Here is a 49,602-nt window from a genome sequence, read left to right as displayed (position 1 = left end):
TTCGAGGTCGTTCCAGGTGCGCAGGCCCAGGTCGACTGGGGCGACGAGGGAAGGATCCTCGCCCACCTGGGTGTCCCGAAGGTCTACTCGTTCCACATGACGCTGTCGTACTCGCGCGACCCGTTTTGCTGCTTTACCACCGGTCAGGATCTGGCGACCTTCTTCGACTGCCACCGGCAGGCTTTCGCGCACTTCGGCGGGGTGCCGATGAGCATCGTCTACGACCGCACCAAGACGGTCGTGCGCCGGCACGTCGCCCCGGGCGAGGCAGTCCCGCTGCACCCGGAAGCTGTCGCCTTCGCCGGGCACTACGACTTCGACATCGACGTGCTGGCCGCCTACCGGCCCCAGGGCAAGGGCCGGGTCGAACGCCAGGTCGGCATCGTCCGCGACCACGTCCTCGCCGGGCGGGCCTTCTCCTCGATCGAGGACATGAACGCCGCTTTCACCGCCTGGGTTCCGTTGCGGAGGGCAAAGGTCCATGGCACCCACGGTGAGGTCATCGGACACCGGGCCGTGCGCGACCACACCGCTCTCCGTCCACTGCCGGCGACCCCTTACGTGGTCACGCAGCGGCACCTGCGGCATGTCGGAAAGGACTGCCTGGTCGCCTTCGACGCCAACCTCTACTCGGTTCCCGCCCGCAAGGTCCGCCCTCGCCAGCTGGTGGAGGTCAGGGCCACGAAGTCCCAGATCACACTGCATTCCACCGTCCCCGACGCGACCGGCCAGACGTTGCTTGCCGTCCATCCCAGGGCAGTCGGCCGAGGCGCCCGCATCGTGGACGAGAGCCACTGGAACGGTCTGCCCACGGGCGCCGGCCGCCGCGTCACCACCGGGAACGACCTGCCCGCCCCCCGCTGCGGCCGACCTGCCGGGGAGCCGAACGGGCCACTGCAGGCTCTGCTGAACCGGGCCGCCGCCGCGAACGTCGAGGTCGGCCGCCGTCCGCTGTCGGTCTATGACGAGCTGACCGGCACTCGCCCCTTCACCACCAACGCACCAACGAAGGAAGCCCGTTGAGCGAGCTGACCAGCAACCGCATCCGCGCCACCGCCGCCAAGCTCGGCCTGCCGCACCTGGCCGAAGCCCTCAACCAGTACATCCAGCGGGCTGACGAGGCCAAGATGGGCTATATCGATCTGATCGACCTGGTGCTGGCCGAGGAACTCGCAGTCCGTGACGACCGCCGATTCCGCAACGGGCTGCGTCTGTCGAAGCTGCCGCACCACAAGACGCTCGAGGAATACGACTTCTCTTTCCAGCCCGAACTCGACCCGCGCAAGGTCAAGGATCTGGCCACCCTCTCCTTCGTCGAGGACAAGGCCAATGTCGCCCTGCTCGGGCCGCCCGGAGTGGGCAAGACACACATCGCTGTCGCTCTCGCGGTCGCGGCCTGCCGGGCGGGCTACTCGATCTACTTCACCAGCCTCGATGACATGGTCCGCCACCTCAAGGCCGCCGAGGACCAGGGCCGGCTGATGAGCAAGCTCACCGGCTACCTCCGTCCCGCCGTTCTCGTGGTCGACGAGGTGGGCTACCAGCCGCTGGAACGAGCCGAAGCGAACCTGGTCTTCCAGGTCGTCTCCAAGCGCTACGAAAAGGGCTCCATCATCCTGACCTCGAACAAGACCTTCGGAGAGTGGGGCCAGGTCTTCGGCGACGAGGTCCTGGCCACCGCGATCCTCGACCGCCTCCTGCACCACTGCGAGGTCGTCCCGATCAACGGCAACAGCTACCGACTCAAGAACCGCCTCCAAGCCATCCAGCGAGACACCGACGTGGCCTGAGCCATGGTGCACACAACTTCGTACTCGATGGTGCACTCAGACGAGTACGCGGACAGCACGGTTCCCCGACGCGAGGGCGCTGAAGTCGTACGCCGGATCCGCGCCCATCACCCGGGCCTCCGGCAAGAAGCGTTTCGTTCGGCCGCCGGTTCGTCAAGAACAATCGCCTCATCAACGCCGGCTTCCTCTGGGCCTTCGCCGCCCTCACCGCCTCACCAGGAGCGAACGCGCACTACCGGCGCCGACGCGAGCATGGTGATTGGCATGCCGCCGCACAAAGGCACTTGCTGAACCGCTTCCTCGGCCAGCTCCATCACTGCCTCAAGACCCGACAGCAATTTGACGAACAGCACGCCTTCGCACCACTCCTGTCACCCCCAAACCGAGCAGGCGGCTTGACTTCATAGCCCCCTGAGATGTGTTTCAGGCAGACTCGAGCACCCGCTTGCTCAGCTGCTGCAACAGCCCGCCCTCCCCGGTCAGCTGCAGCTCCTCGCTACGGGTACGGTCCACCAGCTCGCGATCAGCTGCTCGTCCGTCGTCGCGCTGGACACCACCGCGGCCGGCTCCTGGACGGGCGTCGACTCCACGGGTCCGCCGTTGATCGGAGACTGCCAGGAACGGTCCGCCAGACCCGTGTCCGGTGTGGGACACGACCTGTTCCGGCCCCGGGGGAAGCGAAATGCGTTCGATTGACGCGTACATGTACCGCTGGGATCGTCGTCAGCCTGATGTGAGGCATCTGTGACGGGGGCGGCACATGCACAGAGGACGGTTGACAGTTACGGGAGTGGTCACGGCGGCCCTGGTGTTCTCGGGGTTACAGCCGCTGGTCCACGCCGCGACGGCGGCCACGACGGACATCGTGAGCGCCGAGGCGTCCGCGGTGAGCATCGCGCGGACCGAGGTGAAGGCCCGGCCTGAGGCCTCCCACACGACGCCGGCACAGGCCGCACCCGCGCGCGTGCGATGGCCGAAGGGCGGATCGGCCAGAGTCACCGTCCCTTCCCGCGGCAAGGCCGTCGAGGTGGGCGATACGGCGGTGGCCGTGACCGCGCCCCGGGTGAAGGGCAAGGCCAAGGCCGCCGACCAGGTCGCCGTCACAACCTACGGCAACGACAAGACCCGCCAACTCGGCGGTCATGGCACAGCGTTCCGTATCACGGAGGTCGACGGCGGCACGAAGGTCGGGGTCATGGTCGACGTCTCCGGTTTTGCCGACGCCTACGGTGGGGACTTCGAGTCTCGGTTACGCCTGACCGCCAAGCCCGCCTGCGTGCTGACCACACCGGACGACCCGAACTGCGCCACGGGCACGCAGATCCCCAGCCATGTGGATCTGACCGCCCACACCCTGATCGCCGACGTTCCGGCCTCGGACCCCGACACGGTCTACGTCGTCATCGCCGCTGTGTCGGGCGAGACCGGTTCCGCAACCGCGACGAAACTGTCGTCGTCCAGCAAGTGGTCGGTGGGTCTGCAGTCCGGAGACTTCTCGTGGTCCCTGCCGCTGCCGCAGGTGGCTGCGTTGTCAGGGGACGCCCCTGACATCGACCTCGGCTACTCCTCCCAGGCCGTCGACGGCCAAGTCGCCGCCGAGAACAACCAGCCCTCCTGGGTCGGCCAGGGCTGGGATCTCGCCCTGCCCTTCCTGGAGCGCCGCTACAACGGCTGCTCCGACGACGGCGGTGACACCGGCGACCTCTGCTGGGCCGGTGACGAACTCCGGCTCTCGCTCGAAGGCACCTCGTCCGCGCTGGTACGGGACAAGGACGCGGGCGACGACATCTGGCGCGCCAAGGAGGACCCGGGCTGGCGCGTGCAGCGCTTCAGGGGTGCAGACAACGGCGACAACGACGGCGAGTACTGGGTGGTGACCACCCCGCAGGGCACGAAGTACACCTTCGGGCGCGGCAAGCAGGCCACCACCGGCAACGCCACCGACTCGGTCTTCACCGTCCCGGTCTTCGGTGACGACTCCGGCGAGCCCTGCCACTCGTCCGACTTGGAGGATTCCTGGTGCTCGCAGGCCTGGCGCTGGAACCTCGACGGGGTCGTGGACGCCCACGGCAACTCCAGCACCTTCTTCTACACGCAGGAGACAAACCGTTACGCCCGTAACGGCGTCGCCGACCGCTCCACCGAGTACGTACGCGGCGGCAACCTCCGCGACATCGTCTACTCCCAGCGCTCCGGCGCCGAGGACACCCAGGCCCCGGCCCGGCTGCACTTCACCACTGGCCTGCGCTGCACCGAGGCGGCCGGCGGAAGCGGCGACTGCCCGGCGTTCGACGCCGACCACGCCTCCTCCTACCCGGACGTGCCGCTGGATACGCTCTGCGCGAGCGGCGACTGCACGGGAGACGACCAGAAGGCACCGACCTTCTTCACCGGGAAGTTGCTGCGATCGGTGACCGCCCAGCGCTCCGACACCAGCGGTGGCGGCTGGACGGATGTCGACCGGCTGGACTTCACCTACTCCTTCCCCGAGCCGTCCGACGGCACCAGCGCCGCCCTCTGGCTGGAGAAGGTCCAGCAGACAGGCCTCGGCGGTGATGGTGAACAGGCCCTCCCCGCAGTCCAGTTCACCGGCAAGGAGTACGCCAACCGGGCGGACGCCGACCCCGCGGCGGGCGCCCCCGCGATGCGCAAGCTGCGTATCTCCTCCGTCACCGACGAGCTGAGCCGCAGGGTCGAGGTCGGCTACAGCCAACCGGACGCCTGCCCCATCGACAATCTCCCCCAGGGCCACTACGACACCAACACCCAGGACTGCTTCCCCGGCTGGCGCTCCAACGGCGACAGCTCCGGCTTCGGTGTCTGGCACAAGTACCTGACAACCCGGGTCACCGTCGTGGACACCGCAGGCGGCGCCCCCAACCAGACCACCGAATACCGCTATCGCGGCACCCCCGCCTGGCATTACGACGACGATCCGCTCACCCCTTCCGAGCGCAAGTCCTGGAGTGACTGGCGCGGCTACGGCAGCGTCGACGTGGCCAAGCTCTCCGACCCCAGCTACCGCGACGAGCCCGCCGCCCGCACCCTCTCCCTCTCCCGCGCGCTCTACTTCCGCGGTATGGACGGCGACCGCACCGCCGACGGCGGCAGCAAGTCTGTCCAGGTCACCGACTCCGAGGGCACCGCCCTCAATGACCTGCCCTATCTGCGGGGCAAAGAGCGCGAGAGCCGCCAGTTCCATGCCACTGGCGACGGCGAGGCCGACTACGAGCTCGGCGGCACGATCCACGGCTACACCTCAGCCCACACCACGGACGCCGGCACCGACGACGGGGCGGAGGACGACGCCCATCTCGTCGTCGAGAACGACGCCGCCACCCGTGAGACCGTCATCGACGAGGCGGACGGCTCCCGCTCCTCCCGTACGACCCGGCTCCGGAGCACGTACGACAGCCACGGCCAGACCACTGCCGTCACCGACACCGCCGACGGCGCCGACACCCGCTGCACCAAGACCAGCTACGCCCGCGACGCCGCCACCACAGACGCCTGGATGGTGGCCTTCCCCTACCGCATACGCACCTACGCGGGCTCCTGCGACGACCCCGACGCCCTGGTCAACGGCAAGGACCAGTACTACGACGGCTCTGGCACCCTCGGGGCCACGATCACCAATGGAGATGTGACCCGCACCGTATCCGCAGTCCAGGCCACCGGCCCCGACACGGTCAGCCAGACCGTCAGTACCGAGGCCACCTTCGACGCGTACGGCCGTACTCTCACCGAAACCGACGGCAACGGTGACACCTCCCGCACCGTCTACACCCCGGACACAGGCCGCCTCGTCACTGTGACCGACACCAATCCGCTCGGCCAGGCCGAGACCACCACGCTCGATCCCGACCGCCAGCAGCCCGTCAGCGTCAAGGATGCCAACGGGCAGGCGACCACCAACACCTACGACCCCCTCGGCCGGCTGACCTCCGTACGTGAGGCAGACCAGGCCGCAGGTGACCCGCCCGCGCAGACCTTCGCGTATGTCCTGGACCCGGACCACACAAGGCCGCCACGGGTGACGACCCGTCAACTCCAGTCCGGTGACACCTACGTCACCACCTGGGCCTTCCTGGACTCGATGGGCCGTGACCGGCAGACCCAGACCGTCTCCCCGGCCTCGACCCCGTCCGCCCCGAAGACCGTCGTCACCGACACCCGCTACGACGACTACGGCAATGTCGCGGCCGAGTCGCTGCCGGTCGTCGCCTCCGGCCAAGCGGGATCCGCGCTGCTCGCCGTCCCAGCCGACCAGGTGGACGAGACCCGCTATGCCTACGACTCCCTCGGCCGGGTCGTCAGGTCCGCCCAGAGCGGTCAGGGCAGTGAGCTGTGGGCCACCACCACCGCGTACTACGGCGACCACGTACGCACCACCCCACCGGCCGGCGGGGTCACCACCACCACCTGGACCGACGCCCGCGACCGCGAGCTGCGCAAGCAGGAGGGCGTGGCGCCGCTCCAGGCGACGACCCGGTACACGTACACCTCCGCCGACCAGATCGCCACCGTCACCGATCCGGCGGAGCACAGCTCGACCTATGCGTACGACCTGCTCAAGCGCCGCACGAGTGCCGACGACCCGGACGCCGGGCCGTCCCGCACCAGCTACGACGCCAACGGCAATACCGTCTCCACCTGGGACGCCGCCGCGCTCGCCGGCGGCGACGAGGACCCCGAGCCCACCCAGACCACCGACTACGACGCTCTCGATCGGCCGGTCGCCCGCTGGGACGGCGCCTCCGGCACCGGCACCAAGACGGCCACCTGGACCTACGACTCCACCGACATCACCAACGGCCTCGGCCAGGTCGCCTCACAGACCACCCACCAGGACGGCAAGGACTACACCGTCGCCGTCACGGGCTACGACGACCGGGGCCGGGCCACCGGCAAACGCTGGACCTTCCCGGCCGGAACCGGCGGCTCGCTCCACAAGCTGACCTACACCGTCAACTACGCCTACGACGCGGCCGACCACGTCGTGACGACCGAATACCAGGATTCCGTCATCGGGCTTCCCGCCGAGACGATCACCACCACCTTCGATGCCCTCGGCAACCCCAGCACCCTCAGCGGCGCCCGCTCCTACATCTCCGCCACCGGCTATGCCGCCGACGGCAAGCTGGCCACCCGCGACTACGACAACCCGCACCACGGACTGCGCCGGGCCTACGCGTACGAGGACGGCACCCAGCGGCTGTCCCGGATCCAGACTCTCGTCGACTCCCCGCTGACCGGTTCCACGGCTCCGCAGGACGACAGCTATGCCTGGGACCCGTCGGGCAACCTCACCTCGATCACCGACACGACGTCGGCCAAGCCGGTTGCCACCTGCCATGCCTACGACGGCCTGGACCGGCTCACGCACTCTTGGACCACCAAGCAGACCAGCTGCACCGATGGCGATTCCGAACTCACCCATGACGGGCCCGCCGGTTACAACGAGTCCTGGACCTACACGACCGACGGCAACATCGCCACGGCTCGCTCGCTCCTGGACACCCGCGAGTTCGAGTACGGGGACGCCGACCACCCGCACGCCGTCACCAAGGCCGGCCACGACAGCTACGCGTACGACGCCGACGGCTCGATGAGCAAGCAGGTGGAGGCCCTGGTCCCCACCACCTACGACTACGACGCCAATCAGCAGATGACCTCGGCGACGACCGCGCTGCTGAAGAAGACGAAGTTCGTCTACACCCCCGGCGGCTCCCGGATGGCCCGGATCGACCCGCTCGGTGTCGCCACGCTCTACATCGACGGCCAGGAGATCACCGTCGCCCTGGGTGTCGAGAAGGGCACCCGCTACTACAACATCGCCGGGACCACAGTCGCCGAGAGGTTGTTTACGGGCCTGTTGAAGTGGCAGCTCAGCGACACCCAGGGCTCGGCACAGATCGCCGTCCTCGAAGGCACCAGCCTGCTGGAGCGGACCTACTACGACCCGTACGGGCAGATCCGCACCGGCTCCGCCCCGCCTGTCACCGACCGGGGCTGGCTGGGCAAGACCAAGGACCCCACCACCGGCCTCAACGCACTCGGCGCCCGCTACTACAAGGCCGGCATCGGCCGCTTCCTGACCACCGACCCGGCGTTCGACCCGTCCTCGGCGCAGACCGCCAATCCATACGCGTACGGATCGAACAACCCCGTCCTGTACGTCGACCCGACAGGGCTCTGGTCGTTGTCGGGTGCCTGGAACTCCGTCAAGGAAGGCACGTCGGCGGCCTGGGATTGGGCCAATGAGAACAAGGGGCTGATCGCCGATGTGGCGGTCGGCATCGGGGTCGGCATCGCCATCGGGGCGGTCTGCGCCACCGGTGTCGGCTGCCTCGTGCTGGCCGGGGTGGCGGCGGGCGCGGCGGGCGCGGCCGCCGGATACGGCGTGGACGTGGCCGAGGGCAAGACCGACTTTTCCGCCGGCGGTCTCGCCGCACGGGTCGGTATCGGCGCCGCCTCCGGCCTGCTGGGCGTCGGCATCGGCAAGGCCGTCGGCGCTGGGCTCCGGGCGGCGGCCGGCACCGCGGCCGGACAGGCCGTACGGGCTGGGGCGGGCCGGGCGACGGCCGCCGTCACCGGGGCCGCCGCCAGGTCCGGGCGGGCAGCGGTCAACGCTGTACGCGCCGGAGGCAGCAGACTCGGCACGGCCGCCAGGAGCGCGGGCAAGGCGGCCGCCAACATCACCCGCAAGGCCAAACCCACCCCCATCACCTCCACCAACCCCTCCACTCCGGACCTGCTCCAGGCCATCGCCACCAGCGCACAGCGAAAGGTCGGCGGCAGCGGAGCCGTGGCCGGTACCCGAAAACACTCCTACGCCGAGAACCTCCTCAACCGCTACCAGGGCGTCTTCGGCAACCGGGGACTGGAGACGGAGGTAAGCTTCCTGAACGGCGTACGGGTGCCGCACGGAACCGCCGGCAGCGTTCGGGTGGATGTCCTGGACGCGGCCAACGGCACGGTTTACGACTACAAGTTCGTGCTGCGGCCTCCCGGCCTGCGGACGGGCCAGATCAACCGGATCCTGGCCCACGTCCCCGGTATCCGGAATGTGCTGGAGGTGAATCCGTGAGCGGCATCGAGGCCGCGACGGCCCGCGCGATCACCCGCGACTGGGCGCGCATGTTCCCCGCGTTCCAGCCGTGGCGGCCGCTGCGCCTGCTGCGCAGGCTCGGCCCACTTGTCCAGGGCATCACGCTGGAGCGTTCACCGGCCGGTGACGACTATCTGCCGACCGCTCATGTGCACGCTCTGACCCGCGACTTCCCGGTGGTCTCGCTGACGCTCGCCCAGCGTCTGCTCACGCCTTCCGGCGTCCCGGAGCGGATCAAGGTGGCGCGGCACGATAAGGACGGCGAGGAGGCAGGGCAGCGACTCGCCGGGCAGTCGGCCCTGCCGCTGCACATGGTGCCGACGCTGGATCAGGTGGTCGAGCGCTACCGGTCGTTCGTGGCCGGACAGCAGCGCGGTCTGCGCCTCCCGACCGGTGTGGCAGAGCTGGAGGACTGCGTACTCCTGCCCGCCGTCGCCGGACGGCCGGACCTGTCCGCCGATGCCCTCACCTTCGCCCGGAAAACCGCCGAAGGGTGGAACGAGCCACCACATGGCTACCCCGGGACGGGGGAGTGGCTGGACCAGTTGGGCCTGCTCGCCGGTGACTCCGGAAGGCTGGAGGGGACAGTCGCCGCGCAGACCGTCAAACACAAGCTGACCCGCCTTCCGGACCTCTGGGCGGCCTGATGGGCGTCCCGTTCGCCTTACCGTCCAGCACGGACCTGTGGGCAGTGCGTGGCCCACACCCGCACGCGGCGCCGCTGCCCTCTGCCAATCCAGGACCCAGGTGCCCTGCCTGGTATGTGGCGCCTGGAGCCAGCGGATCCACTGCTTGGCCCCGGCGGCGGACGCCTGCCGATCACACAGGAGCTGATGGCGGTCTACGACCTGACCGGACTGCCGTATGCCGAGCAACTGTGTTGGTACAAGCAGCGCTGCTCCACGCACGCCGGCAATGATGCGGCCGCGGACCACACGCGCACCGAATGGGAGCCCTTCGACCCGGTGCGCCACCGCCCATACGTCCGCGACCGGCTCCCCGATCCCTAACCCGACAGCCGCTGATCCCGACCAGGCGAACCACCCATCAGGCAGTACAACCGGGTGATCTGCTCGTCCCGCCGAGTCAGACGGTCAGAACGATCTTGCCGAAGGTGGCGCGGGACTCCAGCAGAGTGTGCGCGGCCGCGGCTTCGTCCAGCGGGAAGGTGCCGTGCACCACCGGCTTCAGGCGGTCTTCCCGCAACTCGGCGAAGACGAGTGCGAAGGTCTCGGCGGCGTTCTTCGACGGTGCGCTGCTGAGACTGAGGGTGGAGATGGTCCAGGACTGCTGGAAGTTCGCGAACAGTGCCATGCCGAAGTCGGGGGTAGGGGCACCTGCGGCGATACCGCTGATCACGTACCTGCCGTTCGGGCGGAGCAGGGGGATGAAGTCGGCCACATCGGAACCGGCGACGATGTCGATGACGGCGTGATAGCGGCCGTCCGGGCCCGGGTCGACCGCGTCCAGGCCTTCGACTTCCGTAGCACCCAGGTCGTACAGCCGTTGCGCGACGGACCGGTCGGGAACGGAGGCGATCACCGTCGCACCCCGAGCGGCCGCGAGCTGGGTGGTGAGCACGCCGATCCCGCCACCGGCGCCTCGAACGAGCACCCGCTCGCCTGCCTTGAGGTCGGCCCTTTCCAGGCTTGCCGCGGCGACCAGGGAATTCACCCCGAGCGCTACCGCGTCATGGAACGAGACGTCCTCCGGTAGTTCTACGAGAGATTCGACGGGCACCACGGCGCGGTCGCTGTAGCCGCCGCCGTCTCCGGTTAGCGCGAAGACCCGGCGTCCCACCCACCCGGCGTCGTCCTCCGAACCGACCTCGACCACCGTGCCCGCGACCTCCAGACCGGGTACGAAGCCGGTGCCGACGTCGGGCTTGGCACCCTGCCGTAGCAGAACGTCGAAAAGGCCGACCCCGGCCGCTGCCACCGCCAATACGGCATGGCCCGGCTCGGCGGTCGGGTCCGGCCGGTCGACCAGCTTGAGGTTCTCCGGACCACCGAAGTCGGTGATCTCTACTGCACGCATGATGTCTCCTTGTAGCGTTTTTGCCGCGCCTGAAAGGGGAAATGGCTGGTGAACAACGAGGCTCAGACGTCCTCGGTGACCTCGATGCTGCGGCACTAGAGCAGGCTAACCACACTAAACGGATGACATCTTCCATTTGTGGTTAAGTGAGAGACATGCCTACTCAGCCGTCTCGGAACCCGTCCTCGTCCGTCTCCGCGACCCCCGTCCGGGGGCAGCGAGCCGACGCCCGGCACAACCGCGCCCGGCTCCTCCAGGCCGCCCGCGAGGCGTACGCCCTAAATGGCACCGACGTACCCTCCAGTACCATCGCCCGCCGGGCCGGCGTTGGCGCCGCCACCCTCTACCGGCACTTCCCGACCCGGGGCTCACTGATCTCCGCGGCGTTCTCCGAGCAGCTCGCCGAGTGCGTCGCAGCCTTGGACGAGGCCCTACGGGACGACGATCCCGGGCGCGGTCTCTGCTCCGTCCTCACCAAGGTGTGCAGGATGCAGGCCGAAGACCGCGGGTTCAGCGCCGCGTTCCTCGAGGAGTCTCCCGACGATCCCGACCTCCATCGCGAGCGCGCCCGCGCCGAGGCAGGACTCGCCCAGCTGGTACAACGAGCGAAGAACACAGGGCAGTTGCGCAAGGACTTCGATCCGAGCGACGTTACCCTCCTGCTCCTGGCGAACAGCGGCGTCGTGCGGCAGTCCCCGAAGGCGTCCCTGGCCGCCTCTCGCCGCCTGCTCGCCTACTTCCTCCAGTCCTGCCTGACCACGGGCGGCGCGCCGTCCCTGCCCCAGCCCGCACCGCTGCGCCTCGACGACCTTTACGGGCCGCCACACCGAAACGACTGACCGGCGACTTGCGCCCGGGGCGCGCCGCGTACCCCGCCGGGGTTAGACCTGGCTGGCGCCGCCGTCGACATAGACTTCCGCGCCGGTCATGAAGCTGCTGCGGTCGGAGGCGAGGAACGCCACGACGATGGCGGTCTCCGCAAGGTCGTGGAGGCGGTTCATCGGCGAGCGGTCGTGATCACGCCCGCGCGCAGCTGCTGTTCGTCACCTCCGCGAAGGGGTGGTTCGGCGTCGCCCCGACCGGCGAAACGATCGAGTACGCCGAGCACTCCTTCCACAAGGTCCGTGACGGACACTTCTACAAGATGAACCACCTCGACGCCCAAGCCGTGCAGCGACAACTCGGAATGTGAGGCCCGGAACCGACCCTCGCCCCACCCGAAGTCACCGCACCTCCGAGAGCCCGGCCGCCGGCCGGGCTCTCGTCGAGTGTCGACTGTGTCGCGACTCGGAACTCGCCCGTGTCTCCGGAGGGGTACCGCCTACAGGCGCTCGCCGCCGGTGGCGTCGATGATCTGGCCCGTGATCCACCGGGCGTCGTGGGAGGCGAGAAGGGCGACGACGTCGGCGACGTCGGCCGGTTCGCCGACGCGGCGGAGGGCGCGCTGCGCGACGACGCCGGCCATGGCCTCGGAGTTGCCGCGCAACCAGCCGGCGTTCATGTCGGTGTCGGTGGTGCCGGGGCGAACGGCGTTGACGGTGATGCCGCGTGGGCCGAGGTGCTGGGCGAGCGGCAGCGTGAGAGCTTCGAGGGCTCCCTTGGTCATGGTGTATCCGATGATGCCGGGGAAGGGGACGCGGGTGGCGCCTGAGGAGATGTTCACCACGCGTCCGCCGTCGGCCAGGCGCGGCAGGGCGGCCTTGATGATCAGGAACGGCGCGGTGGTGTTGATCTGCTGCTGGCGGATGAAGTCCTCGGCGGCGGTCTCCTCGATGACGCCGTTCACGATGATCGCAGCGTTGTTCACCAGCACCCGCACAGGCACGTCGCGCAGCGCGCCCGCGGCCGCGTCGTAGGAAGCCCAGAAGGCTGTGCCGGTGTCGGGTTCGGCGAGGTCGGCGGCGAAGGAGAACGCCGTGCCGCCGGCTGCGGTGATCTTCTCGACAACGTCGGCCGCAGCAGCCGAGTCATGGTTGTAGTGAACTGCGACGGTGTAACCGTCGGCGCCGAGACGGCTGGCGATGGCAGCCCCGATGCCGCGGCTGGCGCCGGTGACAACAGCGATGCCGTCGGACGTACGGGCGTTGAGCGCTTCGATGTCGCGCAGGTCGGTGTCAGACATGGTGCCTTTCTGTTGCCCTGGATCGGGCGTACTGGGGGCTGATGACGTGCGCGTTCCCGCGCTCTGGTCGCGGCAGTTGCCACAGAGGGGGAACCTCGGCTCCCCGACTTATATTCCGGATGGAATAGAAGTTGCCAAATCGGCGATGCAGGTCGTGCTGCACGCGAGCGTGGGTGACCACCGGCAGCAGGTGCCGGGGTGGGACGGGCCGAACCCTGAGTCCGGCACCGCGTCGTCGTGCCCCTTCGGCTCCGCGATGACATCGCCCCTGCGTGACCGACTGGCCGCTCTCGGTGAGATCATCGTGAATGAACTCGGTCATTCGATCGAACTCATGGGCGTTGAGCGCCTGGATGCAATGCTCGAAGGCTTCGCGTACTTCCTTCTTGGACATGCCGGCCTCTGTGTCGCCCCGAACCTCGGAGCGCGTGCACTCGGACGGATTGACCTGCTACCCGCTTTCCGCGAACCTCCGTGGTGACTGCCGTCGCGGGTAGGAACCGAGGGCACAAGATTTCTATCCCGATCGGCATAGAATTCACTGCCGATCGCTGCTCGGGTGGCGTACGCTGCACACATGGCTGGTTCGCGGAGCGTCGTCATGGGTCGGCCTCGGGAATTCGATGTCGACGAGGCGCTTGACCGCGCCATGCGGGTGTTCTGGGAACGCGGATACGAGGGGGTCAGCCTCACCGATCTGACCAAAGCCATGGGCATCTCGAAGCCGAGCCTGTATGCAGCCTTCGGCGACAAGAGGGAGCTATTCCGCAAGGCTCTGGAGCGCTACACCGAGGGCCCGGCCGACTACGGGACGCGCGCCCTGGAGGAGCCGACCGCACGAGGCGTGGCCGAGGGGCTTCTCCACGGAGCGGTTCGGACCACGACGCGCCCCGGCGGCCCTGCGGGATGCCTGACCGTGCAGGGCGCGCTGGCGTCGAGCGAAGCGGGGCGGCCCGCGCACGACATGCTGGTCGAGTGGCGCAACGATTCGGCCGTACGCGTTGAAGAGCGCTTCCAGCGGGCCATCGACGAGGGCGATCTGCCGCGCGACGCCGACCCCCGATGGATCGCCCGATACGTCATGACGGTAGCGTTCGGCATCGCCGTCCAGGCCGCCAGCGGCCTCGGCCGCGACGAACTCCAGGACATCGCCGACATGGCACTGGAGTGCTGGCCGCCAAAAACCGAGCGTACGACGGACGCACACGGAGCGTCCCGGCCAGTGCTACACAGCTAGATCTGACTGATCTGGAGGCGCAGGCGCCGCCGTGAGACACGGTGAGACGGCCGGCTCGGGGACGACGCTCGCCGCGCTCTCTCGGGGTCTGCCGCTCGTGTACGAACCGGGCGGGCTTGTGCATCTTCTCGCCAGCGACCCTCGCCAGCCCGTCTACTCGGGAGTAGCGGACCCGGACCCCGGGCGAGGCTGGCTTGGCTTTCGGGCGGCCGACATGTCAGTGGCCACGTGGGTGACGCCCTTGCGCCAGGTCAGCTCGGTGGTGGACAGCCAGGCCAGGACGTCGGCGGCGGTGCGGCCCTCGACCTGGCCGAGCAGCCCGCCGGGGCCCAGCGCATCGACGAAACCGGTGTGCCAACGCTGACCAGGTCGAGGAGGTGCTCACGGCGACGTTGGAGTCCACTCCTGGCAAGGACACCCACTGGTCGCGGGCCTCGATGGCGAAGCACTCCGGGCTGTCTACGTCCACCATCGGGCGGATCTGGAAGAAGTTCGACCTCAAGCCCCATCTTCAGGATGCGTTCAAGCTCTCCACCGACCCGCAGTTCGTCGCGAAAGTCGTCGAGGTCGTCGGCCTGGACCACAACCCACCCGAGAAAGCGGTGGTGCTGCGCGTGGACGAGAGGAGCCAGATCCAGGTGCTGGACCGGTCCCAGCCGGTTCTGCCGATGATGCCGGGTATGCCCGAGCGGCGCGCCCACGACTACTACTGGCATGGCATCACCAGTCTGTTCGCCGCCACGGGGCCATCGAGTTCAATTAGTTCCTGACCAGGTGGTGCCCGCCGGTCTCGACGTCCACCTGGTCTGTGACAATTACGCCACCCACGACACCGCCGAAATCAAGACGTGGTTGGGAAAACACCCGCGCTTCCACATCCACTTCACCCCCACGGGCTCCTCCTGGATGAACCAGGGCGAGCGGTGGTTTGGCCTGTTGACGGACAAACTCATCCGTCGCGGCGTGCACACCTCCGTGAAGGCCCTGGAGCAAGGCATCACGGCTTGGATCACGACCCGGAACGAGAATCCCAGGCGGTTCACCTGGACCAAGGCGGCCGATGAGATCCTCAACTCCCTCGCCGACTACCTCACAAGAATCAACCCGCCCAACCGCTGAAACCCCAAACAGACTTAGTCTCGCCACTTTCGGCGCAGGACACTAATAGGACGCAGGCCGCGTACCGGCAGCACCGGGAGGCCGATGGGTAGCGGCGTACGCGTGAGCTGGAAGCCCGCGTCGAGGAGTTGCGGACGTTGCTGGCGGCCGGGTGCCGTACACCGGCGTTCCGGCTGGATGCTCTGGCGCGTTCCGAGCAGCTCGAGCCGTTCGCGCCAGGCCGGCTGGCCTATCCGGTGGCGATGCCCGACCCGAATCAGTACCAGGCGGCGCCAGGTGGTTGGACGGCGAACCGGCGGGCTCAGGCCCAGCAGGAAGCCCGGGGCCGCTTCGAGCGTGACTGGCGTGCCGCCCAGGCTGCCGAAGTGCGGCGTCAGCAGCAGCTTGCGGCGTACCGGCAGCAGTACGACCAGTGGGCGGCCGGTCAGTTGGCGGAGGTCCGCGGCCACAACGCAGGCATCACGCAGCTGGCCGGCGGGGCCTCGCCGCGGAACCGTGCCCGCTCGTCTTGGGCGAAGGACTCCTCCAGGCCCGCGACGGCATCCGGTGGGACGTGGCGCTGCCCTTACGCGAAACCGCTGATGGTGGGCACCTGGGAGACCACCGCGCGCAGCCGGCGATCGCTGGCTCCCAGCACGATGGCGTGGCCGCCGGAGTAGCCGGTGCCCCACAGGCCGATGCGGGCGGCGTCGACCTCGGGCCGGCTCTCCAGGTAGGAGACGGCCCGTCGCCAGTCGGCGATCTGCTGCCAGGGGTCGACGTCCTGCCGGGGCGTTCCGTCGCTGGCGCCGAAGGTGCGGTGGTCGTGCAGCAGCACGACGAATCCGGCCGCGGCGAAGCTCCGCCCGAAGGGTTCGAGGCCGTGCTCCTTGATCGCTGCGGGGCCGTGGGCCATCGTGATCGCCGGATGCGGCCCCTGCCCGTCGGGCAGGAAGAGCCAGCCGCGCAGCGTGACTCCTGCGTCCGCGGCGAACTCGACGTCCTCGCGCTCGACCACACCGGTAGTCGCTCCAGCGCGGGGTCATCGACCGGCAGCCGGGCCAGCGCGAGCGCGAGCTTCCCCCGCTCACTGCGGTGACCAGAGCCCTGGATGAGCCTGGCCAGCGTAGGAGTCCGCACCGCGCGCCCACGCGCTCGGCGAGCGCGTCGACGAGGTGCCTCAGCCGGGGGTGCACTCCCGAAGGAATTCCCACGAACAGGGTGCTGCGCCCCGGTGAGGCCGCCTCGTGCAGTCGCCATGGTATGGAGATGATCTGTTCCAGTACGTCTCGGGCGATCGGCAGCAACGCCTCCCCGGCCGGCGTGAGGGGGACACGGTGTGTGTCGCGCTCGAACAGCCGATGGTCGAGCTCCCGCTCCAGGTCCTTGATCCGCTGACTCAGCGGAGACGTGGCCATGTGCAGCCGGCGGGCCGCCGCAGAGAAATTCAGCTCCTCTGCGACTGCGATGAAGTACCGCAAATGAAACAATTCCACTCCGTCACGCTAACCCCGATAGGCCGACCGGACTTCTCCGAGGGCGATTCCGCGAGGCCGTGCACGACAGATGCGCCACGCCGCGGCGGTCGGATCATGGTGCCGGGTGCCGGGTGCCGGGTGCCGGGTGCCGGGTGCCGGGGTGCGAAGCGCTGGCGACGCTGATCGCCGACTGCCCGCTCGCGCGGTTGGACAGCGATGCAGGCTCGTAGCCGGCGTCGTCGCCGGTGCGGGCCCCTAGGCTCCCAAGTGGCGCACGGCCAGGGTCGTTCCGCGCGACGCGTTGCGGGGCGAGGCGGTAGTGAGCCTGCCCCGTATCCGGCCGAACCGGACCTGCCTCATGTGCCGGCCAGGCGGGATGCCGGTGCCGGTGCGGCCGTGTCACCGAGGCTCCTGAGGCGCTGTGCGTGGGATGGATGGCGTGTGTCCCGGCACGGCCGTCTTTCGTCAATGGAACAATTCTCGCAAAGGGTAAATTGTTACCTGCCAGGGCAACGTCGGATGGGGACGTCGCAGGGTCCCGCTCCCGGCATGGGGAGGTGTAGGGCGTGCATCCCGTTTCACTGAGCAAAAGCTTCGTCTTCCTGCTGCTCAGCGTTGTGCTGATCTCGGGCCTGCGATTGGCGCTGGCTGCCGCCGAGGTGCACGTCATGGGTATCGCGGAGTACGCCGTCCTGATCCCGGTCGTGGCCAGTGCCCTGCTGTCGGTACGGCAGACCATGATCGTCGGACTGTTCAACCTGGCTGCCGCCATCGCGCTGTACGGGGTTCTCCTGCGGGACATGGGGCCCGCGAACCAAATCACGATCATCACGGCGCTGGCGGTGGGTCTGGTCATCAGCGTGGCCGTCTGCCGAATCCGTGTCGCGGGGGAGAGACGCTTCAGCCGGCTCGTGATCGCTCGCGAGCGGCTCGCGCTGCTCAGCGAGGCCAGCAGCCGGGTCGGAAGCACTCTCGACGCGGTGCGTACCGCCGAGGAACTGACGGAGGTCGCGGTGCACCGCTTCGCGGACCACGCCACGGTGGACCTCTTCGTCAGTGTCCTCCAAGGCGAGGAACCCGTCCTGCGGCCCGGCGCGGGCGATCTCACCCTGCGCCGTACCGCGGCATCGGGATCGCCCGCGCCCCCGGGAGACCTGGGGCCGGGCGAGACCGTCACCTACCGGGAGCGGGCGGAAGCGACCCTCGGGCTGTTCGCGGGCGAGCCCATGATGCTCGAGATCACCGATACCGCCGGTGCCGCCTCCGCGCCTGCCGATCCCGGCGACGTGGGCACGAACGGGCCTCACTCCGCGCTGGCGATCCCCCTGCGCGCACGGGGAGCGACCCTCGGCGCGGCGCTGTTCACACGCTCCCCGGGCCGGGCCCCCTTCGACGCCGACGACCTGCTCCTGGCACAGGAGATCGGGGCACGGGCCGCGGTATGCGTGGACAACGCCCGCCGCTACACCGGGGAGCACAACACCTCCCTGGCGCTGCAGCGAAGCCTCCTGCCCCCGGTGGTATCGAGGCAGCCAGCCGTGGAGGCGGCCACGCGCTATCTGCCCGCGGGTTTGTTCGCGGGAGTGGGCGGCGACTGGTATGACGTCATCCCGCTCTCGGGGGCCCGGGTCGCCCTGGTGGTGGGCGATGTGGTCGGCCACGGCGTTCACGCCTCGGCGAGCATGGGACGGCTGCGTGCCGCCGTACGAACCCTTGCCGACATCGACCTGCCGCCCGACGAACTGCTCACCCACCTTGACGACGTCGTCACCCGGCATCGAGACGTCGGCGGCGCAGGAGCGGTCGCCGGTGAGATCGTGGCGACCTGCCTCTACATGATCTACGACCCGGTCTCACGCCGCTGCACGGCCGCCCGGGCCGGCCATCCACCGCCCGCCGTCTTGCGTCCCGGAGCGGACGTCGAGTACCTCGACATCCCCGCCGGTCCTCCGCTGGGTGTAGGCGGACTTCCCTTCGAGACGGCCGAACTGGAGCTGCCCACAGGTACCCGGCTCGCCCTGTACACCGACGGCCTCATCGAATCCCGGGAACACAGCCTCGACCAGGGACTCGAACATCTCCAGAAAGCCCTATCCGAGCCGATTGCCTCGCTGGAGGACCTGTGCGACCACGTCCTGCACACGGTGGCCGCGGAACAGTCCCGAGACGACGTCGCCCTGGTCATCGCCCGTACTCGCGAGCTCGACGGCGCCCATGCCGCCGCATGGGACCTCACGGAGGATCTCGCCGAGGTGGCCCACGCCCGGGACCTCGCCTCGTCCCGACTGGAGCGCTGGGACCTGGGAGAGCTGGCATTCACCACGGAACTGGTCATCAGCGAGCTGGTCACCAACGCCATCCGCTACGGCTCGGCTCCGGTCCAACTGCGGCTCATCCGCGAGGACACCTTGATCTGCGAGGTGTCCGACGCCAGCAACACCGCCCCCCACCTGCGCCGCGCCCGGATGTTCGACGAGGGCGGGCGGGGGCTGTTCATCGTGGCGCAGCTCGCCGAGCGCTGGGGTACCCGGCAACGGCACGACGGCAAGACCATCTGGGCCGAAATTGCACTCCCGGACGGGCTCCACCGGACCCGCGGTTGCGTCTAGCTAGGTTCAAGCCGTCAACGGACGTCTACACCGTGCACGCCCGGTGTTCTGGTACGGGCAAGATGACCATCGTCGATCACAACAATCCGAAGACGCCGCCCAACAAGATCGGCTGCAACGGTCCCATCACCATCGGGCGTATCTACACCGACATCACCGATCAGTCGCTGTCGGTCCACATCGAGGGCGGCTCGGTGACGTGGAAGCTGGCCATCGTCTCCAGCGATACCCGCTGTGACGACCGCCCAGGCAGGCGTCCCCATCCCCCTGCTCGAGCGGTAGGGCGCCCTGCTCGACGCAGTGGCGGCCGCCGCCCATGGCGCGCCAGCACTCCGGGCCGTACCCGCGTTGGCGTGAGGCCTCACTCTTGAGGGTGCGGCCGCACTTCCCGCAGTGCCGCGCACGGCGCGGCGTCGGCCCGCTCACGCGGTGGCCTGGGTTGGCGGGAGGTACTCGAGGACGGCCCGGGCCATGGCGGTGTACTCGCCTCCGCAGAGGCGTATGGCGCCGCCGCCGTGGAGCAACTCGAGGGCGTTGGGACCGAGGAGGATGGGGGGGACGAACACCGCCGGTCTCAGGCCAAACCCCATCCGCCGGCCCCAAGTTCACGAAGTCGGGCACAGTCTGGCGGGTCATCGCACCCGAGGTGGTACTGCGCAACACCGTTACCGATTGTGGTCGCTCGGCCCACCACTGGCGCTGCCCGGCCACCGGGTTCCGGCAGCGTGGCCAGCGCCTGATGGCTCAGGCCCGAGGTGGACGGCGTTGCCCACTTTCCGCTGTGGGCAATGTCCAGGCGTCGGCCACGTTCCCCGATGCCGTGACGGGGATGCAAGATCGCCGCTGCGGGCAGGGGTGAGCCTGCCCGAGTCGCCGACCAGCGTACGGCTTCCTGATCATGCTCAGCCCTAGCCCGGGCAGGCCACCGGTCAGACCCGTTTCGCCACGCCGGGACTTCGTCTCGTGTGGTGGTGGTCCCGCCTGGGGGCCCCTCCAGTTGCTCCGTGCCGTTCGCAATGAACGTAAGGACCTCTCGCATGCTCCCCGGGCGCCGTCCGGTATGCCCGTCGGGACGGTGGAGGCGAATGCGTGGACCGACACACAAAGGGCGTAAGCCCAATACGCAGGCCGACAGTACAGACTATTACCCGAGAACGAATGGCCTTTGGCCGTCGGAATAGGTGTGCGCTGCTGAAGGGCCGGCGGGACGCTTTTCCGCTCCTTGCGTCGCGCGCGTTCAGGTGTTTCGCGCGTGGCCGATCCGGTCGCTGGATGGGCACCTGGATGCCGCCCACCTCCGCGGGGACCCTCACGAAGGAACCTCGTCCGGACGGCACAGTACCCCCCGCAGGAAGCCACCGGGTTCCGGTTTTCACTCAGTGAAAGAATGTTTTCCTGAGTTTTCCAGGCGTGCTGAAGGGTCGGTAAAAAAGCGGCTCGGCAAGGGAATGTCGGAGGTTCGCGCGGTAGCATGAGTATCCCCTTGCCAGTTAATTCAAGGAATATCCGGCCGAGTGGAACCCGGGCGGACGCGGACGGCTGACGGGAGTGTGGACGCGTGGGCTACGGCGACTTCTTTGACGACGGAGCCGTTGGCGCTCGCCGTCGTGCGGGGTCCGCCGTTCGCGCGGCGGCCCGAAGAGTTTCCCGCGCCTTGCGCGAGTGAACGCCTCCCGGGCCGGTCGACGGCCCGTTACGGAGCCTGAATCGCATCCCGATAAAACACTCCACAATACGGAAACAGTGAAGGACGGCGGAGCTGTGATCCGAACAGAGTCCCGCATGCACCGAAGACGTTGCAGCACTGAGGCGGACTCTCGAATGTGCTCCTGCCTCTCTGGGACGTAAACTGGTTGACCCCTTTGCGGCGCTGTGTGGCGTAGTGAGTGGCGATGTACTGGGGTGCTGACCCCTCGAGTCTTGCCAGCTGACCGGACAATGACCGGTTTGACGGCCGGCGGGTCTTGGGGCCTCGACTCAACCTTCCACACCGCGATGGCATGAAAGCCGCGCTATGTTTATACGACACCTTCCTTCCAGGCTCCGGCCGCTCCCCAGACTCGTAATGCCGCACTTCCGGCGCACTCCCGTTTCCGCGCCTGCGACCGATGACGGAACCCGCTTGCTCCAAGCGTCCGGCCCCGGAAGCCCCAAGCGGCCGAGGATTCATGGCCGCGGCACCGGACCCTCGGGCTTGCGTGGCCAGGCTGGGCCTCCGCTCCTGCTGATCGCGGCCATCACCTTGGGTGCGTCGTTCGCCCCCCTTGCGGTTCACCTGTCCCCGCTGCTCGTGGCGGCCCCCTCGTGCACGGGAACGTTCGCACGAACACGCTTCACGGCCGTCGTCGCGCTCATGGCAGCCGCGGCGGTGCTCCTCGTGGACCGTCACGACGGCCTGCTCCACTCCCCGCTGCTGCCCATTCACATCGGGGCAGTCCTCATTGTCTCCGTGTTCGTCGTCGCCTCCCGGGCCCTGCATGACCGCGACTTGCGGGAGCTGGCCCAAGTGCGGGCCGTCTCCGAAGCAGCCCAACGAGTACTGCTGCGGCCGATCCCGGCGGAGCTCGGCCCCCTCCACGTCGCCTCGATGTACCGCGCCGCGGCGGCACACGCACTAGTGGGCGGCGACCTGTACGCAGCCGCCCGCACCGGCCAGGCCACACGCCTCCTCATCGGAGACGTCCGCGGAAAGGGCCTTCCGGCCATCGGTGATGCCTCTGCTGTCCTGGGCGCTTTCCGGGAGGCAGCCCAGCAGTACCGCACCCTTCCGGAGCTTGCGGCCTCCCTGGAACGCAGCGTTCGCAGGCACCTGCGCGAGCTCGCCCCTGTCGACGCCGACAGCAGCGAGCGGTTCGTCACAGCCCTCTTGATCGAATTCCCCGACGACGAAGAGATCGTCAGGGTGGTCAGCTGCGGGCACCCGCCGCCTCTTCTGCACAAGGGCAGCCGGATTGCCCTGCTGCCCGTCGCCCGGCCCGCCCCGCCGCTGGGGCTTGCAGCAGACACTCCCAGCGCCTTCTGCCTCGACACTGTTGCCTTCGGCCCCGGAGACACCCTGCTTCTCTACACCGACGGCCTGGCCGAGGCCCGCGACTTCGCGGGCGAGTTCTTCCCCGTCCTTGACCGTGCCGATACGTGGACCTGGGACTGCCCCAGCCGCCTCGTGCAGCACGTCAGCGTCGATGTGGACCGGCATGCGGGTGGGAGCCTCCAGGACGACCTGGCCCTTGTCGCTGTCCATCATCCAACGCACCCCGTCCACTCCGAACAGGCGTCACCGTGAACGTCCACAGTCCGAAGGCCCGCACGCCCGCGCAGAGAATCCCGAACCCCGCGCCGCACATCATGCGCATCGTCTCGCAGGCACTGCGCACGACATCAGAAGGGACGGTGACGAGGATGACCACGCCCAGACTCCTCCTGTTCCGGCACCCGAGTGCACTGCTCGCCGTCTATCTCGCTGCGGCCTGCGCACTGCAACTGAAGGCCTCTGCAGTGGGCTTGGTCCGCTGGTCGGACTACTCGGTGCTGACACCCGTGATGGCGGCAGCCCTGCTGCCCCTCAGGCACACCCTGTTCTTCGGAGCCTCCACGCTGGCGACCAGCGTGGCCATCTACGGTTTCGTCATTCCAGGCGTGTCGGAGGGCGGCCGGATGGTTGTCGTTACCGCAGCCTTCCTTTCTCTGGGAATGAGTCTGGTCATCTGCCGAGTGCGGATCCGCCAGAAGGCGAGGTGCGTCTTCGCCGTACCTGCCCCGAGCGGTAAGGAGACGGGCCGCATCGCCTCTGCACCACGTCAGGTCACCGGTGATCTGTGCGCCTCCCTGCTGGCCGGGGGACCACCGCCCGGGCGCCTGCCGCAACCGGCAGCTCTGGAACTCGCATACGGCCGGGTCGATGACGGAAGGCCACAGGCCCATTGGCTCGACGCGATCCCCCTGTCCGGAGCCCGGGTGGCGCTGGTCGCCGGCAGCGTGACCGAGGACGGAGAACCGGCGCCTACTCTGGTGCCCGAACTCCGCGTCGCGGTACGAACGCTGGCGGACATCGACATGCGACCGGACGAGACGCTCATCCATCTCCAGGACGTCCTCCACCGGCTGCAACCGGACGACGCCGCCCACGACGTCGCGGCAAGCTGCATGTACGCCGTCTATGACCCCGTCACGGCCATCTGCACCCTCGCCTGCGCCGGCCACCCCGCCCCCATCGTCATCAGCCCCGAGGGTGTGCCCATCGCCGTCGACCTGTCCTCCGGAGCACCGCTCGGGCGCGCACGAGCACATGTCGCGACCGCCGATATCCGGCTCCGCGAAGGCAGCGTGCTCCTGCTGCACACGCACTCCGCGAAGCCAACCGGTTCCGAGACCAGGATCGATGGATACACCGTGCCCGAACGATGCATCGAGCCGCAGTCCTCGCTCACAGACACCTGCCACACCGCCCTGCAGGCCCTTGCGACAGAGGGTGGCCCTCGTCAACTGCACGTGCTCGCCGCCCGAACCCGCACCCTCGACACCACCACCGTGGCCACGTGGGACCTCACCGCCGATCCAGCGGCCGTCTCCGCCGCGCGCGAACATGTCACCGGCCAGCTGACGACATGGGGCCTGGACGAGGCCACCCCCACCACCGTCCTGATCGTCAGCGAACTGGTCACCAACGCCATCCGCCACGCTCAGCCACCGCTGCATCTCCGCCTGATCCGCTGCGACACCCGCCTCACCTGCGAGGTCACCGACGGCAGCACCGCCACCCCCCACCTGCGCCGCGCCCGCACCCTCGACGAAAGCGGCCGGGGACTGTTCATCGTCGCCCAACTCACCTGCCGCTGGGGCACCCGCCACCACCCGCAGGGCAAAACCATCTGGGCCGAACACACCCCGCAACGCGCAACAACGTAGAAGGAGACGCCCCGTGCGCCGCCTCGCAGGAAGCACTTGTCCAGGCGACGCCTTCGCGTTCGAGGTGGGTGTGCCTGACGGCACAGATCTGGAACGTCAGCAGGTAGCGGCGCAGAGTGGAGGGGCTGCCGGGGCGGCACCGGTCGTGCCAGCGCCCATCTCACCGCTTTTCAGATGGCCATCTCCTCGCGGATCAGACGGGCCAGTTCCGCCGGGTGCGAGAGGAACGGCGAGTGCCCGCTGTCCATCAGACGCACGCGGTTGGCTTGCCGGGCCATGGAGTACTGAAACGCGGCAGGAATCGCGCGATCCTGCGCGCAGACGATGTAGGAGCTCGGTACGTCGTGCCAGATGGCCCGGGTGAGAGGCTGGGTGACCGAAGCGAGGGACTGCGAGCGCAGAGATGCCGCGACGGACTCCGCCAGTTGTGGGTCGACGCCGTTGTACAGCACTTCCACCGGATCGGACACGCCGAAGTAGCCCGGACGGACGCCTTCCTCTTCATGGACGTCCCAGTACGCGGGATGGACGCCTCCCGTCGGTGTCAGCACCGTGTCACCGACGTCCTGCATCATCGCTGCCAGGTAGATCACCCGCACGATGCCGGGCCCCGCCGGCGTCTGCGACACGGGCGCTCCCCCGTAGGAATGGCCGAGGACCACCGCCGGTCCTCCGATTTCCCCCAGGACGGCTTCGATGCGAGCCGAATCCGCGTACAGGTCCCCGAGGAGTTCGAGGTCCTCCCCGGTACTGGGCAGGCGAACGGTTCTCACGTCTACATCGGGGAGACACGAGGCAAGGTGGTGCCAGGCAGGGGAGTCGTGCCAGGCACCATGGACGAGGAGCAGAGCCGGAAGTGACATGAGAGAGCTTTCGGGTGGGCGGAGGGGATCAGGCGGGCCGCACCGATCACAGGGCGGCGGAGGCCGATATCAGCGGGTAGTCGATGAGTTCACTCCGCGTCGCTGGACAAGCGGCACCGTGACGAAGACGCCCTAGCCGGGCTTCGTCAGGGGGCGCAGGTGGAGGCCCACAGGATCTGCCTCAGCGCTGCCGCGGGACAGGAGCGGCCGGCTGCTGACGGACATCGTCCGCACCACCCGCGCCGTAGGGGATGTGGCAGGCCGGCATCGCCAACTGGAAGCGTCAGCCTTCGCGGAGCGGACCCATGTCGACTACGTCGAAGCCCAGACGCCCGAGCAACCACGTGACGTCCGCTTAGCCGACTCATCGTCCCCGGCTATGGGGAGGGCAGTTCTGTTGCCCGCCGCCTGCGGCCGAGCAAAGCCCCTGAAGTGTTTGTAGTCGACGTTGTTGATCGCCTTGACGACGTTCGCCTCCCTGAAATGCCGCTGAAGCATTTCACTGCTCGTCGTGGAGGCCCCGGCGATCTCCGTGACGCCTGGCAGTTGCCGCGTATTGCGGTTCGTCATGTCGATGATCGGCTTTCCGGATCCCAGGTCCCCCGGAAGCGACCGGTGTTCCGCGAGAGGCATCAGCAGGGTCAGCCACTCCCCCTCCTGCGCGGCTTCCTCGGGAGTGACTATCCGGACGCGACCGGGATGAATCCGCTCCAGATCTGTGAACGGTTCGCGATCGCCCACCATGCTGTAGGCCACATCGATTCCGTGTCCGGACAACAGGAACGCATCGCCGTGATGGGTGGTGGCGAGAAAGTCACAGCTGTCTTTGTCCTCGAAAAAGCCCCCCATCAGTCACACTCCAATCAGCCGCCACTACTGTGCGCAAACCTCACTGAAGCCCGGCTCCACTCTCAATCGGAATGCGAATGTCCGTATGTTACCTCCGGACCGGCGGGCAGCAAAAAACTTTCACTGAATGAAAGTTTGGCTCGACATCGGAATTCATTATATAAACGAGCGCTACTTTATGGATGTCAGGCAGGCCCGACGGCATCGAGTGCGAGGGAAGGACTCCACCATGTCCGCAGCAACCGCAACTTCTGCTCCGACCAAGACCGTTGACGTCGCAGGGACCCCGTTCGCCTACCGCGAGGTGGGCACGGACGAGGGCGTTCCGCTGGTCCTCCTGCACCACGTGACCGCGGTGCTGGACGACTGGGACCCCGCCGTCGTCGACGGCCTGGCAGCCGAACGGCGCGTCATCCTGGTCGACCTGCGCGGGGTCGGGCGCTCCGGCGGGACGACCCCCGATACCTTCGAGGCGATGGCCGACGACACCGTCGCCTTCCTGGACGCCCTCGGCCTGGAGGCGGTCGACCTGCTCGGATACTCCCTGGGCGGCATCGTCGCCCAGGTCGTCGCCCAGCAGTACCGCGACCGCGTCCGCCGGATCATCCTGGCCGCCACGGCGCCCGCCGGTGCCCAGGGACCGGCTGCCACCGGCGCCACGCTCCAGACGGCCATCCAGAAGGCGACCGAGCTGGGCAAGCACCCCAAGCACTTCCTGTTCTTCGAACCGTCGCCGGCAAGCCAGGCAGCCGGGGACTCCTTCCTCGCCCGTCTGGACCAGCGCACCGCCGATGACCGCGACACCCCGATCTCCAACGAGGCCATCGGCGCCCAGCTTGCCGCGCTCACCACGTGGGAGCAGGACGCCTCGCCGGCCGGCCTGGCAGCCGTGAAGCAGCCCGCACTCGTCGTCAACGGCGACAACGACACGATGTGGCCCACAGCGGCCGGCACCCTCCGCCTCGCCCAGCTGCTCCCCGACGCGAAGCTCGCCGTCTACCCCGACTCCGGCCACGGCGGCATCTTCCAGTACCACGAGATGTTCGTGCAGCAGGCCCTGGACTTCCTCCGCAACTGACATCACACCGGGGCAGTCGTCACCCTTGTCCCGAACCGCGTCCCGGTCGCCCTTCGCGGGCGCTGCCGGGCTACCAGGGGCCGTGCCCCACCCGTGGCGGGCCACCACCACCGACGATGCCTGTCGGAGTCGTATCCCCGGTCGGCGTGCAAGCAGGGGGCCGTTGGCGAGGACATCCCCGCCGGCCCCGGATCGGCGGGACCGCATCCAGCGGTGGCAGAGGCCGGGTGACGCCATGTCGGTTGCCGCCGGTTGGTGTGCCGCGATCGGAGTTCCGGACCGGTCGACAGGCGAGGCCTCCAGGAGGCCTGGGCCGCGCAGTCCTGCAATTCGCCGGCCCCATCCGCTCCCGGGAGGGGCGGACCGGCCGTTTGGCGGACCCCGCGCTGGTCTGGGGCCGCCAAACTGCGTAGAAACGCACAGGTATGCGCATAAGGGCGCCAAGCATCTGGCCATCGTGTAGCCCCACTGCGGCTCCCGCGGCAGGTGCGCGCCCACCACCTCGAACCCCGGATCGGCAGTCAACTGCCCGGTCAGCACCACCTGCCGTGCGATGCGGGTCACCTTGCGTGCTCATCTTTGACTGTCTGTGTTGACGCGTAGGGGGTAGGTCACAGTCGATGTCGCCTTCTCGGCTGCCTTGCCTTGTGGGGTGGTGGTGGGGGACAGGGGCCTGGCTGATGGGCCAGACTGGGCACAGACACCTTTGGTAAAGGAGGCGGGAGGGCGTGAGTGTCGCCACGATCGACCACACCGGTCCCTGGACCGTCGCCGATGTTCTGGCGCTTCCGGAGGACCGGCGTGTCCGTTACGAGTTGCTTGGGGAATCCCTGGTGATGTCACCAGCTCCTGGCCTGCGTCACCAGCGGGTGTCTTTCCGCCTGCACACCGCGCTGGAGGCCGCGGCACGGGCTGCCGGCGCGAAGGTGGAGGTGTTGGAGGCGATCAATGTCGTCCTTCCCTCTGGGCTGGTTGTCCCGGACATCGTGGTAGCCGATGCTGCTGCGACGGCCACGGACGGGGTCAGCATCGACGCGGAGGCGGTGCTGCTGGTCGTCGAGCTCGTCTCGCCGGGGAACAAGACCATGGACCGCCGTCTGAAGCCTTTGCTCTACGCCGAGGCGGGTATCCCGTCGTACTGGCGCGTGGAACTCGACCCGGCGCCTCAGCTGGTGATCACCGAGTTCGAGGGCGGCCGGTACGTCGAGCGCGCGACGGCGCTTCCTGGTGCTGTCACCCGAACGGAGAGCCCGTTCCCCTTCGAGATCGACCCCGCCGGGCTGGCCCGGCAGGCCGCCACAGAGGCGTAGACCGCGCCCGTGCCCCAGGCTGCCGCAGGGCGGACATACGTTGCCACGCGCACTAGGTCAAGCGGTGCCCTGCGCTCACAGGGATGGACCCGCGACCTGCAGGATGGATTCACGGACCGGGACGTCGGGTCCGCTGCACGAGTACTTCAGTAGCGACCGCTACGAGGGGTGCGGGGGCTCTGTCGTGCATTGTTGTGGGGCCGTCCGGCCAGGAGGCCCTTTTCGCTATGCGGTGGCAGGGGCGAGGTGTCAGGTGATCAGTCGGGGGAGGGTGAGGGCGGCGGCGCGGTGATGGAGCCAGATGTTGTTGGCGATGACGCCTCGGTAGGGAACCCGGCGGTTGCACCTGGCGACGAGCCAGGCGATGGCGCGTGCGACATGTGGCCGCCATCGGCGGTCTTCGTCGTGCCAGCCGGCGTCGGTGGCGGCCTGGGATCGGGCGGCGGCCAGCAGCTCGTAGTGCGGGTGGACGTTGAGGCTGCGTCCGGGCTTGGGAGGTGGTGCAGCTCTCGCGCAGGCACAGCCGGTGCATGCGTGCTTGAACTGGGCGATGCGGGCGCCGTCTGCGCGGCATGAGCTCCGGCTGGCTCTTGGCCGCCGGCGTGCGGGAGGAGAAGCGCACCAACCGCGCCGTCACCGTCCTCGAGCACCACCTCGAGTGGCTCCTGCAGGAGCACCCGCTCGCCGCCAAGTTCCACGAGCCGACCCGCCGGGTACGGTGGTCATCCCCTCCGGCAAGCCCGCCGCATAGATCGCGCACTGGCACCGCGCAATGGTCCGCTTCACGCACCAGGACGAGACCCCGCCGTCCAGCGACTCGCCCCCTGCCCCCGGTGCGACGGCCCCTGGCTCGCCGAGGCCCGAGACCTGCGCCTGGTCAACGGCCTCTCCTACATCGAGTGCCAGAGGCCCGACTGCGGCACCCTGTTGTGCAGCTCGCCCTCAGCGCCACCGCGGCCCTCACCGCCTCCGGGGGCCCGCAGGCCCTGCCGCGCCCCCCGTCGCGATAGGGCCGTTGCGCTCCGCCGGGCTTCCCTGAGCGCCCTGGCGTCCGCTGGATCCAGGAGCGCTGCGTGATTGGTCAAGATTTCATGCGCCGCTGCTCAAGATTCGTGGCTCTGCCTCGCCTACGGTCGTGCCTCAACGACCACCGGACCCCGGTGTGGCCGCCCGACGGCGGCCTCCGCCGGCGGGCCGGATTGATGGGAGAGGAGCGCGCAGCATGACCGATCTTGAGCAGTTGGATGACAAGCACGTGGCGCGGCTCGTGCGCATCACCGGGACGCTACTGGGAGTCCTCACGGTTTGCGCGGCCGCTCCATTCCGCAGTCGGTTGAAGGCCGCCTGCCATGTCGTGCAGCGGGTTGCGGCGCCGGCGGCGGCAGTGGCATGCGGCCGGCTGTACTGGCTGCACCGTCGGCGGGTAGTACGCGCCTTCGCTGTCTCCGACGCCGTGCAAGAGGTGATGCTGCCACCGCTTCCTTCGCGCGTCGGCGGTCTCGATCTCGCTTTCGTCTATCGCGCCTGTGGCGGGCAAGCCCGGGTAGGCGGGGACCTTTACGCGGTCGCCCGGGCCGATGCGGCGACCCGCATCATCATCGGCGACGTGAGGGGAGAGGGCTGCCCTCATTCCTTGACGTCATCGCCATCCTCAGTGCCTTCCGCGAGTGGGCGCCGCAACCTGTCTCCTTGGTTGAGTTGTCCGCCCGCTTGGAGGAAAGCTTCCTGAGGTACCTAGCCGACGCGGACGGCGGCACGGGTTCTGACGCGGACGAACGCTTCGCGACGGCGCTGATCCTGGAGGTGCCGGACGGTGAGACCGACGCCCGCATGGTCAACTTCGGCCATCCGCCGCCGGTGCGGGCACGGCCGGGAGAACTGGCCCTGCTCCCCGGCACGCCCTGCCCACCGCTCGGGCTCAGCCCGCTGTGCGACCTTCGCGCCCATGAGAGCGCCTTCGAACTCGGTCCCCACGACACGCTGTTGCTGTACACCGACGGTCTCATCGAGGCCCGGGACTGCAGCGGTGCCTCCTTCCCATTCCTGGAACGTGCCACTACGTGGACCTGGCAGGACAGGCAGCCACTTGTTCATGACCGACTGCGCAACGTCCTGGGAGAGATCCTCGAAGACATCGTCACCCATTGTGGTGCTCTGCCGGCCGATGATCTCGCGATGATTGCGCTGGCCCGCCACCAAGAAGGTCGTAAAGCAGTCCTTCCCCATCCGGCGGACTCTGGCCCCTCGGATGACAGTAAGACCATGCGGTGGTGCTGATTCCGAACGACGCGTCGTCGAGTCGCAGGTCGCTGGCATCTGCCGAGTCAGGCGGCGGCCATACGGCGCCATGCGACCGGTGAGATGCCGTAAGCGGCACGAAAGATCCGGCTGAAGTGCGCCGGGCTGCCGAAACCCCATCGCTGTGCGATTGTTTCCACCGTCAACCCGGACAGGTCGCGACGAGCAAGCTCTTCGCGACAGGATTCCAGCCGCTGATGGTGGATCCATCGGCTGACCGTCATGTCCTCGCACTGGAACAACTTGTGCAGATAGCGGACGGAGATGTGGTGCGCGGCCGCGATCATACCCGGGGAAAGCTCCGGTCGGCTCAGGTGGGCCAGGATGTAGTCACGGATGAGCAGTCGCTGCGTTTCTTCAGCAGTCGGCGTGACATCCGCGTTGAGTCGACCCTCATGGGCGACAAACGCGGTCAGGACGTCGATTATCCCCCGCTCCAGGTAATGATTTGCTCCCGTCAGGCAGGCGTTGGACTCCGCTGCTGCGGCAAGTCTGCTCACGAAAGAGGAAAGTATTCCGCCGATATAGTGCGTGGGTTGATATGCGTGGCCGACGACACCGGCCAGAAGTGAGTCAGGAACGTCCAGCAACTCAAGCGGGATGGCGGCGACGTTCTGGCGGAAGCTGCCGGGGAAGTCGCGGAGGAAGGGTCGTCGCGTGTCGACCACGACCAGTTCTCCAGGGGTGAGTAGCGTCTCATGCCCGTCCTGGGTCACGACGCTGCTGCCCGCTTCCTGCAGGCTCAGGAGCAGCGCACTGCTGGAGTCGTTGGCGATGGTCCCTCGAGTTCGGGCCATCCGCTGTGGACTCGCCTCGACGTGGCCCACATGAAGGGCGCCGACCGAGGCCAGCCAGAGAGATCCTCGGACCGCGTCCTGCTCGTGGGGGCGGATCTCAAACCGGGTGAATGCCTGATGGACGGCGTCCGTCCAATATTCCGCCCTCTCTTGAGGCGGAAGAATTTCAGTTCGGAATGCCTTGTTCACGATGTCACCGGCGTAAGCGAGGAGAAAAGGTTGTACGTCCCAAGCACCTGCGTGTCGGCACCTGAGGGCAGCCGGAAGGTCCGACATGCGCACGGTAGATCGTTTCAATGAGAACCGATGCGAGGGTGGTAAAGAATTGACGACACCTTTGCTGCAGCGATACTAATTCAAACGGTGTGGTGAACTTTGGAACTGCTGGCGCAGATTTTTGGCGTGCGCATCGCAACTACAAATTGTAGTCACCATTGAAGCTGAGAAGTGTGTAGCTACTGTGACCGTGTGTCAAAAAGATGGCTACTGCATTTACGGTGTGGCTAGCGTCGACGTCGCCTTCGATATCCGGGGTGCGGGACCGGGCGAAGTCAGGCCGCCGGCTCGCGAACGGCCGGTACCACTGGCACCCCGCCCAGCACGCGGATGGCTTCGGGGGACCACCAGTAGCGGCGCCAGTAGTGCACGGGCCACCTACCCGACCTTCGCCGTCTACGCCGGCACCAAGGCGTTCGTCTCGCACCTGTCGAAGCACCTTCGGGTCGAGCTGGGCCCGAAGAGTGTCCGGGTTTCCGCGATCGAGCCCGGGATCGTGGGCACGGAGCTGCAGGACCACGTCACGGACCCCGGCGCCAGCGCGTGGCTGGAGGGGTCGAAGGAGACCATTGACTGGCTTCAGTCGGACGACATCGCGCAGACGGTTGGATTCATCGCTTCCATGCCGCTGAGGGTCAACCTCCCGCGGGTCTTTATCATGCCGACGGCCCAGCCCAGCTGACGTCGGACGGCGCTGGACGCCTGGACGCGCGACGACGCGGACACCCTGGCCTGGTATCGGGCGATGGGCTTCGCCGAGAGCGACCACTACCTGCACGTCTTCGCCAGCCACTACACCTCGTCCGGTGAACCCGGCCACGCTATCGAGGCTGCCCGAGCAGGCCTGCGGCCCATCGCACTGTTCCTGCACGCCACGCTCGCCGACGAAGAGGGACTGCGGGGCGAGTTCGCCCGGGTCCACGTCTGCCGCCGCTTCTCCACGCCGGTCTGAGTCCGGCTTGCCCGCCGTCCCGCAGCCGCCCGGAGCCGGCCGCAGGACGGTGGGCGTTCAGCGGGCGTGATGTCGCGCCGCCCCGGCCAACACGGGGGGCCGCGGGCGGGGCCTCAGCACGCCCACCAGTCGGCGGCCACAGCGTCGCCGCCATGGGCACATTCAACGTCGGGCTACAACGCATCACCTCATCGGCTGCTAGGCGCTCGGGATCGTGGACGCCGACCGGGAAACGCGGCCGTTCGTCGTCCAGATCGCGCACGCCGACGGTCGCGAGGAGCGCGTCACCGCCCGCGCCGTCATCGACGCCTCCGGCACCTGGGCCGTGCCCAGCCCGGCCGGCGGCAACGGCCTGCCCGCCCTGGGCGAGAAGACGGCGGCCGACCGCATCGCCTACCGCGTCCCGGACCTGAACGACCCTGCGGTGCGCACCCGGTACGCGAGCAAGCGCACCGCCGTGATCGGCTCCGGCGCCTCCGCCTTCACCGCTCTCGCCTACCTCGCCGACCTGGCCAAGACCGACGACGGCGCCGGCACGCACGCGGTATGGATCCTGCGGCGCGGCATCTCCGGCGACACCTTCGGCGGCGGAGCAGCCGACCAGCTCCCCGCCCGCGGGGCCCTCGGCCTTGCCGCCAAGGCAGCCGTCGACAACGGCCACGCCAACGCCGTGACCGGCTTCCGCACCGAGGCCATCGAACGCGACACCGACGGCCGCCTGGTCCTGGTCGACGCAGCCTGGAGCCCGTCGACGAGGTCATCGCGCTGACCGGCTTCCGCCCCGACCTGACGTTCCTGTCGGAGATCCGGCTCGGCCTGGACGAGCGACTGCAGGCCCCGACCGCCCTCGCCCCGCTGATCGACCCCAACGTGCACTCCTGCGGCACCGTCTACCCGCACGGCGTGAACGAACTGTCCCACCCCGAGCAGGACATCTACCTGGTGGGCATGAAGTCCTATGGCCGCGCCCCGACCTTCCTGGCCATGACCGGCTACGAGCAGACCCGCTCCATCACCGCCGCCATCGCCGGCGACCACGAGGCCGCCGAACGCGTCGAGCTCACCCTCCCCGACACCGGCGTGTGCGGCGGCGCCGGCCTATTCGACCAGCCCGACACCACCCAGGACGCAGGAGGCGGCTGCTGCGCTGCCCCGGCCGTCCTGCAGATCGGCATCGGCGCACCCGCCACCACCAGCGGCGGCTGCTGACCCCCACCCCGCCCGGAGAGAAGAGGCACGTCATGTCCCGCGTACAGCTCGCCCTCCGCGTCCCCGACCTTCAGGCGTCCATCGCCTTCTACACCAAGCTGTTCGGCACCGAACCGGCCAAACTCCGCGACGGCTACGCCAACTTCGCCATCACCGAACCCCCGCTCAAGCTCGTCCTGTTCCAGGGCGAGCCCGGCGAGGACACCCGCATGGACCACCTCGGCGTCGAAGTCGCCTCCACCGACGACGTCACCGCCGCCACCCGCCGACTCGATCAAGCAGGCCTGGCCACCACCGAGGAGAACGACACCACCTGCTGCTACGCCCTGCAGGACAAGGTCTGGGTCCACGGCCCCGGCAAAGAGCCCTGGGAGGTCTACGTCGTCAAGGCCGACGCCGGAGACCTGACCAAGCAACCGGCAAGCACCTGCTGCACCACCGACACCACCCCGGCCGAACCTCAGGCCACTACAGCCGGCGGCTGCTGCTGACCCCGTGACCAACCCCCTATCACACGCGGCTTGGACCGGAGAAGGGAGCCGGTCCAGGCCGCGCGCCGCCCTGCCCGCACTTTCCGTCACACAGATCACCACCGGGCGGTGCCAGCTGTCGGAGGCGCCTTTGCGTAGCCATCCGGCGAGCGCCGCGATGCGGTGGTAGATCACTGGCCGCCCACTGGAGCTGCACGCCCGGCAGGGAGCAGTTGGGTACCTCGGCGACCACGGGTCTGCTCCAGGTGCCGTCGCCGTGCCCGAGGCGCAGGAGCATGCGGATTCGTCGCGCGAAGGCGACCTTCGCGGTGGTGTAGGGGCCTTCGTTGTCGCAGCCGTCCCAAACGTCGTCGATCGCGACGGAGAAGACCTCGTTCACCGGGCCCACCTAATAGGTGAGAAGGTAGCGGCGCAGGCGACGCCACCAGTCTTTGCCGCTGCCGGCACCGGCTGCGCCTCTGCCATGGACCCGAGGGCTACCTCGCCGCCCTTTGACAGTCTCGCGGACGCTGACGGGTCGGCACCCAATCGGGATGACGGCCCGTCGGAGTCTTGGTCGACCGCGACCTGCTGGGGATCCATCACCCGCGTCCGACACCGTCAGGGCTTGGATCTTCTTCGGAAAGCCGTCCGGGGGCGTCCTGTCGAAGAAACCGCGTGTGCCCGACGCCGAGGGTGGAGGCTTGCCCGCGGGCACGGCGGCTGGCACGCCAGATCAGCGGGGTTCCCACCGCGGCGGGCAGTAGCCAGTAGGCCAACGTGGGTAGTCGGTCCCAGACCGGCAGTTGGGGTCCGTTGTCGACGTAGAACGCGGTCAGCATCGCGACATAGGAACCGCCCATGCCGATGATGTGCGCGCTGTCGCCGGACCAACTCCGACGTCTGGCCGTACGCCCGAGACATGCCCCGGCGAACGCCGCCGCACCGATCAGGAACAGGTGGTAGTCCTCGCGCGGGCGTATTGCCGTCAGGGCCGTGGCGGTGGCGAAGACCGCGCAGATCGCCCAGAAGTACACACCGCCGAAATTGCTGTGCCGCCCGCGGCCCTTGCGCCGCACCAGCGCCGCCGTCGCTCCGGCCACCACGGCCACCAGCGCCGCCACCACGTGCACGGCCAGAAACGCCAGGAACGCCGGCGAGGTCTCCGGTACGTGGATGCCGAAAAGGTCCATTCGCCCACCCCTATGAGTAGTGTGGCTACCTATATAGCAACGCTACTGCTCGGTCTCTGGTCCGGGAAGCGCTGGACGAGTAGCGTCACTACGCATGAGGGCAGAAGTACTGAAAGGTCACCTGGATGCCTTGCTGCTGGCCACGCTCGAAGAGGGCCCCCGGCACGGCTATGCGGTCAAGGAGGCACTGCGCGACCGCTCGGCCGGACGCATCGACCTGCCCACCGGCACCATCTATCCGGCGCTGCGCCGCCTGGAGGAGTCGGGTCTGATCACCGGCACCTGGGATACCGGCGGCCCCCGCCCCCGCCGCAGCTACACGCTCACCAAGGCCGGCCGCACCGCCCTGGCCGGCGAGCGCACCGGCTGGCAGGAATTCTCCGCGCTCATCACGACCCTGCTGGAAGGCCAGCCGTGGCCACGCCCCACCTGATCGACGCCTACCTGGACGCCCTGCGCGACCGACTGCCCGCCGACATCGCCGCTGAACTGGCCGACGGCCTGCTCGCGTCTTACGACGACCTCCGCGACCAGGGACTTGCCCCCGACGCCGCGGCCAAGGCGGCCATCGCCGATTTCGGCACCCTCGAACAGGTCACCAACGCCTTCGCGCACATCGCTCCCGGGCGCCGCCTCGCCCGCAGACTGCTTGCCACCGGCCCCCTGGTCGGCGGCTGTTGGGCCACCGTGCTGCTCACCACGCCAACCTGGCACACCATGCCCGCCGCCGCGCACGCGGCCCTGCCGCTGACCCTGCTCGTCGTCGTCAGTCTGCTCGCGGTCGCCTGGCGCGGACCCTACCGCGGCATCCGGCCCGCTGCGATCGCCGCCGGTACCAGCCTGCTGACCCTCGACGCCGCAGCGCTGGCCATGCTCGCCCTACTCGCGCCCACGCTCACCGGCCCCCTCCTGCTCGCTGCCACCGCAAGCGCCTGCCGGTTCGCCCTGACTCTGCGCGCGCTTCCCCATCTCCGCACAGTCGCCTGACCCGTCCTCTTCGAGGGGCAACGTGAGTTGTCTTCCGCATCAGGTAGCGCAGCAGCTGGAGCCCGCGCGACCGAGACCCCTACTCACAGCCAAGGCAATGAGGCATTCGCGCCACCGCGCTCCCCACCGGCAGCGCACGACGGCTTTCCTCACGCGCGGCGGCGACACGTTCCCGCGGTCGTCGGTTCACAGGGAAGGGATGCTGCGCGAGATGAGGGAGCCTCGATTCCTCGTGCACTCGTGAAGGCCAGAGGCACTCTGCCCAGGACCAGACGAGGACTCAGGCGATGATCTGGCGCACCTTTCAGGCGGCTTAGCGCGCAAGACGCCCTCCCCGGCCCCGGCGCTACCCGCCGTCGTCGACTTGGACCGGCTGGCGAGACTGACGTTGACGGCTTCCAGGAAGTGGCCGCACGCTCCCAAAATACCCCCCCGGGGTATCTGTTACGGTGGCTGCAGATACCCCCGGGGGTAAGAGTGTGAGGAGGGAGAGGGCCGTGTTCTTTGCCGACATCCTGGAGACCGAAGGGTTGGGCAACCGCAGCTACCTGGTGGGCGGGGCCCGCTTTGCGGTCGTGGTGGACCCGCCGCGGGACATCGACCGGGTGATTGCCGCGGCCGCCCGGCGAGGGGTGCGGATCACGGCAGTCGCCGAGACGCACGTGCACAACGACTACATCACCGGCGGCCTGGAACTGGCCCGTCTGACCGGCGCCCGCTACCTGGTACCCGCAGGGGCGTCGGTGGCCTACACGAGGGTCCCGGTGATCGACGGGGACGTGGAGCACATCGACGACGGGCTTGTGCTGCGGGCCGTGGCCACCCCGGGCCACACCCCGCACCACACCTCCTATGTGCTGGAGGAAGATGGTCAGGCGGTGGCCGCCTTCACGGGCGGGTCGCTGCTGATCGGCAGTGTGGGACGGCCCGACCTGGTGGAGCCGCGACTGACCGGGCAACTCGCGCGCGCCCAGCACGCCTCGGTGCACCGGCTCGCCGCAGAACTGGACGATGAGGTGGCGGTGCTGCCCACCCACGGGTTCGGCAGTTTCTGCTCCTCCACCCCCGCGCGGGGCGACCACAGCACCATCGGCGGCGAGAAGGCCTCCAACCCGGCGCTGCTCAAAGACGTGGACGACTTCGTGGCCGCGCTGCTGGCCTCACTGGACGACGTGCCGGCCTACTACGCACACATGGGTCCGGCCAACGCCGCCGGTCCGGCACCGGTGGACCTGACCGCGCCGCAGCACGCCGACGCCGGCGAGATCGCGCGGCGCCTCGCGGCGGGGGAGTGGGTCGTCGACCTCCGCAGCCGGACGGCCTTCGCCGACGGTCACCTGGCCGGGTCGTACAACTTCGAGGTCGAAGGGCAGCTGGCGACCTATCTGGCGTGGATGATCCCGTGGGGCAAGCCGGTAACGCTCCTGGCCGGCAGCGCCGACGCCCTTGCCCGCGCCCAGCGGGAGCTGGCACGCGTGGGCATCGACCGCCCCGCCGCGGCCGCCGTCGGCTCACCGGCCGACTGGGTCACCGGGCGAGACCAGCCAGTGTCGTTCCCGCCGGCGACGTTCGCCGACCTGGCCGCCGCAGTGCTCCCATTGCCCGCCCCTCCGCCGCGTCCACTCGCGGACGGTCCAAAGCCGGCGAACCGTTTCGCGCTTGAGGGGCGGGGTCCGGGCGGCTCAACGCCACTTCGGCGCCCGAGGCCGGCCCCGGCTTGGGCCGGCTGTGTGGGCGTGGCCGCCTGACCGGTGATCGCTCAGCGCACGCGTCCGAGGTGGATGACGCTGACGCGGATCTGCTGTTCGCTGATCTCGTACATCACGCGGTAGGCGCCGATGTGGATGCGCAGCAGGTCGGCGCTGCCGAATGCGCCTTCGGGGCGTGGGTCGACGGCGAGATGGTCGACGGCGGTGAACACCTGGCGTACCCCGTCGGGGTCGACCTTGGCCAGCCGTTCTGCCTGGGCGAGGGCCTCGGGCTCCCAAATGACCTCGTAGCTCACGCTGTGCCCTCGCCGAAGATCCGCCGGTAGGCCTCGTCGTGCGAAACACCGGCGTCCTCACCTCGGGCCTGGCGCGCCCGGTAGGACGCTAGGGCCCGCAGTTCCTGCAGTTCCAGGGCGTCGGCAGGGCTGACCAGTATGGCGACGGTCTGGCCGTGGTCGGTGATGGCGACCGGTTCGCGGGTAGCGCTGACCTCGCGGGCGATGGCACCCAGGCGGGCCCGGGCTTCCACGATCGAGTACGTCGTCTCCGTCATGCACACCACCTTACATAAGTGTGCACGGCGTGGGAGGCCGTGCCGGGACACAGGCGGGTGCTGCGGGGTACCGCGCAGGTGCGGGGGAAATTGAGGTCCGGCGAAGTTCTCCCGCGTACGCGCGGAGGCGAGCATCCCGCAAGCCCCGGTACACGCCCCGGGTGTTGCATGCTCCTTGCTCTGTTCTCAGCCTCAGAAGGCACCGGGTACGTACCCGTAGCCCTCATGCTGTGGTGCGCCACCACGAGAGGAGACCGCACCTTGTCCGATGCGAACGTCCGTATCCCTGCCGAGGCCCGGGACCGGCTGGCGCAGATCGCGGCCGCCGAGGGCCTGTCGCTGCGCGCCTATCTGGCCCGCCTCGCCGACACTCTCCTGACCCCCGCCGAGCGGACCGAGCGCGCCGAGCAGGCTCGTTCCGTGCTGATTGCTTGGAACGGCTACGCCCCCACCTCTACCGAGCAGGACGACCTGGACGCCGAACTCGACCGCCGCCTGACCCAGGCCACGACCACCCGGTGAACCGGCCGGGACCGTCCCCTCGAAGGGCTCGGCCTGGTCTGGTTGGTTTGGGCGACGGTGTGGCCGCCGGCGATGGAGCCGCTCTGTACGCCGCCGTTGATGATCACGCCGGTGTTGAAGACCTGGCTGACGCGGGCGGTGAACTCGTCGCTTTCCAGGCCTTTGCGTTCCAGGAGGTCCTGGACGGAGGAGATGAGGCGGTGCTCGACGTCTTTGACGTACCGCTCGATGTCCAGGCGCTGGAAGATGTTCTGCGGGCTTGGTTGTGCGAGCTGCTCGCGCAGCGAGTTGATGTGCAGGGGAGGCGCGGGCACGTCCCAGCCTTCGGCCTGGGCCGCGCTGCGCTCTGTCGGCTCCGGTTCCTTCCCCCACACCAGGCGGAACCGGCGTGTGAGCTGCCACGTATGGCGTGGCATGGTGAGGAGGATGTCGCCGGGGATGGCGCACAGTGCGCTGAGCATGCCGGCGTCGATGGTGCGGATCGACCGCGGTACTTGTTCTGTACCGGGAGCAGGACTCTGACGGAAACTTCCAGGTACAGGATGTCGCCGTGCGTGGTGGCCCGCACGAAGGTGGTGGTGCTGAGGTCCTCCTCCCAGCTGCCGACGCGAATGGCGAGCATGTGCCGGGCCTCTTCGTCCTCGTGGGCAAGGACCTCCCCGGCCGGCCGCTTGCCGATCAGAGCCGGGTGGCCCTGGGGTGCGAAGCGCCGGCAACTATGGGGCCTGTCTCGGCTACCAATCGATCGCCTCTCAGGGCACTTTGAACTCCCCCGGTACTGCGGCAGTCAAGTCCACACGTGGTCAGTGCCAGTCATCCTTGCCGTCCTCTTGATGGTGCAAATGTGACTGGAGTAGCGTCAGGTTCAAGATCGTGTCACCTCAGTTTTTGTCCGGAGATGTCCTTCAGAAAACAAGTGAACACGGTTGAATCCGCCCACTACGCGCTGATCAGAGAGGAGATGCCGCACCGTGAGTTCTATTGGCCGCGATTGTACTACCGCTTGATGGCCACGGGTGATCCGGAAAAGGTGCGCAGGCGATGGAAGCCCGTCGCGTGGGCGACACTAGTCCTCGAAATATCTGGCGGCCTGAGCGACCTGCCGCCGATCCTGCCCTGGTGGGGCGATCGGTGATCTCACACTGCGTACACGTAGTGGCCGCCAGTGGGGAATCGAAGTGGCCGCGATGGGGTGTGTACTGGGAGTCAGTGGATTCCTGGAGCGAGGATGGAGGGGAGGCGCTCAACCGTGGCAGGGATACTCGCCACAGAAGATCAAGTGGTCGTGCATTTGGCGTGGTGGGAAAAGGCGGCCGCCCATCACCGCGACGTGCGTGTGCCTCTGGAGGCCGTGTGCCGAGTGACGGTCGAGCCTGACTGGTGGCGAGCCGTGCGCGGTGTTCACGAGCGCGGCCTCTGCATTTCCGGCACCCTGTGTATTGGCACGCGCTGCCATCAGGCCGGGAAGGACTTCGCTGCCGTGCGGCGGGGCAGGCCCGCGGTGTACGTCGAACTCCGGCCCTCCGCCCCATTTCGCCTTCTCGCCTCCTCCGCACGGGACGACAAGGAAGCCGAAGCAACAGCCGGGCACATTGCCCAGGCCGCGCCGAACATCGACACATCAACACCGTGGCGGCAGCCCCTACCCATGCTCGATGAATCGGAATATGCGGCGGCGCTGGAATATCACCAGCGGCGGTCCAGCGCGTGGCATCGGGTGGGGGGCGCGCTTGATCGTTTGGGAGGACGGGCTTGGTCAGGCCCGTGTCAGGCTGCGCAACGGCTTCGCAGGGCAAAAAACAGCCCCCCGTAGTACTGCGCGTGCCCTGAAGCTCCAGTCGTCACTGTCACCTCGGTATCGCGCCGGCTTGCGCAGGCAGGCATCGGCGCACGCCGCAGTACACGCCTGGGCGCGGGCGATGCATATTGCCAAGTTGGTGGCGCCGGTGGCGCTGACCAGCCGGAAGGTGTGAACGCCGAATCCCTCAATGGTGCGGAAGGAGCGCGGGATCCCGCGGTTGGACATGTTCCACATGGTGTGGTGCGTGGCCTCGGTGTGCAGGGACACGAAGTCCCAGAAGGTGTCGTGGGCGCTCTGCGCCTGCGGGATCTCCCGGTCCGGGTGCGGTTTGCCGGCGTGGATGACGTCCGGGAACTTGATCGCGTCCTGGATGAAGAACACCGGGATGTTGTTGCCGACCAGGTCACGCCCTCGGACGTGTAGAACTTAGTGGCGAACCCACGGGTGTCGCGCACGGTGTCGGCGGAGCCTCGCGAGCCCAGGACGGTGGAGAACCGCACGAAGACCGGCGTGTCGACGTCCTTGGCGAGGAAGGCCGCCTTGCAGACCTCGGCAGCCGTGCCGTAACCCCGGAAGACACCGTGCGCCGCAGCGCCCCGGGCGTGCACCACGCGCTCCGGGATCCGCTCGTGGTCGAAGTGCATGACCTTCTCGCGCAGGTGGTGGTCCTGCAGCAGCACCGGACCGCGCGGTCCGGCCTTGAGCGAGTGGTCGGTGTCGGGCAGGCGTGCACCCTGCGCGGTCGTGAGGAACGCACCGTCCTGGGCCCGCACGGTCTTGGACGGGCCGTCCGCGCGCTCCGTCGCACTGAGCGGGGTGGGAACACCTTGGTCGGGCTTGGCCGGCAGCGGCGCGTGCGGCTCGACAGGTTCCTCCACCGTCGGCGGCATGCTCGCCGGTACCCCGGGGATGTCCGCCCGTCCTGCGGGGGTGAGTTCGGCGGCCATGTCCGTGACCTTGTCGACGATCTTCTTCACCGGGCCGGCTCGTTGGCCATGGCGCTCTCCTGCTCGTCCTCGGAAACCCTGTCGCTCCCGGGTAACCGGTGCCGCTCGCGGACAAACGGGGCCGAGCGGGATGTCCGCCGTTCGCGGCGGATGTCCCCCCGGGTGCAGGCTGCGCAGGTGGTGCGGGTTCGGCGGGTGGGCGTGATGCAAGGCCTTGCGCCCTCCGCGGGACGACGCCAATCACGGGAGCTAGCGATCACCGCGCTTCCGCCGTGGTTATCGCAGGGGCCATCGGGCCGCCACCGAACGACTGCGAGAAGCGACAGACCAGTGGGCCGTTCCGGCGGGCGCCGGAACGGCCTACGCATGTCAGGAGCGGCCGCGTCCGGTGATGAAGTCGCGTGCCCGGTCCACCAGCCCGGTCCCCGGCGCCAGGAGCTTGTTGCCGGGCGGGGTGTCCGGAGCGCTGGGGTGCGGGCGGGTCGGGGCGACCTTCTTGGCCCGCCGGACCTGGTCGCCGAGCTCGTTGAGCTGCTCGGGCGTGCAGGCCTGCGCCAGACTCGGGAAGAGTTGCTGCTCCTCCTCCCGGACGTGCTCGGTGACGTCGGTGACCAGCTTCTGCACCATCCGGTCGAAGCGGGGGTCGTCGATGTCGACGTCCTCTAGGTCCTTGAGGACCTGTTCGACCTCGGCGTGTTCCTGGATCTCCTTGTCGGCCAGGGCGTCCCCGCCGGGCAGGTGCTTGCGGACGGCCGGGTACAGGTACATCTCCTCGGCCACCGAGTGCCGCACCAGCTCGATGGTGACCTCGTCGAGCACGTTCCGGCGTTCCTTGTCGCCCGCGGGCAGGGCCCGCAGACGGGCGAAGTACTCCTCCACCTCGCGGTGGTCGGCCGTGAGCTCTGCGATGACATTTCCGCCGTGACCCATCACGTGACTCCCTTCCGTGTCCGGTCGACGTTCCTCTTGGAGGCAGCTTCCCGGTCCCTAGGCGGGCACGCCCCCTTTGTCAGCCATTCGGACGACGATGCTCTGTCGAGGCCGCCGCGGAGACCACGGGATCGAGCAGGATGTCGGCTGCGGTGCAGCCCAGTGCCTGGGCGGCGGCTAGTGTCTTCCCGGCCCCGGGAGCTGGCCGCGGCGGTGGCGAACTACGGTCACAGTCCGCCCCGGCCCCTTGGCGCCGGAGCCACCCGCCCCTTGGGCCGGTAGATCAGACGGGTGCGTTCTCCTCCGGGCACCCCTGGGCCGGTGCTCGTAGATTTGTACTTATGCCGGACCTTACGCTCGTGCAAATCGAGGGGATTGTCCGCGAAGCCCACGCGCACCAGGTGGACAAGTCGGGACGTCCCTATTTGGAGCACGTCCAGGCCGTGGTTGACGGCGTCAGGGAGCGGGGCGGCTCGGACGAGCAGATTGCCGCCGCTTGGCTGCATGACACGATCGAAGACGAGAAGCTCTCGAGAGAGTGGCTTGTCCTCGCGGAGCTTTCCCAGCACGTGAAGGACTTGGTCGACGCCATGACCAAGCGACCGGGGGAAAGCGACGAATCATACGTGCGGCGAATCCTTGCCGTGCCGGGCGCTCGCCTCATCGAGGAAGCCGACCTCGCGCATAACGCTGACCCCGCCCGGCTCGCCCTGATCGACGAACCCGCCCGGCGCCAGCTCGAGGAGAAGTACGCGAGGCTGAGGCGGCTGCTCGGCCTGACAGCGGGCGACGTGTAACGGCAACGGAGGCCATCCCGCTCCGCCGTCGCCCTGCGCTAACCGTTTGATGATGCCGCATGACTGGGTGGGTAGCCGCGCTACTTCGGACGGTCTTCGAGCAGCCCGATGCCGACGCCGTCCAGGCCCAGATTCAGCACGCCCTGGTGCCCAGGAACGAAGTTTCCCAAGGCACCCGAGCATCTGGATGCGGCCAGCACCGTCTACTTGCCTTCATTGCCCTCCACCCGCGAGATCTGGCGGCAGATCCGACCAGCTACAACGCCCTGTCGAGCTCGGAAGTGCACCAACTCGTCCATCGGTCAGCGACGCGAACATATCGCGCCTGCGACGAAGCAAGATAGGGCACGCGCCCTGCGGAGAACTCAACCGGTGGACGTGCCGCGTGCAGCCTGGGAAGGACCTCGGCGCGGTAGAAGTCGAAGAACTGCTTTTGATCGGGTCCGATCTGGTTCACGTAGACCTCGTCGAAGCCGGCCTGAGAGTAGGCGCTGATCGCTTCGACGTGGTCGTTGGTGGTGTCGCCGCAGACGATGGCGTCGGCGATCATGTCCTCGGTGACGAGGGTGGCGGCCTGCTCGAAGTGCTCCGGGGTGGGGAGGATCTGGGCCAGCTCGCCCGGAAGCTGCTCGTTGGGCCACAGCCGGTGCACGGTCTTCACCGCGCGCGCTCGGTCGGTGTCCCAGCAGACCTTCAGTCTGCCGATGACCGGCTTGCTCCCGCCACCGGCCCGCCGGAACTGCTCCACCAGCGCCGTATCGGGTGTCATCATGACGAAACCGTCCCCGATACGGCCGGCTAGCGCGGCGGCTTCGGGCCCGAAGCCGGAGATGTAAAGCGGAGCCGGTTCGGCGGGAATGGTGTAGAGGCGGGCGTTCTGCACGGTGTAGTGGGTGCCGTGGTGCGTGACGCGTTCTCCGGTGAAGAGTTTCCTGATGATCTGCACGGCCTCTTCGAGCATCTGCAGGCGCTCGGAGGCCTCGGGCCAAGCGTCGCCGAGAATGTGCTCGTTGAGTGCTTCACCGCTTCCCAGACCGAAGCGGAATCGGCCCTCGGTAAGCACGGCCGCTGTCGCGGCGGCCTGGGCGTTGATCGTCGGATGTAGACGTACCGTGGGACAGGTGACCAAAGTGGTGATTGGCAGCGACGTCACCTGTGACAACGCTCCGATCATGGACCAGACGAACGGACTCTCGCCCTGCTCGTCGTTCCAAGGATGGAAGTGGTCGGAGATGGCCAGCGCCTGGAAACCGGCCTGCTCGGCCATGCGTGCCTGGTCGAGCAGTTCCGCAGGGGCGAACTCCTCCGAGGACAGGAAGTATCCGTAGGCGGTCATCGCGTTTCCTTCTTACAGGTTGATGATCAGGCGACGAGCGATTCGGCGCGCAAGATGTCGCCTCGATGCTGCGCAGCAGCAACGTGGCCCCTGGGCCACATTGAGACATCGCCGTCAACGACTTGCTGGCTGCAAGGGCTCCGTCGGAGAGCCTCGGGCACGGCACTTTGGGCGGGCTGGACATCTCAACCGGCGTCGCTGAGGGCCTGCGGGCGGTTTCAGCACGGCCCGCACCTCCAAGCTGGGCACGTTCCATGGCAACGTCCGTATTCCCATCATGCGCGTTTCTCGCGTGCTGGCGCGCGCTGTGAGCGAGGTCCGGTGGTCATGGCGACGCTCAGGAAGGGACTCGGGTTCTGGCAGTGGGGCGAACCGTCGTCGAGTGTTCCGAGGTAAGGAGCCGCTCGGGGTGGGATCAGCTGGGCGGATACTGGGCGGCGCGAAGGCTGGCACAGGCTCTCGGTCAATGGATCGCGCCCGTCCGGCTCGCGGATCTCCTCCAGCCACAGCGTGTGTGCAGCACGAGCATCCCGTGCCACGGCCTCAGGACCGCCAGCCGCTCCCGGGTGCGCAAGGTGACATTGGCTACCACAACCCGACCGTGCCGGGCAGCGCCCCCACCAGCAGCGCATACGGCCGCTGGTCCTACTCGCCTGCGGCCCCAACCCAGTACGGGCGGGAGTAGAGCACCGGGTCGTCGCCGCGCTCATCGACGAACCCCAGGACATCGACCGTGCGCTTGGTCGGAAGGGCGAGCGCGGCCAGGTCCTCATCGCGGAGCACGACGGCACGGCCGTCAAGACGCTCCAGGCCCGCGCAATCTCCGACTGCGGGACCTCGACGTCCTCGCTCTCACAGACCCTCCGATGCCTGATCCTGGAGCCATCACGCGCATGAACCTGATGGAACCCCGCGCCGTGCTCCTCGGTCCCCGAGTAGAAGTGGACAGGGATGGTGACCAGCCCGAACGACACGTAGCCATCGCGCGCATACCGACAGCGTCCAGCCCCGCAGCAGCCTGCCCGCGCGGCGTGATGCCCCGGCACGGTGACAGCGGAGGACGCGCGGAGCGTGTTTATTGCGACAATTCATGGCAAGCCGGGCCCTTGGGGGGAAGTTGCATCAACGAGGAGTCCGTCATGATCATCCAAAAGATGCACGGCATGGGCATACGCAGCGAGCATGCGTACCTGGCTGGCCTGGCATCCATCGGCCTGTCCATCGCCGCCTGGGCCACCAGCATCACCGCGGAACCCGGCGTAGGCCTGGCCCGCGCCGACCGCTGGGGAATCTACGTCGGCGAGTGGGCCCCCACCTTCTTCGGCCTGGGTCTGGCCCTCAGCCAATATGAGCAGGCGGACGGCACGCTCCAGGAAAGCGACATCCATCACCTCAAGGACAAGGTGCAGGAAAAAGTAGCCGCCTGAGGAGCCCGTGCTCGCGCCCACAATCCAAGCTGCCCGTCCGGTTGTGCGGGGCCTACGCTGCGGCCGGGCGGGCGCAGACGCGGTCCCGCCGGACCCTTACCTGCCTGTCGCGGCGGGACCGCCCAACGCGCGCGGTCGAAGGCCGGCGAGCAACCGAAAACAAGGCACCCCGCCGTACCTCCCCACAAGGCGTCCCGCGGGGCTGGCTGAGGCTCTCGGGTTGTGCTCGGCAGTGTTGGGGCTGATCTAGTCCACCACGCGGATCGCATCCGGGTTCCACCAGTAGGTGCGCCAGTGGACGAGAAGCCGTCGCCCTCGAGGAACGTCACCTTCACCGGAACCGCGTGCCGCCCGTCCCGATACCGGACGCCGTGACCTCGAAGACCTGGAGGTCCCACCAGAACCACGCTCGTGTCGGTGTGAGGTCTCAGGACTTCCTTGACGGTTTGTCGTCAGGAGATCCTTGACGGTCGTCCTGCGCGCCCATGCCTTTGACGTAGAGCCTGGTGATCGGTCCTGGGTCCTTGCGGGGCCTGACAGCGAGTTCGTCCTCTCCATGCAGGATCCGGTAGTGGGTGTCCTCGATGACGACGGTGACGATCTTTCCGGCATGCCGTGGATCGAGCTTGATGAACTGGCCGTTGATCATGAAGCGGCCACTCGCATGCACCCTGCGCTGAGCCCGGATGGCACCAGCCGCTAGGGGCGGAGGCGGCAGCGGGGACGTCGCTGTTCCTGGGTGCGGACCAGGCCGCTGCGGGAGAGGACCCGGTGGACTGTGGCCCGCGACGGCGCCGAGTCCAGCCCGCGGCCGGCCAGCTCGTGGGAGATCCGGCGGGCACCCCAGCGAGGATGTCGGCGGCGCAGCTCGCAGATCTCGGCTTCCACCTCGGCGGACAGGCGAGTGGGGCTGTTCCGCGGGCGCCGGGAGCGGTCCAGTAGACCGGGCATGCCCTCCTGCTCGAACCGCCGCCGCCAACTGTGCAGGGTCTGACGCGAGGTGCCGTACCGGGCCGCGACCTCACCGATGGGAGACCCGCCCAGCACCTCGCGGACAGCCCGGTAGCGGTACTCGGCCAACTGCTGTACATCCACGACCACCGACCGAAGCACCCCCGCCGCACCGGAGGCCGGGAGATGACGGATGGTTCAGCCGAACGTGTCAACCACGTCCAGAGCACAAACGGTCAAGCATCTCCTGAGACCTCACATCGACACGCTCGCCGCCGGCCGTCCGGCAGCACCGCGCGCACCCCTGGCCGTCCGCGTGCTCACGGCGCTCCGTCACCGTGGCCCGGTAGATCTCGGACTCAGTGACAGCAATCTGCCCAGTCGTTGCCTAGCGCCCGAGGCGGTCATACGGCGGCCAAGGCGATCGCCGCGTAGTGGGTCGTGAAAGCGGCCACGGTGAAGGTGTGGAACACCTCGTGGAATCCGAACCAGCGCGGAGAGGGGTCGGGTCGTTGCGTTCCATACACCACGGCGCCTGCGGTATAGAGAACTCCGCCAACAACGATCAGCGTCACCACGGCCACTCCGCCAACGTGCATGAAGTCCGGCAGCAGAAACACGGCGGACCAGCCCAGCACAAGGTAGCAAGGGGTGTACAGCCAGCGAGGAGCCCCTACCCATAGCACCCGGAAGGCAACTCCGGCCAGGGCGCCGGTCCATACCAGCCCCAGCAGCAAGCCCCGCCTGTGCTGGGGAATCAGGAGCACGGTCAGCGGCGTATAGGTGCCCGCGATGATCACAAAGATGTTCGCGTGGTCCAGCCGCCGTAGCACAGCCTCCCCGCGAGGGCCCCAGGCGCCGCGATGGTAGACCGCGCTGGTGCCGAACAGCAGCCACGCGGAGGCGGAGTAGATTCCGCAGGCGAGAGCCGTCTGGGGTGTTCGTGCGAGCCAGATAAGTGTGAGGCCGGCGATCAGCGAGGCGGGGAACATTCCGGCGTGCAGCCAGCCGCGGAGTCTCGGTTTCAGAGGCTCCATCGCCTCGGAGACCGCCTCCACCATGTTGCCGACCTGGTGGGCGGCTCCTGCAGCTCCGTATCGGGCTGCCTCGGCGAGGCCGCTCGCGTGTTCGTGAGTGCGACCGGAAGCTTCACCGGTGGACCGAGCGCGGGCCGTGAAGTCCGGCTGCCTCTGGGGCCCCTGGGCGTCATCTGCGCACATATGTCCATGCTAGGAGCCCGCCTACGCCAGTGCATGAAGTCGGCGTACCGACACGGACCGTGGACGGCCTGCGTCGATCATGTGGCGTAGTCACCTCGGCACCGCACACCGAGGAGCTGCGGCGGCCCCTCTCGTTCTGCTCCCCGAATGCGCTGGCTGACGTCACCACCCAGACTTGAAAGAGCGGGACTACCTGCGCGGCGACTGCCCGCTACCCCATTCAGATGCTTCGCCCATGCGAGCGAGCCCCCACCATTTCGGGACGGCGGGCGCCAGCCGGCGCATCTGCTTGGCAGCCTTTTCGAAGGGAAATCTGATGGCTGATGTACCCAAGATCGCTCTTGGTGCCGCGGTTCTCGGCGGGTATGTCCTGGGCCGGACGAAGAAGGGACGGGTCGCCTTCGGGATGGCGACCTACCTGGCCGGCCGAAGGTTCGGACTGGAACCACAACAGCTCCTCACGGAGGGGGTCAAGAGGTTGCGCGGGCTTCCTCAGTTCGCCGATCTGAACGAGCAGCTCCGCGGACAGGCTCTCGATGCAGGGCGCAAGGCGCTGAGCGCGGTGGCCGACCGTAAACTCGCCGATCTGGCCGACTCCTTGCACCAGCGCACGGAGCGCATAGGCAAGGGCAAGGAGGAGCCGGAGGAGGAAGAGCCGGAGGACGAGTTCGAGGAAGAGGAGGAGCCGGCGGAGGAAGAGCCGGAGGACGAGTTCGAGGAAGAGGAGGAGCCGGCGGAGG

General features: G+C 68.3%; 44 protein-coding genes and 13 pseudogenes. 31 read left to right on the top strand and 26 right to left on the bottom strand.

The features are described from left to right. The 3 genes and pseudogenes from istA to ACFV3E_RS41770 all read left to right on the top strand — a co-directional run. Positions 1 to 1,023: IS21 family transposase (gene istA, locus ACFV3E_RS41780; protein WP_500541038.1), on the top strand; the 1,023-nt coding region annotated here is incomplete at its 5' end. Further along, entirely contained in the window at positions 1,020 to 1,790 is a 771-nt protein-coding gene (gene istB, locus ACFV3E_RS41775; protein WP_500541036.1) for an IS21-like element helper ATPase IstB, read from the top strand. The genes istA and istB, both read left to right, overlap by 4 nt. Before the next feature lie 55 nt (positions 1,791 to 1,845). Beyond that, positions 1,846 to 2,197 (top strand): annotated as a pseudogene (locus ACFV3E_RS41770) (transposase); the annotation flags it as partial. A 19-nt stretch (positions 2,198 to 2,216) separates the two neighbouring features. Here ACFV3E_RS41770 and ACFV3E_RS41765 read toward each other — a convergent pair. Further along, positions 2,217 to 2,380: pseudogene (locus tag ACFV3E_RS41765) on the bottom strand (IS256 family transposase); the annotation flags it as partial. 200 nt (positions 2,381 to 2,580) lie between these two features. Between ACFV3E_RS41765 and ACFV3E_RS41760 the strand changes: the two are divergent. From ACFV3E_RS41760 to ACFV3E_RS41750, 3 genes are all read left to right on the top strand, one after another. Next, positions 2,581 to 8,880, top strand: coding sequence for an RHS repeat-associated core domain-containing protein (locus ACFV3E_RS41760; protein ID WP_500541034.1), 6,300 nt, complete (start codon positions 2,581 to 2,583; stop codon positions 8,878 to 8,880). After that, positions 8,877 to 9,548, top strand: a complete 672-nt coding sequence (locus tag ACFV3E_RS41755; protein WP_500541032.1) for a hypothetical protein — start codon at positions 8,877 to 8,879, stop codon at positions 9,546 to 9,548. Before ACFV3E_RS41760 ends, ACFV3E_RS41755 begins: the two co-directional genes overlap by 4 nt. A gap of 186 nt (positions 9,549 to 9,734) precedes the next feature. Beyond that, the gene (locus tag ACFV3E_RS41750) at positions 9,735 to 9,911 is read left to right on the top strand and encodes a hypothetical protein (protein WP_500541030.1); all 177 of its coding nucleotides are present in this window, start codon (positions 9,735 to 9,737) and stop codon (positions 9,909 to 9,911) included. A gap of 76 nt (positions 9,912 to 9,987) precedes the next feature. Here the strand turns inward: ACFV3E_RS41750 and ACFV3E_RS41745 are convergent, their stop codons facing one another. After that, positions 9,988 to 11,034, bottom strand: coding sequence for a quinone oxidoreductase family protein (locus ACFV3E_RS41745; protein ID WP_500541028.1), 1,047 nt, complete (start codon positions 11,032 to 11,034; stop codon positions 9,988 to 9,990). A 59-nt stretch (positions 11,035 to 11,093) separates the two neighbouring features. Between ACFV3E_RS41745 and ACFV3E_RS41740 the strand changes: the two genes are divergently transcribed. Further along, complete coding sequence (locus ACFV3E_RS41740) at positions 11,094 to 11,777, top strand: TetR/AcrR family transcriptional regulator (protein WP_500541026.1); 684 nt, start codon at positions 11,094 to 11,096, stop codon at positions 11,775 to 11,777. 42 nt (positions 11,778 to 11,819) lie between these two features. Here ACFV3E_RS41740 and ACFV3E_RS41735 read toward each other — a convergent pair. After that, a pseudogene (locus tag ACFV3E_RS41735) lies at positions 11,820 to 11,948 on the bottom strand (SDR family oxidoreductase); the annotation flags it as partial. 311 nt (positions 11,949 to 12,259) lie between these two features. Continuing rightward, positions 12,260 to 13,060 (bottom strand): SDR family oxidoreductase, encoded by an 801-nt coding sequence (locus ACFV3E_RS41730; protein WP_500541024.1) that lies wholly within the window; start codon positions 13,058 to 13,060, stop codon positions 12,260 to 12,262. A gap of 145 nt (positions 13,061 to 13,205) precedes the next feature. Between ACFV3E_RS41730 and ACFV3E_RS41725 the strand changes: the two genes are divergently transcribed. From ACFV3E_RS41725 to ACFV3E_RS41710, 4 genes are all read left to right on the top strand, one after another. Beyond that, positions 13,206 to 13,541, top strand: a complete 336-nt coding sequence (locus ACFV3E_RS41725; protein ID WP_500541022.1) for a hypothetical protein — start codon at positions 13,206 to 13,208, stop codon at positions 13,539 to 13,541. Between the two features lie 96 nt (positions 13,542 to 13,637). After that, a complete protein-coding gene (locus ACFV3E_RS41720) occupies positions 13,638 to 14,297 on the top strand; it encodes a TetR/AcrR family transcriptional regulator (protein WP_500541020.1) in 660 nt (219 codons plus the stop codon). A gap of 392 nt (positions 14,298 to 14,689) precedes the next feature. Beyond that, complete coding sequence (locus tag ACFV3E_RS41715) at positions 14,690 to 15,067, top strand: transposase (RefSeq protein ID WP_500541018.1); 378 nt, start codon at positions 14,690 to 14,692, stop codon at positions 15,065 to 15,067. Between the two features lie 4 nt (positions 15,068 to 15,071). Next, positions 15,072 to 15,416, top strand: coding sequence for a transposase (locus ACFV3E_RS41710; RefSeq protein WP_500541016.1), 345 nt, complete (start codon positions 15,072 to 15,074; stop codon positions 15,414 to 15,416). A gap of 14 nt (positions 15,417 to 15,430) precedes the next feature. On the opposite strand, the gene ACFV3E_RS41705 is transcribed toward ACFV3E_RS41710, so the two are convergent. The 3 genes and pseudogenes from ACFV3E_RS41705 to ACFV3E_RS41695 all read right to left on the bottom strand — a co-directional run. Further along, positions 15,431 to 15,865 (bottom strand): hypothetical protein, encoded by a 435-nt coding sequence (locus tag ACFV3E_RS41705; protein WP_500541014.1) that lies wholly within the window; start codon positions 15,863 to 15,865, stop codon positions 15,431 to 15,433. Between the two features lie 116 nt (positions 15,866 to 15,981). Continuing rightward, complete coding sequence (locus ACFV3E_RS41700; RefSeq protein ID WP_500541012.1) at positions 15,982 to 16,413, bottom strand: alpha/beta hydrolase; 432 nt, start codon at positions 16,411 to 16,413, stop codon at positions 15,982 to 15,984. Next, positions 16,380 to 16,891: pseudogene (locus ACFV3E_RS41695) on the bottom strand (LysR family transcriptional regulator); the annotation flags it as partial. The gene ACFV3E_RS41700 and the pseudogene ACFV3E_RS41695, both read right to left, overlap by 34 nt. A 548-nt stretch (positions 16,892 to 17,439) precedes the next feature. On the opposite strand from ACFV3E_RS41695, the gene ACFV3E_RS41690 reads away from it, so the two are divergent. Continuing rightward, positions 17,440 to 19,482, top strand: a complete 2,043-nt coding sequence (locus ACFV3E_RS41690; protein ID WP_500541010.1) for an ATP-binding SpoIIE family protein phosphatase — start codon at positions 17,440 to 17,442, stop codon at positions 19,480 to 19,482. A gap of 153 nt (positions 19,483 to 19,635) precedes the next feature. Here the strand turns inward: ACFV3E_RS41690 and ACFV3E_RS41685 are convergent, their stop codons facing one another. Together ACFV3E_RS41685 and ACFV3E_RS41680 are read right to left on the bottom strand one after the other, a co-directional pair. Further along, a complete protein-coding gene (locus ACFV3E_RS41685; protein WP_500541008.1) occupies positions 19,636 to 19,908 on the bottom strand; it encodes a DUF6011 domain-containing protein in 273 nt (90 codons plus the stop codon). Then, positions 19,905 to 20,048, bottom strand: a complete 144-nt coding sequence (locus tag ACFV3E_RS41680; RefSeq protein ID WP_500541006.1) for a hypothetical protein — start codon at positions 20,046 to 20,048, stop codon at positions 19,905 to 19,907. Before ACFV3E_RS41680 ends, ACFV3E_RS41685 begins: the two co-directional genes overlap by 4 nt. Positions 20,049 to 21,835: 1,787 nt before the next feature. Here ACFV3E_RS41680 and ACFV3E_RS41675 point away from each other — a divergent pair. Further along, positions 21,836 to 22,765, top strand: a complete 930-nt coding sequence (locus tag ACFV3E_RS41675) for a PP2C family protein-serine/threonine phosphatase (RefSeq protein WP_500541004.1) — start codon at positions 21,836 to 21,838, stop codon at positions 22,763 to 22,765. Then, entirely contained in the window at positions 22,762 to 24,387 is a 1,626-nt protein-coding gene (locus ACFV3E_RS41670; RefSeq protein ID WP_500541002.1) for a SpoIIE family protein phosphatase, read from the top strand. Before ACFV3E_RS41675 ends, ACFV3E_RS41670 begins: the two co-directional genes overlap by 4 nt. A 170-nt stretch (positions 24,388 to 24,557) precedes the next feature. On the opposite strand, the gene ACFV3E_RS41665 is transcribed toward ACFV3E_RS41670, so the two are convergent. After that, positions 24,558 to 25,250, bottom strand: coding sequence for an alpha/beta hydrolase (locus tag ACFV3E_RS41665; RefSeq protein ID WP_500541000.1), 693 nt, complete (start codon positions 25,248 to 25,250; stop codon positions 24,558 to 24,560). Between the two features lie 312 nt (positions 25,251 to 25,562). Beyond that, positions 25,563 to 26,099: an NADPH-dependent F420 reductase gene (locus ACFV3E_RS41660; protein WP_500540998.1), complete on the bottom strand. Its 537-nt coding sequence runs from the start codon at positions 26,097 to 26,099 to the stop codon at positions 25,563 to 25,565. A gap of 229 nt (positions 26,100 to 26,328) precedes the next feature. Here ACFV3E_RS41660 and ACFV3E_RS41655 point away from each other — a divergent pair, with 229 nt between their 5' ends. Continuing rightward, positions 26,329 to 27,177, top strand: a complete 849-nt coding sequence (locus tag ACFV3E_RS41655; protein ID WP_500540996.1) for an alpha/beta fold hydrolase — start codon at positions 26,329 to 26,331, stop codon at positions 27,175 to 27,177. A 106-nt stretch (positions 27,178 to 27,283) separates the two neighbouring features. Here the strand turns inward: ACFV3E_RS41655 and ACFV3E_RS41650 are convergent. After that, positions 27,284 to 27,462 (bottom strand): annotated as a pseudogene (locus ACFV3E_RS41650) (IS5/IS1182 family transposase); the annotation flags it as partial. Between the two features lie 443 nt (positions 27,463 to 27,905). Here ACFV3E_RS41650 and ACFV3E_RS41645 point away from each other — a divergent pair. After that, positions 27,906 to 28,487, top strand: a complete 582-nt coding sequence (locus ACFV3E_RS41645; RefSeq protein WP_500540994.1) for a Uma2 family endonuclease — start codon at positions 27,906 to 27,908, stop codon at positions 28,485 to 28,487. Positions 28,488 to 28,736: 249 nt separating this feature from the next. On the opposite strand, the gene ACFV3E_RS41640 is transcribed toward ACFV3E_RS41645, so the two are convergent. Further along, positions 28,737 to 29,039: a transposase gene (locus tag ACFV3E_RS41640; protein ID WP_500541042.1), complete on the bottom strand. Its 303-nt coding sequence runs from the start codon at positions 29,037 to 29,039 to the stop codon at positions 28,737 to 28,739. Positions 29,040 to 29,709: 670 nt separating this feature from the next. Between ACFV3E_RS41640 and ACFV3E_RS41635 the strand changes: the two genes are divergently transcribed. After that, positions 29,710 to 30,216 (top strand): hypothetical protein, encoded by a 507-nt coding sequence (locus tag ACFV3E_RS41635; protein ID WP_500541046.1) that lies wholly within the window; start codon positions 29,710 to 29,712, stop codon positions 30,214 to 30,216. Next, positions 30,108 to 30,764, top strand: coding sequence for a PP2C family protein-serine/threonine phosphatase (locus ACFV3E_RS41630; protein ID WP_500541040.1), 657 nt, complete (start codon positions 30,108 to 30,110; stop codon positions 30,762 to 30,764). Before ACFV3E_RS41635 ends, ACFV3E_RS41630 begins: the two co-directional genes overlap by 109 nt. A 47-nt stretch (positions 30,765 to 30,811) precedes the next feature. On the opposite strand, the gene ACFV3E_RS41625 is transcribed toward ACFV3E_RS41630, so the two are convergent. Next, positions 30,812 to 31,771: a helix-turn-helix domain-containing protein gene (locus tag ACFV3E_RS41625; protein ID WP_500540992.1), complete on the bottom strand. Its 960-nt coding sequence runs from the start codon at positions 31,769 to 31,771 to the stop codon at positions 30,812 to 30,814. 310 nt (positions 31,772 to 32,081) lie between these two features. On the opposite strand from ACFV3E_RS41625, the gene ACFV3E_RS41620 reads away from it, so the two are divergent. The 4 genes and pseudogenes from ACFV3E_RS41620 (at position 32,082) to ACFV3E_RS41605 (ending at position 34,510) form a co-directional block, all read left to right on the top strand. After that, complete coding sequence (locus ACFV3E_RS41620) at positions 32,082 to 32,540, top strand: SDR family oxidoreductase (RefSeq protein ID WP_500540990.1); 459 nt, start codon at positions 32,082 to 32,084, stop codon at positions 32,538 to 32,540. Between the two features lie 63 nt (positions 32,541 to 32,603). Beyond that, a complete protein-coding gene (locus ACFV3E_RS41615) occupies positions 32,604 to 32,810 on the top strand; it encodes a hypothetical protein (RefSeq protein WP_500540988.1) in 207 nt (68 codons plus the stop codon). 211 nt (positions 32,811 to 33,021) lie between these two features. Further along, positions 33,022 to 34,019, top strand: a pseudogene (locus ACFV3E_RS41610) (NAD(P)/FAD-dependent oxidoreductase); the annotation flags it as partial. Between the two features lie 32 nt (positions 34,020 to 34,051). After that, positions 34,052 to 34,510 carry an ArsI/CadI family heavy metal resistance metalloenzyme gene (locus ACFV3E_RS41605; protein ID WP_500540986.1) on the top strand — a complete coding sequence of 153 codons (459 nt, stop codon included), beginning with the start codon at positions 34,052 to 34,054 and terminating at the stop codon, positions 34,508 to 34,510. Between the two features lie 581 nt (positions 34,511 to 35,091). Here ACFV3E_RS41605 and ACFV3E_RS41600 read toward each other — a convergent pair. Further along, positions 35,092 to 35,682 (bottom strand): hypothetical protein, encoded by a 591-nt coding sequence (locus ACFV3E_RS41600; protein WP_500540984.1) that lies wholly within the window; start codon positions 35,680 to 35,682, stop codon positions 35,092 to 35,094. A 94-nt stretch (positions 35,683 to 35,776) separates the two neighbouring features. Between ACFV3E_RS41600 and ACFV3E_RS41595 the strand changes: the two genes are divergently transcribed. The 3 genes and pseudogenes from ACFV3E_RS41595 to ACFV3E_RS41585 all read left to right on the top strand — a co-directional run. Continuing rightward, positions 35,777 to 36,115: a PadR family transcriptional regulator gene (locus ACFV3E_RS41595; RefSeq protein WP_500540982.1), complete on the top strand. Its 339-nt coding sequence runs from the start codon at positions 35,777 to 35,779 to the stop codon at positions 36,113 to 36,115. After that, on the top strand, positions 36,097 to 36,669 hold the full coding sequence (locus tag ACFV3E_RS41590; RefSeq protein WP_500540980.1) for a permease prefix domain 1-containing protein: 573 nt from the start codon (positions 36,097 to 36,099) through the stop codon (positions 36,667 to 36,669). Before ACFV3E_RS41595 ends, ACFV3E_RS41590 begins: the two co-directional genes overlap by 19 nt. A gap of 497 nt (positions 36,670 to 37,166) precedes the next feature. Then, positions 37,167 to 38,258, top strand: a pseudogene (locus tag ACFV3E_RS41585) (MBL fold metallo-hydrolase); the annotation flags it as partial. Positions 38,259 to 38,428: 170 nt separating this feature from the next. Here ACFV3E_RS41585 and ACFV3E_RS41580 read toward each other — a convergent pair. Next, positions 38,429 to 38,674, bottom strand: coding sequence for a type II toxin-antitoxin system RelE family toxin (locus ACFV3E_RS41580; RefSeq protein ID WP_500540978.1), 246 nt, complete (start codon positions 38,672 to 38,674; stop codon positions 38,429 to 38,431). After that, entirely contained in the window at positions 38,671 to 38,931 is a 261-nt protein-coding gene (locus ACFV3E_RS41575; protein ID WP_500540976.1) for a type II toxin-antitoxin system Phd/YefM family antitoxin, read from the bottom strand. Before ACFV3E_RS41575 ends, ACFV3E_RS41580 begins: the two co-directional genes overlap by 4 nt. A gap of 261 nt (positions 38,932 to 39,192) precedes the next feature. Here ACFV3E_RS41575 and ACFV3E_RS41570 point away from each other — a divergent pair, with 261 nt between their 5' ends. After that, positions 39,193 to 39,453, top strand: coding sequence for a hypothetical protein (locus ACFV3E_RS41570; protein ID WP_500540974.1), 261 nt, complete (start codon positions 39,193 to 39,195; stop codon positions 39,451 to 39,453). Here the strand turns inward: ACFV3E_RS41570 and ACFV3E_RS41565 are convergent. Next, positions 39,372 to 40,075, bottom strand: a pseudogene (locus ACFV3E_RS41565) (AbeC-like domain-containing protein). The gene ACFV3E_RS41570 and the pseudogene ACFV3E_RS41565 overlap by 82 nt on opposite strands. A gap of 276 nt (positions 40,076 to 40,351) precedes the next feature. Between ACFV3E_RS41565 and ACFV3E_RS41560 the strand changes: the two are divergent. Then, the gene (locus ACFV3E_RS41560) at positions 40,352 to 40,588 is read left to right on the top strand and encodes a hypothetical protein (protein ID WP_500540972.1); all 237 of its coding nucleotides are present in this window, start codon (positions 40,352 to 40,354) and stop codon (positions 40,586 to 40,588) included. 795 nt (positions 40,589 to 41,383) lie between these two features. Here ACFV3E_RS41560 and ACFV3E_RS41555 read toward each other — a convergent pair. Both ACFV3E_RS41555 and ACFV3E_RS41550 read right to left on the bottom strand, forming a co-directional pair. Further along, positions 41,384 to 42,201: pseudogene (locus ACFV3E_RS41555) on the bottom strand (catalase); the annotation flags it as partial. Between the two features lie 369 nt (positions 42,202 to 42,570). Further along, entirely contained in the window at positions 42,571 to 43,131 is a 561-nt protein-coding gene (locus tag ACFV3E_RS41550) for a hemerythrin domain-containing protein (RefSeq protein WP_500540970.1), read from the bottom strand. Positions 43,132 to 43,472: 341 nt separating this feature from the next. Here ACFV3E_RS41550 and ACFV3E_RS41545 point away from each other — a divergent pair, with 341 nt between their 5' ends. Together ACFV3E_RS41545 and ACFV3E_RS41540 are read left to right on the top strand one after the other, a co-directional pair. Then, positions 43,473 to 43,928, top strand: a complete 456-nt coding sequence (locus tag ACFV3E_RS41545) for an HD domain-containing protein (protein ID WP_500540968.1) — start codon at positions 43,473 to 43,475, stop codon at positions 43,926 to 43,928. 68 nt (positions 43,929 to 43,996) lie between these two features. Further along, positions 43,997 to 44,177 (top strand): annotated as a pseudogene (locus ACFV3E_RS41540) (transposase); the annotation flags it as partial. A 7-nt stretch (positions 44,178 to 44,184) separates the two neighbouring features. Here ACFV3E_RS41540 and ACFV3E_RS41535 read toward each other — a convergent pair. The 3 genes and pseudogenes from ACFV3E_RS41535 to ACFV3E_RS41525 all read right to left on the bottom strand — a co-directional run. Continuing rightward, entirely contained in the window at positions 44,185 to 45,264 is a 1,080-nt protein-coding gene (locus ACFV3E_RS41535; protein WP_500540966.1) for a TIGR03557 family F420-dependent LLM class oxidoreductase, read from the bottom strand. 645 nt (positions 45,265 to 45,909) lie between these two features. Beyond that, positions 45,910 to 46,047, bottom strand: coding sequence for a hypothetical protein (locus tag ACFV3E_RS41530; protein ID WP_500541044.1), 138 nt, complete (start codon positions 46,045 to 46,047; stop codon positions 45,910 to 45,912). Positions 46,048 to 46,082: 35 nt separating this feature from the next. After that, a pseudogene (locus ACFV3E_RS41525) lies at positions 46,083 to 46,238 on the bottom strand (Ku protein); the annotation flags it as partial. Positions 46,239 to 46,403: 165 nt separating this feature from the next. Between ACFV3E_RS41525 and ACFV3E_RS41520 the strand changes: the two are divergent. Beyond that, on the top strand, positions 46,404 to 46,691 hold the full coding sequence (locus ACFV3E_RS41520) for a hypothetical protein (RefSeq protein ID WP_326570015.1): 288 nt from the start codon (positions 46,404 to 46,406) through the stop codon (positions 46,689 to 46,691). Positions 46,692 to 47,118: 427 nt separating this feature from the next. Here ACFV3E_RS41520 and ACFV3E_RS41515 read toward each other — a convergent pair whose 3' ends face one another. The 3 genes and pseudogenes from ACFV3E_RS41515 to trhA form a co-directional block, all read right to left on the bottom strand. After that, positions 47,119 to 47,340: a hypothetical protein gene (locus ACFV3E_RS41515; protein ID WP_500540964.1), complete on the bottom strand. Its 222-nt coding sequence runs from the start codon at positions 47,338 to 47,340 to the stop codon at positions 47,119 to 47,121. Between the two features lie 68 nt (positions 47,341 to 47,408). After that, positions 47,409 to 47,792, bottom strand: a pseudogene (locus ACFV3E_RS41510) (helix-turn-helix domain-containing protein); the annotation flags it as partial. A 254-nt stretch (positions 47,793 to 48,046) separates the two neighbouring features. Next, on the bottom strand, positions 48,047 to 48,703 hold the full coding sequence (trhA, locus tag ACFV3E_RS41505; RefSeq protein WP_500540962.1) for a PAQR family membrane homeostasis protein TrhA: 657 nt from the start codon (positions 48,701 to 48,703) through the stop codon (positions 48,047 to 48,049). A gap of 475 nt (positions 48,704 to 49,178) precedes the next feature. Here trhA and ACFV3E_RS41500 point away from each other — a divergent pair. After that, positions 49,179 to 49,602 (top strand): annotated as a pseudogene (locus tag ACFV3E_RS41500) (histone protein); the annotation flags it as partial.

Source organism: Streptomyces sp. NPDC059718, from assembly GCF_042733315.1.
GTDB lineage: Bacteria > Actinomycetota > Actinomycetes > Streptomycetales > Streptomycetaceae > Actinacidiphila.
Note: the sequence above shows the minus strand (reverse complement) of the source record. Positions and strands in the feature narration are given on the sequence as shown.

Excerpts from the sequence above, each read along its gene's own strand:
- ACFV3E_RS41750 (WP_500541030.1), top strand. The coding sequence starts at position 9,735 with ATGGCGGTCTACGACCTGACCGGACTGCCGTATGCCGAGCAACTGTGT.
- ACFV3E_RS41740 (WP_500541026.1), top strand. The coding sequence starts at position 11,094 with ATGCCTACTCAGCCGTCTCGGAACCCGTCCTCGTCCGTCTCCGCGACC.
- ACFV3E_RS41730 (WP_500541024.1), bottom strand. The coding sequence starts at position 13,060 with ATGTCTGACACCGACCTGCGCGACATCGAAGCGCTCAACGCCCGTACG.
- ACFV3E_RS41725 (WP_500541022.1), top strand. The coding sequence starts at position 13,206 with ATGCAGGTCGTGCTGCACGCGAGCGTGGGTGACCACCGGCAGCAGGTG.
- ACFV3E_RS41720 (WP_500541020.1), top strand. The coding sequence starts at position 13,638 with ATGGCTGGTTCGCGGAGCGTCGTCATGGGTCGGCCTCGGGAATTCGAT.
- ACFV3E_RS41675 (WP_500541004.1), top strand. The coding sequence starts at position 21,836 with ATGGCAGCCGCGGCGGTGCTCCTCGTGGACCGTCACGACGGCCTGCTC.
- ACFV3E_RS41665 (WP_500541000.1), bottom strand. The coding sequence starts at position 25,250 with ATGTCACTTCCGGCTCTGCTCCTCGTCCATGGTGCCTGGCACGACTCC.
- ACFV3E_RS41660 (WP_500540998.1), bottom strand. The coding sequence starts at position 26,099 with ATGGGGGGCTTTTTCGAGGACAAAGACAGCTGTGACTTTCTCGCCACC.
- ACFV3E_RS41655 (WP_500540996.1), top strand. The coding sequence starts at position 26,329 with ATGTCCGCAGCAACCGCAACTTCTGCTCCGACCAAGACCGTTGACGTC.
- ACFV3E_RS41635 (WP_500541046.1), top strand. The coding sequence starts at position 29,710 with ATGACCGATCTTGAGCAGTTGGATGACAAGCACGTGGCGCGGCTCGTG.
- ACFV3E_RS41615 (WP_500540988.1), top strand. The coding sequence starts at position 32,604 with ATGGGCTTCGCCGAGAGCGACCACTACCTGCACGTCTTCGCCAGCCAC.
- ACFV3E_RS41605 (WP_500540986.1), top strand. The coding sequence starts at position 34,052 with ATGTCCCGCGTACAGCTCGCCCTCCGCGTCCCCGACCTTCAGGCGTCC.
- ACFV3E_RS41600 (WP_500540984.1), bottom strand. The coding sequence starts at position 35,682 with ATGGACCTTTTCGGCATCCACGTACCGGAGACCTCGCCGGCGTTCCTG.
- ACFV3E_RS41595 (WP_500540982.1), top strand. The coding sequence starts at position 35,777 with ATGAGGGCAGAAGTACTGAAAGGTCACCTGGATGCCTTGCTGCTGGCC.
- ACFV3E_RS41575 (WP_500540976.1), bottom strand. The coding sequence starts at position 38,931 with ATGACGGAGACGACGTACTCGATCGTGGAAGCCCGGGCCCGCCTGGGT.
- ACFV3E_RS41560 (WP_500540972.1), top strand. The coding sequence starts at position 40,352 with ATGTCCTTCAGAAAACAAGTGAACACGGTTGAATCCGCCCACTACGCG.
- ACFV3E_RS41550 (WP_500540970.1), bottom strand. The coding sequence starts at position 43,131 with ATGGGTCACGGCGGAAATGTCATCGCAGAGCTCACGGCCGACCACCGC.
- ACFV3E_RS41545 (WP_500540968.1), top strand. The coding sequence starts at position 43,473 with ATGCCGGACCTTACGCTCGTGCAAATCGAGGGGATTGTCCGCGAAGCC.
- ACFV3E_RS41535 (WP_500540966.1), bottom strand. The coding sequence starts at position 45,264 with ATGACCGCCTACGGATACTTCCTGTCCTCGGAGGAGTTCGCCCCTGCG.
- ACFV3E_RS41520 (WP_326570015.1), top strand. The coding sequence starts at position 46,404 with ATGATCATCCAAAAGATGCACGGCATGGGCATACGCAGCGAGCATGCG.
- ACFV3E_RS41515 (WP_500540964.1), bottom strand. The coding sequence starts at position 47,340 with ATGATCAACGGCCAGTTCATCAAGCTCGATCCACGGCATGCCGGAAAG.
- trhA (WP_500540962.1), bottom strand. The coding sequence starts at position 48,703 with ATGGTGGAGGCGGTCTCCGAGGCGATGGAGCCTCTGAAACCGAGACTC.